Genomic DNA, 56,170 nt, shown 5'->3' with positions numbered 1-56,170 from the left:
ATCGCAGTCGGGGGCGTCCTCCAGATCGTGCAGGTGAAGATGGGAGATGTTGTGGAAGGCGCCCACCACCGGCGTGTCCGCGCCCAGGATGCGCTGGGCTTCCGCGGTCGCCGAGCCGTCGGGGGGAGGCGCATACCGCCGGGGGTTGTCCGGATCCAGAGGGACCACCACGTCGATGAGCAGCTTGCCCCGGAGGGTCTCCCGGAGGGATCGCAGGAGGTCCGCGTGCCCGGCGTAGGGGACGGCCACGACCACCACCTCGCCCCACGCGGCAGCCTCGGCGTTCGAGAGGCCGAGGAGCTCGGCATCGGGGACGTGGACGCGCAGGCGCTCGACCGCCTGACGCGCCCGCTCGGGATCCCGGGAGCCGATGGCCACCGGGAAGCCCGCGCGGGCCCAGCGGAGGGCCAGCCCCGAGCCCTCCTTGCCGGTCCCGCCCAGAACAGCGATGCGAGGACGGGGTTCCATCGGCGCTTCCTCCTTGAAGGCATGAATCCAGGGATCCATTTTACTCGGGGAAGAGTCCGTGGCCGGTCCCGGCTTTGAAGAAACAGGAGGACAGAAGCGATGGAAGGGGAAGGCTTTCCCTCGCGAAAACAGAGCCCTGTCTTCAGGGGTTCGAGACGGTGGATCCCTGCGGCGCCCGAAGCGGAGAGGCGCCCCGCTCGCCGATGCGGTCGCTCGCGAACCGGCTTCCGGGCTCCGGCGCGTGCGAGAGGCCTTCAGGCGGGGGGTGCGCCAGCGAGGAACTCCTCATACCGCGCCAGGGCCGACAGCATCCCGGGAAGCCGGTCCAGGTAACCCTGAGCGGCTGTCTCCGTTTCATCCATCCCCTCGACCCTCTGATGGTCCCGCGCCCGCCCGGCGACGGCGGAGGCCAGGTCCAGGATCGAACCGCTCACCGTCTCACCGGGGAGCTCCGGGGATTGAAATCCGGGCGGGAGTGCCTGCCTCATCTGCTCGCGGGTCTCCTCCAGCCAGTGGACTCGCTCCTCTGAAAGGGCTGGGAAACGCTCGGGGTCCTTCCGATGGGCGAGCAGGAGGCGCAGATCGGTTTGAAGGGTGAGGAGGATGGCCTGGACCCGAGCGCTATGGGCGCAGGCCCGGGCGAAGCCCAACCAGGCGTTCAGCTCAATCAGAGGATCCACGGAGGAGGTTGATCCGTCGGAAGGGGCTCCTATCGGGAGCTGGGAATTCAGATCCGAGGGGATTTCGTCCCACTGTTGCTCGGACATGATGAGGATGCTCCTTTCAGATAAGGGGGTCTCTTGTATCCTAACCCCAGGGATCATCTTGAACCATCAGGCTCTGGGAGTATATTAACACTCCTAACCCAAATGGACAAAAAGTGGGATGGAACGTTGATCCGCCCGTGGGAAGGATCGGGGAGAGCAGGAAGGGTTGCCCTTGAATGGAGGCGCAAGGAGGAGAAGCTTCCGCCCTGAACTTCCGTCTCCCCGATCCCGCAAGGTTGCGGCTGAAGCCGCCCCTACAGGAATGGATCTTTCGGCAGGAGGGGCTTCAGCCCCGAACGGGCGTCCCAGATGGCAACGGCAATCATCTCCGAAGGGGGATCTTTCGCCCGCGACCCCCGTCTTCTTCGATCCCGCAGGGTCGCGGCGGAAGCCGCTCCGACAAAGATGGGGTTTGGGGGGATTGAAATGGCTTCTCGGGATGGCGTCACGGCTCGGGCCGGAGGGCTGCCAGGTAAGCCTGCAGGGCGCTGAAGGCCGGGCGGGGGACCCCCCGGGTGTCCACGATGCTGTAGAGGACATTATCGTCCTTCTCCGGCCCGAACCCCTTGGGGGCGAAGTCCAGGTTCCACAGGATCGCCATCTCGATGAAGCCCCACTCCCGCATGCGCTCGTAAGCCTCCACGATCCAGCGGGCCTGCTCCTCCAGGGAATTGTCCAGGGCGAACTCGAAGCCCGGGGGGACAACTCCATATTCCTCCGCGGAGGCCCAGCCGAACTCCGTCACGCACAGCGGCTTTGCGCCGCCGATGATCTCCCGATACCCCCATAAAGTGGACTTGAAGCTCCAGCTGTGGTGGGGATTGTCGAAGGGCCCCCGGAAGCGGGCGGTGCGGGCCTCCGGCAGGGAAGGCGCTTCCTCCGCCCGGACGTCCGGCCCGATGTTGTAGCCGTTGTGATGAACTCCCACGCAGTCCGCGTAAGACAGGAAACCCGCGTCCACCATCCCCTTCAGGTAGCGGAAATCGTCGACCGCGTTGACCCCATCGTCGATCCCGGTGGGCGAGAGGGCCCCGCTGATCACCAGGATCCGGGGATCCTCCGCCTTGATCGCCGTGTAGGCGACCCGCAACAGCCGCACGTAGTCCTCCGGGCGCAGGCCCCGTGAGGTTTGCCACTCCCGACGCAGGTTCTGCTCGTTCCAGACCTCGATGGCGTGGATCCGACCTCGATGGCGCCGGATGAGCGTCTGAAGGAAACGGGCCAGGTCCTCCGGGCGGTCCGGCGGACCGTGGATGCCGCCCTCCTGTCGGCTCCACTCCGGAGCGGTCACCACGCTGAGGACCACCTTCAACCCGTCCCGCTCCGCCACGATGAGGAAGCCCTCCAGGATGCCCCAATCGTAACGCCCGGGCTCCGGCTCGTGCATCGACCAGAGGACCTGTTGCTTGACCCAGGGGAAACCCACCTGGCGGACCACACGCAGGGTGTCCCTTGGATCCCCTACGTAGCCGTGCACCTGCACGCCGATGCGGAGGGAGGAGCGCGCGGGCGGCGAAGGCGTGGCCGAACTCGGGCTTGTGGGAGAGGGGGAGGGAAACGAAAGAGAGGCCCTCTCTCCTCGAGGGGTGGAGGATTTCCAGAGGGCGAAGCCCAGGATGCTCATCTCCAGGGCCACCAGAAAGGCCGCCAGGCCGATGATCCTGCGACGGGTGGAAGCGCGCAAGGGTGTCTCGAACCTCCTCAGCCGGGATGGAATTCGTGAGCCCGGCCCAGGTCGAGCCGGGCTCACGCGATCCGAAGGATGCACATCCGCACCGGGGAGGCCTTCCCCATGAACAGCCCTACCGGCCCCCCATCACCTGATGGAGCGTCTCGCAGGCCGGGCAGGAGCCATCCGGCCGGATGATGGCGTAGCCGGCCATGGGATCCGCCCCGTAGTTCCTGAAGTCCACGTTCCAGATGATCATCAGGCGCACCTTGCCACTCTGGGCCGAGAGCTGCGCGGCGCGGGCCAGCCACTCCGCCTGCTGCTGAACCGTCACGTCCTTCGCCCAGGCGAAGGACGGGGCCACGGCCTCCAGCGGCGGATAGCCATCGTCGGAGAGGTAGCCCAGCTCGGTGAAGCACAGCTTGCGGGCGCCCCCGAAGGCGTTCCAGTAGGTGTTCACCATGCCCCAGAAGTAGCGGGTGTAGTAGTTGTCCCGCGGATCCCCGCTGGTCCAGTCCGGCGGGACGATCCCCTCGTTGTAGTGGATGCCGATGCAATCGGCGTAGCTCGCCGCGCCGGCCGCCGCCATCCCGGCCACGTAGCGATCGTCGTTCCAGACCCGATGGGAGCCGAAGGCTCCTTCCGCCCCGGTGGGAGCCGGCGCCCCGCTGATCACCAGGGTGCCAGGGTTGCGGCTCTTGATGGCGTTGTAAGCCCGCCGCAACATGTCCGTGTAGCTGACGGGATCGATGTGGCCGGTGGGCCACTCCCGATCGATGTTCTGCTCGTTCCACACCTCGATTCCGTCCGCCCCCAGGGCGGCAACTCCACCGAGGAACTGGGCGAAGGCGTCGAAGTAGCCGGGGTTGGGCGCGCCCATCTCCTGCGGATGGCCCACGATGCCCAGGAGGATCTTGAAGCCATAGGCATGGGCCTGCTGGATCAGCCCGGCGACGCTGGAGGGATCCTGGCCCGGGGACCAGCGGACCTGCCGCTTGACCCAGGTCATCCCGGCGTAGCGCATCAGATCCGGCCGGGCGAAGCTGTCCACGTGGCCGCCCAGCTCAAAGCCACCGCCGATGGGCCGCGGACGCGGGGTGGCCGTGGGGCGCGGTGTCGGGCTGGGACCCGGCGTCGGCGTCGGGCCGGGCGTCCGCGTGGGCCCGGGGATGCGCGTCGGCGTCGGGGAGGGCGTCGGGGTGGCGCGGGCAAGGACGCCCGTGGTCTCCCCCTGGGGTTGCTCCCCCATGTGGGTGCGCAGGAGCAGGGCGATGCGGAAAGGCCCCTCCGCCGACTCCGGCGCCGCCCACTGCGCCTGGCCATCGGCCAGGGGGCGCGGGATCTCCGTCACAATCCGACCATCCGGCCCGGTGATCCGCCACACCCACTCCAGGGTCGGCGGAGGCGGCACCTCCCCGCGCTGGCGGTAGGCCTGCATCGCCTCCACCGTCCCGGGCGCTGTCCCGCCCTCCAGCAGGCCCCGCAGCGTCAGCCCGCGCAGCCGATAAGTCCGGACCAGGGCCAGCTGGCGGTCCAGCAGGCCGATGGTGGGCATCCAGACGGTGTGCGGCTGGCCCTCCGGGTCCACATAGAGGTAGCGATAGACCCCGGCTTCGGCCAGGAACTCCAGATCCCGGGCGGTGGCCCCGGGCTCCAGGGTGAGGGTGATCCCCGGGGTGACGGTCAGCGGGCCGGTGTTCTCCAGATGGGCGAGATGGGCGAGGGCCTCCTCGAACGCCACGGATCGGGCCCCGGAAGGCCCCAGGTCGATCCCCCGGCTGGGCCCTACCAGCTGCAGCTGGTAGCGGTTCACCCGACCGATCAGCCAGCGCAGGCTCTGCTCCACCAGCCCGCCCGGAACGAACGCGTTGGGATCATCCGGGGCTTCCACGTAAAGGACGTCCGCCAGGCGGCCCAGCCGGTTCCAGTCGTAACCACCGGTGTGGAAGCGGCCGTTCTCCCCCGGCAGCGGGAGCGGAGCCATCACCGCGAGGATCTTCCCCTGTTCATGCAGGGCCCGTCGGAGATGGGCAAGGAAATCCAGGAACGCCGCTTGCTGGTCCGTGGTGAGCCCCCGGTAATCCACCAGGACGCCGTTGTAATTGCGGGACCGGACCACGCCGGCGATCTCTTGGGCATGGGCTTGATAGACCGCGGGGCTGGCGAGCAGGGCGGAGAGGGCCGCGGCGTTCGGCGCGCCGCCGGGAAGGTAGTTCCGGACCAGCAGCCAGGTGACGAAGCGCCCCTGGGGGTCCGGCGGTGGGAGGGCCTGGACATCTCCCATCAGCCGGCCGCCCAGCCCCAGGGTCATCCCCGCCACGCTCACCTCGCTCACCACCTCCAGCGCCCGGGGATCCGGGGAGACCCCGGGTTCCTGAACAGCGCCGAAGGCCGGCACCGGGACCTGAGCGGCGGTGACGATCACGTAGCGCGGCGGGCGGGGAGCCTCCCCGGTCAGAAGGCCGTGGGCCTCCTCCAGCTCGCCCCCGATCCAGAGCCACTCCTCTCCGGTCCAGCCCCATACGTCGGCCGTCGTCCAGGGCTCCACTCCCTCCGGGATGTAAACGGTCACCCGAAGGGGAAGCGGAGGCTCGCCGCAGAAACGCACCGCGTAATAGGGGCCTGTGGGTTTCAGCGTCGGAGGCAGACGGGTCAGGGCCTCCCGGAGCGCGCGATCCGGCTCCGCGAAAGGCTGGACGGCGGCCCGGAGGGTTTGCGAGGGATCGGCCGGGGCCATCCGGAAGGTTGGCAGCTGGAGGGGCTGAGCGGCGGTGGCTGTTTGGCAAGCCGCGCCGGCGGAGCGGGCCGCCAGGCCGACGCCGGCCAGGGCCAGCAGGGCCAGGCCGACCAGCCCGACGATCCATCCCCACAGGGGGACGCGCGTTCTGGGACGTGCGATCGCCATCGGAACGGACCTCCCTGAGATCGCCGGGACTCCCCGGCTTAAGATACTCCCATTATACCCGGGGCATGGGGCCCCTGCCGGGCCCCGGGCGGGGTGGATGGAGGGCTTCGCCTGGGCCTCGGCGGGACGCTGCTTCGGAAAGGGATTTCTCCCAATTATAATGGGAGGCGGCGAAACATCCGGACCGAAGGAGGCGGAGATGTCGGAGGCTCCAGTGCGTGAAGACGCGGGCCCGGTGGATCTGGTCATCATCGGCGCGGGGCCGACCGGTCTGTTCGGGGCTTTCTACGCCGGGCTTCGCGGCCTCAGCGTCAAGGTCATCGACGCCCTGCCCCAGCCCGGGGGCCAGCTGGCTGTGCTGTATCCCGAAAAATTCATCTATGATGTGCCGGGCCATCCCAAGATCCTGGCCAAGGATCTGGTGCGCTTGCTGGTGGAACAGGCTTCCATGTTCAACCCCATCTTCTGCCTGGGGGAGCGCGCCGTAGGGTTGCGGCGGGAGGACGCGCTCTGGGCTGTGGAGACCGATCGGGGGATCCATCGGGCCCGGACGGTGCTGATCGCCGCGGGCATCGGGGCCTTTCAGCCCAACCGGATCGGCAAGCCCGAGATCGACCAGTATGAGGGGCGGGGGCTGTATTACGTGGTGACCGAGCGCCGGCCCTTCCGCAACAAGCGGCTGCTGATCGTGGGAGGTGGCGACACGGCGGTGGACTGGGCCCTCAACCTCAAGGACTTCGCCGCCCACATCACCCTGATCCATCGCCGCGATCAGTTCCGTGCCCACCCGGGCAGCGTGGCCGAGCTCATGCGCTCCGGCGTGGAGGTCCGGCTCTTCCATGAGTTGAAAGCCCTCCATCCCGGGCCGGACGGCTGGATCCGGGAGGCGGTGATCTTCGATAACCGCACCGGGGAGGAGACGGTGATCCCGGTGGACGCGGTGATCATGAGCCTGGGGTTCAAGGCGGACCTGGGGCCGATCAAGAGCTGGGGGCTGGAGACGGTGGGGAACCGCTACATCAAGGTGAACGCCCGCATGGAGACCAACCTGCCCGGCGTCTACGCCGCGGGGGACATCACGGCGCCGGAGGGGGTGGAGCCGCTGAACCTCATCGTGATCGGCTTCGCCCAGGCGGCCACGGCGGTGAACTATGCGGCCACCTACATCAACCCGCAGGCCAAGGTGTTCCCCGGCCACTCCAGCGAGATGCGGCTCCGGTGAAGGATCTCCTCCGAAGGATGGGCGCGGGATGGTGAACTGGGGCGAGTGGGTGGAGCAGAAGATCCTGGAAGCCATGCGCCGGGGGGAGTTCGATCACCTCCCGGGCAAGGGGCGGCCGCTGCAGCTGGAGGAGAACCCCTACCTCGAACCGGGGCTCGCCATCGCCTATCATCTTCTCCGGCAGAACGATGCCCGGCCGGAGTGGATCGAGGCCGACCTGGCCATCCGGCGGGGGATCGAACAGGCCCGGCAGGATCTGCGGCGGACCCTCCAGTGGCGTCAGGAGGCCCTGCAGGCCCTGGCGGGGAAATCCGACCCGCGGAGCCGACGGGAGCGGGAGTGGATCGAGGCGGAGTGGGAACGGGCCCTGCGGGCCTTCGCCCGACGCATCGCCGAGCTCAACGAGCAAATCTTTCTTTACAACCTGAAGGTCCCTATCTACTGGCTCCAGCGGTTCAAGTTCGACCTGCAGGAGGAGCTGCGCGCCCTGGGCATCCCGGAGGAGGAGATCCAAGCCCTGGAGGGGCCATCCTCCTCGACGGAGCCCCCCGCCCGGTGATCCCTATGATAACCATTTCTTCCAGCGATTTTATGAGTTTTCTCAAACTTTTATGCCTCGAAAAGACACTTGGAGGTTCCACTTTGCGGATGGGATGGGAGAACGAGGGGATCCGGGGTGACCTTGACAGATCGCCCGGGGGCTTCTAAAATTGCAAACAAGCCGTCCTTTGCGGAAAGGAGGTGCCAGCGGCGGCGCGAGACCGCGAGGGATCCTCCTTATTTCCGGTCGGGCGGAGCCCGGTCGTTCCGGGTGTTTTCTGCCTGTAAAGTTTTCCCTTCTGCGAATCCTGCTAAAAGGAGGAGGCCATGAAGTTTTCCAGGATCCTGATGGCGCTGACGGTGTTCAGCCTGCTGCTCGCCGCCTGCGCTCCGGCGGCGACGCCCACCCCAACCCAGGCCCCTGCTGCTCCGGCGGCGAGCCCGACGCCCGCTGCTCCGGCGGCGACGTCGACGCCGGCGGTGAAGGGCACCATCAAGATCGCCACCCAGAGCCCGCTCTCGGGCGGCCAGGCGGCCCTGGGCGAGGGGATCAAGAACGGGGCCCAGCTGGCCATCGAGCAGCTCAAAGGCCCCATTGAGGCCCTGGGCTTCAAGGTGGAGCTGGTCCCCTTCGATGACCAGGCCAAGCCGGATGTGGGCGTGGCCAACGCCAAGCAGCTGGTCAACGATCCCGACATCCTGGCGGTGATCGGGCACCTCAACTCCGGCGTGGCCATCCCCTCCTCGGAGACCTACAAGGATTACGACCTGGTCATGGTCTCCCCAGCCAACACCAACCCCTGCATCACTGACCGCGGGTATCTGGTGGTGAACCGGGTCTGCGGCCGCGACGATGTGCAGGGGGCGGTGGGCGCGGAGTTCGCCTTCAACGAGCTCAAGGTCAAGACCGCCTTCGTGATCCACGACAAGACGACCTACGGCCAGGGCGTGGCCGAGTTCTTCAAGAAGCGCTTCGAGGAGCTCGGCGGCAAGGTCCTGGGCTTTGAGGGGACCGAGGAGAAGGCGAACTTCGATCCCCTGATCACCGCGATCCAGGCGGCCAACCCCGAGCTGATCTACTTCGGCGGCATCTACGATCAGGCGGGGGTCTTCTTCAAGCAGGCCCGGGAGAAGGGCGTGAAGGCGATCTTCCTGGGGCCGGACGGGATGGACTCCTCGGAGCTGGCCAAGATCGCCGGCGATGCGGTGGTGGGGATGTATTACACGAGCGTGGCCGCGCCGCCGACGGTCTACGAGGGGGCCAAGAAGTTCATCGAGGACTACAAGGCGAAGTTCGGCAAGGATCCCGAGCCCTTCTCGGCCCAGGCCTACGACGCCACGGCGATCGTGCTGAAGGCCATCGAGGCGGCCATCAAGGAAGCGGGCGGCCAGAAGCCGAGCCGCAAGGCAGTGGCGGAGAAGGTGCGGGCAACCAAGGACTTCCAGGGGATCACCGGCGTGATCACCTTCGATGAGCGGGGCGACCCGGTCAAGGCGAAATACTTCGTGATCAAGGTGGTCTCCGGCAAGCCGGAGGACTGGGGCAAGAACGAGCTGGTGAAGACCCTGGAGCTGGCGCCGCCGCCCTTCACGCCGGAGCTGAAGGCGAAGTGCGGGGTGAAGTAAAGTAAATAAAGCATGGCGCGGGTGGGGAGGCGAGAAGCCTCCCCACCCGGCCAGGGGGTTATGCGCGGCAAATCCTATGGTGGATTCGTGACGAATGCGCGGGAAGCTCTCGGAGTCCCTTCTGTATCAGGCCCTGGTAGTCCCGCTGATCCAGCTTTTCGTCTTTGTGGCGATCAGCCTTCTGGTGATCGGCTCGATCATCCTCCTCCTCGCCGTCCTCTTCAACCGCCCGGTGGCCGGGGGGATGACGCTTCTCCAGTTTGTCGTCCGCACGTTGCCCCAGGTGGCCATCGACGGCCTGGTCATCGGCTTCCTTTACGCGATGATCGCCCTGGGCTACACGATGGTCTACGGGGTGCTGCAGTTCATCAACTTCGCTCACAGCGAGATCTTCATGGTCGGGGCGTTCATCGGCGTGGAGCTCATGCTCGCCCTGGCCATCCCCTCCACGGCCCCCCTGATGCTGATCATGGCCGGGATCCTGCTGGCGGTGGCCGCCGGGATGGTCGGCAGCGGGCTGCTGGCGGTGGCCATCGAGCGGATCGCCTACCGGCCGTTGCGGGGGGCGCCCCGCCTGGTGCCCCTGATCTCCGCCATCGGGGTCTCGTTCTTCCTCCAGGACGCCGTCCGGGCCCTGGAGGGTCTCTTGAACAACGCTTTCTATCGAAATTATCCATCCTTCCCCGTCCTGAATCAGCAGATCCCCATCGCCGCCTTCACGGTGGCCGGCCAGCCGGTCCAGATGCAGATCCAGGCGAAGGTGGTCTTTATCATCATCGCTTCTTTATTGATGCTCACCGGTTTGAACTTCGTGGTGAACGCGACCCGGCTGGGCCGGGCGATCCGGGCGGTGGCCCAGGATCGGCCCACGGCGGCGCTGATGGGGGTGGACGTCGATCGGATCATCATGCTGACCTTCCTGATCGGTGGCGCCCTGGGCGGGGCCACCGGCGTGCTGTATGGGATCCGGGTGGGTCGCATCGATCCCTACGTGGGCTTCATCCCCGGGATCAAGGCTTTCACCGCGGCGGTCCTGGGCGGCATCGGCAACATCACCGGGGCCATGCTCGGCGGGATCGTCCTGGGGGTCCTGGAGGGCTTCGCAGGGGCCTATCTCTCTCAGTTTACCGGCGGGGCCTTCGGGGCGGAATATAAGGACATCTTCGCCTTCCTGATCCTGATCCTGATCCTGATGTTCCGCCCGACGGGCCTGCTCGGCGAGCAGGTGGGTCAGAAGGCGTAGTGAAGCATTCCTGAGGCGAAGAGGTGCGGGATGATCCGTGCCAAAGCCGTGGAGTGGATCGCCCAGATCCGAAACGGGCGTTCGATCTATCTCGTCGGAGTCCTGGGTTACATTGTCGCCGCCCTCCTGCTGATGAACTGGTTGAGCCAGCCGGGGCTGCGGGATGCGGTCTGGTTTCCTCTGGTCTCCGCCCTGGCCTTCGCCGCCTTCCTGGGCTCCTTGCTGGTGATTTATTACGCCCCGCTGTCCGGAGCGCTGAAGGCCCTCCTGGGTCTGGCCATCCTGCTGGTCCTCCTCCCCATCCTGGGGGTCCGGAACACGTTCCTGCTGGAGGTCGCCACCCAGGTGGGGATCTTCGCGGCGATGGCCCTGGGGCTGAACATCGTGGTGGGCTTCGCCGGGCTGCTGGACCTGGGGTATGTGGCCTTTTACGCCGTCGGCGCGTATCTGTGGGCCATCTTCGGCTCCCCGCAGGCCAACATCGCCTTCGGGACGAACCGCTTCCCCCTGGAGCCGGAATGGTTCTTCCCCTTCCTCTTCCTGGCGGTGGGGGTGGCGGCCCTTACCGGGATCCTCCTGGGGCTGCCGGTGCTGCGGCTGCGAGGGGACTACCTCGCCATCGTCACGCTCGCCTTCGGCGAGGTGATCCGCGTGATCGTGAACAACCTGGACAAGCCGATCAACCTGACCAACGGCCCGCAGGGGATCCGCCCCGTGCAGCGGCCGCCCCTGTTCTTCAAGCCGTGGTTGCACGCCCTGGGGATCCGCCTGGATGACCCCACCCTTTATGCGCTTTATTTCTACTTCCTGGTCCTGCTGGTGATCGGGTTTGCGATCTGGATGGCCCGGCGTCTGGAGAACTCCTGGGTGGGGCGGGCGTGGACGGCGATCCGGGAGGATGAGCTGGCCGCCCAGGCCATGGGGATCCCTCTCGTGCGGATGAAGCTGGCCGCCTTCGCCACGGGGGCTTCTTTCGCCGGCGCCATGGGGATGATCTTCGCCGCCAAGCAGTATTTCATCAACCCCGAGAGCTTCACGTTCATGGAATCCATCGGGGTGCTGGTGATGGTGATCGTGGGCGGCATGGGGAGCATCCCCGGCGCCATTGTGGGGGCCACGGTGGTGACCATCCTCAACCTCCAGATCCTGAAGGGCCTCTCGTTGATGCTGAACAAGCTGCGCCAGGCCGGGGTGGTGATCCCGCTGATCAACTTCCCCCTCAGCCAGTGGCCGACCCAGCTGGAGCCGGCCAAGTATGAGCGCCTGGTCTTCGGGATCCTGCTCATCCTGATGATGATCCTGCGCCCCCAGGGCTTGATCCCCGAACGGCGCCATCGACTGGAGCTGGCCGAAGCCATGGGGCGGGAGGAGGAGCTGGAGCGCCTGCCTGTGGAGGAGGAGCTCCCGCCGGTGGTGCCCGCGCCGGAGGTCAAGCCCGCACGGGATTGACCTCCGGCTCAACAGGGCCGGGAAGGGCGGTGTCGGAACGACTCACGGTGATGGAACGCGAGTTCCGGGAGGCATCCGGATGGCCTACCTGCTGGAATTGAAGAAAGTCACCAAGCGCTTCGGGGGACTGGTGGCCGTGAACCGGGTGGATTTCACTCTGGAGCCCGGCCGCATCGTCAGCATCATCGGGCCCAACGGGGCCGGGAAGACAACCCTCTTCAACCTCATCACCGGGATCTACAAGCCGGATGAAGGGGAGATCCTCTTCGAAGGCCGCTCCCTGGTGGGGCTCCGGCCGGACCAGATCACCGCAAGGGGCATCGCCCGGACCTTCCAGAACATCCGTCTCTTCGGCAACATGACGGTGATGGAGAACATCCTGGTCGGGATGCACACGCGTTTCCGGGCGAACCCTGTGGATATCCTCTTTCAGACGCCTCGCTTTCGGGAGGAAGAGCGGCAGTTGCGGGAGGAGGCGTTGCGGTTGATCCGGTTCGTCGGGCTTCGGGCCTCCCCGGATGAGCTGGCCAAGAACCTGCCGTATGGGGAGCAGCGCAAAGTGGAGCTGGCCCGAGCCCTGGCCGCCCGTCCCAAGCTGATCCTCCTGGATGAGCCGACGGCCGGGATGAACCCCCAGGAGACGGCGGAGACCACACGCCTGATCCGGCGCCTCCGGGATGAGCTGGGCATCACGGTCATCCTGATCGAGCACCAGATGCGGGTGGTGATGGGGATCTCCGAACGGGTGACCGTCCTGGACTACGGGGAGAAGATCGCCGAGGGAGCCCCGGAGGAGGTCCGCCGGAACCCGCGGGTGATCGAGGCCTACCTGGGGCGGGGTGTGGCGATGGGAGCGGTCGCCGGATGAAAGGGGAGGGCCTTCGGAGGAAAAACTCGGGGGGTTCGGGAGCGGAGCGATGGCCGTTCTGGAGCTGAGGGATGTCCATACCTATTATGGACACATCCATGCCCTCAAGGGCATTTCGTTTAAGGTGGAGCCGGGGGAGATCGTCACCCTGATCGGAGCCAACGGCGCCGGAAAAAGCACCACGCTGCGCACCATCTCCGGCCTGGTCCGGGCGCGTCACGGCCAGGTGTTCCTCAACGGGGAGGACATCACCCATCTACCTCCCCACGAGATCGTGGCCCGGGGCGTCGGCCACGTCCCCGAGGGGCGACGGATCTTCCCCCAGCTCACGGTGTGGGAGAACCTGGAGATGGGCGCCTACACCGTGAAGGACCGCCAGGAGATCGCCCGGCGGATGGAGTTCGTGTTCAGCATCTTCCCCCGTTTGAAGGAGCGGCTTTATCAAAAGGGGGGGACCCTCTCCGGGGGCGAGCAGCAGATGCTGGCCATCGCCCGGGCGCTGATGATGAGCCCACGCATCCTGCTCCTGGATGAGCCCTCTATGGGCCTGGCGCCGGTGCTGGTGGAGAGCATCTTCGAGGTCATCCGGCAGCTGAACCAGCAAGGCACGACGATCCTCCTGGTGGAGCAGAACGCCCACATGGCCCTGCAGGTGGCCCACCGCGGCTATGTGCTGGAGACCGGACGGATCGTCCTGGAGGGGACGGCCCGGGAGCTGGCGGAGAACCCGCAGGTCCAGGCCGCTTACCTGGGGATGCACTGAGGTCGGATCCTCGCCTCGGCTTCCGCGGCGGCCGCCCGGAAAGCCCAAATCTTAAGGAGGAGACCATGAGGCGCCTGCTGTGGGGAATCCTGATCGCTGCGTTGCTGGCGGTTGCGTGTCAGCCGGCCGCCACGCCGACCCCGGCCCCTGGGGCCGGAGCGCAATTGCCCAACCTGGGGGGGCGGGAGCTGAAGATCGCCAGCGACACCACCTACCCGCCTTTTGAGTTCGTCGACCCCAAGACCAACGAGGTCGTGGGCTTCGACGTCGATCTGGTCAACGAGATCTGCAAGCTGCTCAACTGCAAGCCGAAGATCATCTCCACCGCCTGGGAGGGGATCTTCGCCGGCCTGGAGCAGAAGCAGTTCGACCTGGCCGCCTCCGGCATCACCATCACCGAGGAGCGCAAGCAGAAGTTCGACTTCTCCGATTCCTACCTCCGTTACGGCCAGGTGGTGCTGGTCCGGGCCGATGAGGAGCGGATCAAGAGCAAGGACGACCTCAAGGACAAGATCGTGGGGGTCCAGATCGGGACCACCAACGAGGAGACGGCCAAGACGCTGGTGGCCGACGAGGCCAAGCAGCTCAAGCGCTACGACACCTTCGACCTGGCGGTGCGGGCGCTCCTGGCCAAGGATGTGGACGCGGTGGTGATCGACAGCCCGGCGGCCGATGGCTTCATGGCCCAGAACCCGGGCAAGCTGAAGATCGCCGGGGAGCCCTTCACCAGCGAGGACCTCGGGCTCTGCTTCCCCAAGGGCAGCGATCTGGTCGCTCCCTTCAACGCCGCCCTGAAGGTCCTGAAGGAGAACGGCACGCTGGACCGGCTGTATCAAAAGTGGTTCAAGGAATACAAGCCGGGCCAGTAGGATGATCCTCCAAGAAGATGGAAGCTTTCGTTCGGATGGGTCGCGGGAACTTCTCGCGGCCCATCCTTTTTCAGAGATCCGCAGTGCCCATCGAAGGCTCTCCATCGGTATCGCGCGGAATCGTTGCGAGATGGGTGGGGATGAACTCCGGCATCCCGGATGGTGGAAGGAGTGACGGCGATGGCGGTTTCCATCGAACGACAGGCTCCGCTTCCCTCCCCGCGGCCGCCGCGGCGATCCGGCCTGGACTGGCGGACGTGGCCCTGGTGGGCGGTGATGCTGGGGGCGTTCGGATTGTGGACCGGGGTGGCGATCCTGAACTCCCCGGATTATCAGGCGACGGTCCGCTTCCTGGTCCGGGGCATCCCGGTCACCCTTCAGCTGACGGTGATCGCCTATGCCATCGCCCTGATCCTCGGGCTGATCGCCGGCCTGGGCCGGGTCTCCCGGAACGTGGTGTTCTATAACCTGTCCACGCTCTACGTGGAGTTCATCCGCGGGGTTCCGCTCCTGGTGGTGCTGTTTTATGTGGCCTTCGTGGCCGCCCCGCCGATGGGAGACGCCCTGATCCAGGCCGGCCAGGCGTGGGGGCTGCCCCCGCTGGCCGAGCTCGGCCGCCTGATCCGCAGCGAGATGGGCCGGGCGGTGACCGGCCTGGCCATCGGCTACGGGGCCTACCTGGCGGAGGTGTATCGGGCGGGCATCGAGTCCATCCCCCGGGGCCAGATGGAGGCGGCCCGCAGCCTGGGGATGACCTACTGGCAGGCCATGCGCCTGGTCATCCTCCCCCAGGCGATCCGGAACGTGCTGCCTCCCCTGGGCAACGACTTCATCGCCATGCTGAAAGACACGGCCCTGGCCTCGGTGATCGCCGTGCCGGAGCTGATGTATGTGGGGCGCCAGCGGGCGGCGGGGACCTTCCGGTATTTCGAGGTATACAACACGGTGGCCCTGCTTTACCTGGCGATGACCCTGTTGCTCTCCCTGCTCGTTCGCCTCCTGGAGCGACGGACCGCGGTCCCTCGTTGATCCGGGAGCTCCTCGCCGTCTGATAGATGGAGGTTGTTTGTGAGCTTGTTTGGGAAAAACACGGCTTGTTACAATAACAGGGGTTGTCCGATTCGGCCTTGCGGTAAGGGTGATCCGGCCCCAGGCGCCGCCCCTGGGGTCGGTGGGTGTTGTGTGGTTTTCACTAAGTTGAGCGAGGGGAGATGGCGATGGTCAACTATTTGATCCGTCGTCTGTTCCAGATGGTGATCGTCATTCTCCTTTCATCGATGGCGATCTACGCGATCATGAACCTGGCCCCTGGAGGGCCGTTGAGCGGGATCAATCTGGGAGCGGATCGGAAAAGCCGTCTGAGCCCGGAGGAGATCCGAAGGATCGAGGAGTTCCTGGGATTACACCGACCGTTGCACTGGCGATATATCGTCTGGCTTCTGGGGGAGGACTGGCTGGATGACGTAGGGCTTTCTCATCTTCAGCGAACCAGCTGCCGGCAGATCCCGACGGAGTGCACCCGGGGGGTGATCCGCTTCGACTTTGGCGACTCCTGGCGGCTGGCCGCAGGGCAGAGGGTGATCGATCTGATCTGGTTCCGTCTCCCCAACACGCTCCTCCTGATGACCTCCGCGACGCTGCTCTCCCTTCTGGTGGCCATTCCCATCGGCATTTACTCAGCGGTGCGGCAATACTCCCTCCTGGATTATGTGGCGACGACCTTTGCCTTCTTCGGGACCGCGATGCCGGTGTTCTGGTTCGGGCTGATGATGATCTTCCTCTTCAGCGGCCCGCGCTCCCCCTGGTATCAGGTCCTGGGCCTGCCGTATCTCCCCACCGGGAACACCTTCAGCCTGCGTCCGCCTCCGCCGGGGAGTCTTCTCCACGTGCTGGGCGCGACCCCCGGTTCCCCCCTGGATCGGGCCGTGCACCTGATCCTGCCCACCCTGGTCCTGAGCCTCCTTTACATGGCCGGCTGGAGCCGCTACACCCGCTCCTCCATGCTGGAAGTGCTCCGTCAGGATTATGTGCGCACGGCTCGGGCGAAGGGGTTGATCGAGCGGGTGGTGATCATGAAGCACGCGTTGCGCAACGCCCTCATCCCCATTGTGACCATCCTGACTTTGGAGATCCCGGGCATTTTCAGCGGGGCGGTGATCACGGAGACGATATTCAACTATAAGGGCATGGGGCGGCTCTATTACGACGCCCTTCAGGCGGACGACTGGCCGGTGGTGATGGCGTTGCTCTTCATCACCTCGCTGCTGGTGGTGTTCGCCAACCTGTTGGCGGACATCCTGTATACGATCGTTGATCCGCGGATCCGGCTGGAGTGAGGGGGGACGGATGGCGACGGCAGAGCTGCGGGCGGAAGCCCTTCTGACGGTTCGGGAGGAAAGTTACCTCCAGATTGTGTGGCGTCGGTTCCGGCGTCACCGGGTCGCCCTTTTCGGAGCCGCGATCCTGATGGGTTTCATCCTCATCGCGGCGTTGGCGCCGTGGATCGCCCCTTACGATCCCTACGCCCAGAACCTGAACTTGAAGAACGCGGGGCCGTCCCCCGCCCACTGGCTGGGGACGGATGAGCTGGGCCGCGATGTCCTTTCCCGGCTGATGCACGCGGCCCGTATCTCCCTGACGGTGGCGTTCGTGGTCACGTTGATCAGCCAGACCACCGGCGCCCTCATCGGGGCGATCTCCGGGTATTTCGGGGGCTGGGTTGACAACCTCATCCAGCGGATCGTGGATTTCATGCTCACCCTTCCGCTGCTCCCGCTCCTGCTGACCATCTCCGCTCTCCTCAGCGACGTCACCATCCCGGGCCTGAGTCGGGAGTGGAGCAGCGTGGTGATCATCATCATCGTCCTCAGCGTCTTCGGCTGGATGAGGGCTGCGCGTCTGGTGCGAGGGGTGGTGCTCTCGTTGCGGGAGCAGATGTTCACGGAGGCCGCGCGCGCCCTCGGGATGTCGGACCTGCAAATCGTGGTGCGCCACATGATCCCCAACGCCATGGCCCCTATCATCGTCAGCGCCACCCTCAGCCTGGGCACCGTGATCATCCTGGAGGCTGCCCTGAGCTTCCTGGGCTTTGGGGTGCAGCCTCCGGTGCCCACCTGGGGCAACATGCTCAACAACGCCCAGGCGGATATGTGGACCCAGCCCTTCAAGGCCATCGTCCCCGGGTTCTGCATTTTCCTGACTTCGCTTTCGTTCAACTTCGTGGGGGATGGCCTGCGGGACGCCCTGGATCCGCGGCTGAAGCGTTAGGCCCGTCGGGGTTCATGGGAGGGCTACGTAAAGATCTTGCGGGGAGGAAGGCCGGATGTCTGCTCGCGATCTGTTGAGGGGAGGATATCCTCTGAAGGAGGAGATGGCTTTGGTTTCCCGTGACAGCCGCGAGGTGTTGCTCGAGGTTCGGGATCTGCGCACCTATTTCTTCACCGAAGAAGGCGTGGTGAAGGCGGTGGACGGGGTGAGCTTCCACGTGCGGCGGGGGGAGATCCTGGGCTTGGTCGGGGAATCCGGATGCGGGAAGAGCGTGACCTCCCTCTCGATCATGCGCCTGATCACCCCGCCCGGACGCATCCTGAGCGGGGAGGTGCTTTTCGACGGGGTCGACCTGTTGAAACTGCCCGAGTCGGAGATGGTCCGCCTGCGGGGCAGCCGGATCTCGATGATTTTCCAGCAGCCGGTGAGCTGCCTGAACCCGGTCTTTAAAATCGGTGACCAGATCGCGGAGGTTTTTCAGGTCCACGAGGGATTGAGCCGGGCGGAGGGTTGGCGTCGCGCCATCGAGCTCCTGCAGATGGTGGGCATCCCGGATCCGGAGCGACGCGCCCACTCCTATCCTCACGAGCTCTCGGGGGGCATGGCCCAGCGGGTGATGATCGCCATGGCCCTGGCCCTGGGCCCGGAGCTGCTGATCGCCGACGAGCCCACCACCGCTCTGGACGTGACCATCCAGGCCCAGATCCTGGATCTGATGCGGGAGCTCCAGCGCCGCATGCACACCGCCATCATCCTCATCACGCACGATATGGGCATTGTGGCGGAGATGTGCGATCGGGTCGCGGTGATGTATGCGGGCCAGATCATCGAGGAGGCCGATGTGCGCACCATCTTCTCTAACCCGCAGCATCCCTATACCCGGGGGCTCCTGGGATCCATCCCGGTGATGGGGGTGGTGAAACCCCGCCTGGACACAATCCCGGGGACAGTGCCCAACCTGATCGATCTCCCGCCGGGTTGCCGTTTCGCGCCCCGTTGCCGCGCCCGCGTGGAGAACCAGGCCCAGCTCGGGAACGTCTGCCTGGAGCAGATCCCCCCGCTCTTTCATACGGAGCCCGGACATCAGGTCCGTTGCTGGCTTTACGGATAGCGCACCCCGGCCGGCGCGTTCGAAAAGGATCTCTGGAACAGGGAGGATGACGGATGACCATCGTGCAAGCGCAGGCTCAGCCCCGCATGGAGGTCTCGGCGGATCAGGATCTGGTGGTGGTTCGGGATCTTAAGAAATATTTCCCGGTGCGTCGGGGATTGCTGCAGCGCGTGGTGGCCTGGGTGAAAGCCGTGGATGGGGTGAGCTTCAACATCCGCCGCGGCGAAACCCTGGGGCTGGTAGGGGAATCCGGCTGCGGGAAAACCACCGTCGGACGCACGATCCTCCGCCTGATCGAGCCCACGGCCGGGGAAGTCTATTTCGAGGGAAGGAACATCTTCGCCCTCACCAAATCCGAACTGAAAGCCCTGCGACGGGATATGCAGATCATCTTCCAGGACCCTTACTCCTCCCTGGATCCCCGTATGCCGGTGGGGGCGAGCATCGCCGAGGGGCTTGCCGTCCACGGGATCGGAACACCGAAAGAGCGCATGGAGATGGTGATCGATCTCCTCCGCAAGGTGGGCCTGGAGGATTACCACGCCCGCCGCTATCCTCACGAGTTCTCAGGAGGCCAGCGCCAGCGCATCGTCATCGCCCGGGCCCTGGCCCTGCGCCCCAAGTTCATCGTCTGCGATGAGCCGATCTCCGCCCTGGACGTCTCCATCCAGGCCCAGATCATTAATCTCCTGAAAGAGCTTCAGGAGGAGTTCCATCTCACCTATCTGTTCATCGCCCACAACCTGAGCGTCATTGAGCACGTCAGCGATCGCGTCGCAGTGATGTATCTGGGGAAGATCGTGGAGCTGACTTCCCGGGAGGAGCTGTATCGTAATCCGCTCCATCCTTACACGCAGGCTTTGCTCTCCGCTGTTCCCATCCCGGATCCCACCCTCAAGCGGGAGCGTATCCTGCTGAAGGGAGATGTCCCCAGCCCGCTCAACCCGCCCGCCGGATGCCGCTTCCATCCCCGTTGCCCGGTCGCGATGGCGCACTGCGCCCGGGAGGAGCCGCCCTTTATCAACGTAGGAACGCCGCAGCAGGAGCACTGGGTGGCGTGCTGGCGGGTGATGTAAGCCTGGCCGTTGCTCTCAAGGGCGAGGCGATGGGATCCGGAACTCCAGCACCACGGTCCCCTCCGGGTCCTCCAGAACGCCCCGTTCGCCGGGCTGCCACACCGCCCCGTCGCGTCCCCAGTAAAGATCCGTGGCCGTGTTCTCCCCGGCGCGGGTGTGCACCGCCACCCGGCTGCCGGCCCATAGGGTGAGGGCCGGGAAGACGAAGAGGTTCCCATCCGCATCCCGCAGCCGCCAGCCGGCCAGGCTGAGGGTCGCCCCCTCGTTCACCAGCACGAGGGTCTCCTGCTCCACATCCCCGACCCCGCGGATCTCCAGAACCCGCAGGCGGATCCCATCAGCGGCCGGCGCTGGGGATGGCAGCGGGCTCGGAGAAGGGATGGGGGGCGGCACCGCCGGGAGCTCCCCCGGGATCCGCAACACCTGCCCCGGATAAATGACCGCCTCCGGGCTCAGGCCGTTGGCCCGCAGCAGGCTCTCCAGGGACACCCCATAGCGCGCCGCGATCCCGATCAGGGTATCCCCAGGCTGGACGGTATACATCAGCGGGGGGCGGGGCGTCGCGGTGGGGATCGGGGTGGCCGTGGGGAGAGGGGTGGGCAGGGGCGGCAGCGGCCAGATCCGCTCGATCCCCCACAGGGCCAGGATCCCCACCCCGCAGGCCGCTATGAGGTTCCAGACCATCCATCGGAGCCATGACCCGGAACGGCGTGAAAGCCCCCGTCCCATGGTGCTCATCCCGGGCGTTCTCCATCGTGATCCGGAGGATCATCCAGGATTCCCATTTTATATCGCCTTTGGAGATCGCATAGATGGATCGGCGAGCCTTCGATATAATTCGAGGTAGAGGATCGTGCGGGCAGGAGGAGCGGACGCATCGATGCGGAGCATGTTGCAAGCCCTGCGGGAGGGCCTGGCGCGAACCCGCCAGGCTGCCTTCGGACGGATCGCGCAACTGTTGGGGGCAACCGAGATCACGCCGGCGCTCTGGGAGGAGCTGGAGGCCGCCCTCATCCAGGCCGATGTGGGCGTGCGGGTTGCTCAAGAGCTCCTGGATCGCCTGCGAGAACGGGTCCGCCGGGAGGGGGTCACCCGGGCGGAGGACCTGCGGGCGATGTTGAAAGCGGAGCTGCGCGCCCTGCTCAAAGATCCCCCACCGTTGAACCTGGGGCGGGATCCCCTGGAGGTGGTGCTGGTGGTCGGAGTGAACGGTTCGGGGAAGACCACCACCGTGGCGAAGCTGGCCCACCGCTTCCGGCAGCAGGGCCGACGGGTGCTGTTGGCGGCGGCGGACACTTTCCGGGCCGCGGCGGGGGAACAGCTGGAGATCTGGGCGGAACGGGCCGGCGTGCCCTGCATCGGGGGGCAGCCCGGCGCCGATCCCGGCGCGGTGCTCTTCGACGCCCTGCAGGCCGCCCGCGCCCGGGGTTACGACCTGGTCCTGGCCGACACCGCCGGCCGACTGCACACCAAATACAACCTGATGCAGGAGCTCCAGAAGGTCCGCCGGGTCGCCGCGAAAGCGGTCCCGGGCGCGCCCCACGAGGTCTGGCTGGTGCTGGATGCCACCACCGGGCAGAACGCCCTCCCGCAGGCCCGGGAGTTCCATCAAGCCGTGGGCGTCACCGGTCTGATCCTCACCAAGCTGGACGGCACAGCGAAGGGGGGCGCGGTCTTCGCCATCGCCCGAGAGCTGGGCCTGCCGGTGCGGTTTGTGGGGGTGGGAGAGGGGCTGGAGGATCTGCTGCCCTTCGATGCGGGCGCCTTTGTAGAGGAGCTGTTCGAGGATGCGACGGGGTCGCCTGCCTGAAATCGAGATCCCGGCACCCTCCCGGGATGCCATGATCCGGGCGGTGGACATCCCGGAGGTGATCGGGGCGTATTTGGTTGGCTCCTGGGCCGCCGGCCGGGCGGATGCCCTGAGCGATGTGGACATCGCCGTGTGGGTGGATCCGGATGTGCCCCCCGCGCGGTTCCCGGAGCTCCTGGATCGTCTCCAGGCCCGGTTGGAGGAGGCCCTTCCGGGCCATGAGATCGACCTGATCCTGCTGAACACGCTGCCTCCGGCCCGTCAGTTCGCGGTTCTAAAGGAGCGGGAGCTCCTGTTCTGCCGGGACCCCGGCCGCTGCGCGGATTGGGAAGCCCGGGCGATGCGGGCCTATCTGGACGAGGGCCCCTTTCGGGAGCTCCTGAACCGGACCTCCCTGAAGCGCTGGAAGGGGGAAAGCTCAGTGATCGATCGAGATTTATTGATGGATCGCATGACCCGGCTGGAGGAGTTCCTCGCATTGCTGGAGCCGCTGGCCGCCCTGGACCGCTCGGACTTCTGCGGGGATCCGTATCGCTACGGCAGCGCGGAGCGCTTCCTCCAGCTGGCCATTGAAGCGGCGCTGGACATCGGGCATCACCTCATCGCCCACATGGGATTGGGGCGTCCTCAGAGCTACGCGGAGGTCTTTCGGATTCTGGGACGGGCGGGGATCCTGCCGGAGGCGCTGGCGGAAGCCATGGCGCAGATGGCCCGGTGGCGAAACCGGCTGGTCCACCTGTATTGGGATATCGATCACGCCCAGGTTCACGCCATGCTCCCGCAGGCGATCCGGGATCTGAAGGCGTTCATGCAGGTCACCGCGCGCTTGATCGAGGGGACGTCCGCCCCATGAACCTGCCCGAAAGCAGGGGAAGGCCGCCCTTGCCAGGCGGCCGGTGGAGATCCATAGAGAGATCCATAGAAAGGGAGGGAGATGATGTCGACGGATCTGCGAGAGCGATTGGAAGCGTTGACGCTGACGCTGGAAGATCTCCTGGACCGTCTTTGACATCCCGGAGAAGCAGGCGGAGATCCAGCGTTTGGAGGAGGAGGCCGCCCGGCCGGATTTTTGGGAACAGCCGGCCCAGGCGCAGGAGGTGCTGAAGCGGTTAGGCCGCCTGAAGGAGGAGGTCCGCAACTGGCTCCATCTACGCCAACGGGCTCAGGAGGCCCGGGAGCTGCTGGAGCTGGCGGAGGGCGAGGGCGATGAGGCGCTGATGGCCGAGCTGGCCCGCGAGATCGAAGCCCTGGAGGAGACGGTGCGCCACCGCCAGTTCGAGGTCTGGATGTCCGGCCCCTATGACCGCCACGACGCCATCCTGGCCATCCACGCGGGGGCCGGCGGCACCGACGCCCAGGACTGGGCGGAGATGCTGTTGCGCATGTATCTGCGCTGGGCGGAGCGCCGGGGCTGGGAGGCCGAGTTGCTGGACAAGGTGGACGGCGAGGAGGCGGGGATCAAGAGCGCCACGGTGCTGGTGAAAGGCCCCTACGCCTACGGCTACCTGAAGGCGGAGAAAGGGGTGCACCGCCTGGTGCGCATCTCCCCCTTCGACGCCGCCCGCCGCCGCCACACGTCCTTCGCCCTGGTCGAGGTCTGGCCGGACATCGGGGAGAGCCCGGAGATCGTCATCCGGCCGGAGGACATCATCATCGAGACCTTCCGGGCCTCCACGGCGGGCGGCCAACATATGCAGAAGAACGAGACGGCCGTCCGCATCCGGCACATCCCGACGGGGATCGTGGTCTCCTGCCAGAACGAGCGCAGCCAGACCCAGAACAAAGAGACCGCCCTCAAGATCCTGAAGGCCCGGCTGGCGGAGCTGGAGGAGCAGAAGCGCCGGGCGGAGATCGCCGCCCTCAAGGGCGAACACGTCAGCGCCGAGTGGGGCAACCAGATCCGCTCCTATGTGCTGCATCCTTATCAGCTGGTCAAGGACCATCGCACCGACTACGAGACCAGCCAGGTGGAGCGGGTCCTGGACGGGGAGCTGGACGATTTCATTGAGGCCTATCTGCGCCAGGCTGTCGCGGCTCCCCGCTCGTGATGGGGGAAGCGGCCTGCCAGGCCGGGGATCCGGAGGGGGACGATGGGGAAGCGGAAAACGAGGAATCCCACCGGGGAGTGGCTCTCTCTGAAGGAGGCGGCGGCGATGCTGGGGGTGCACCCGGCCACGCTGCGGGCGTGGGCGGATGCCGGGCGCATCCCCTCCCAGCGGACCGCCGGGGGGCACCGGCGGTTCGCCCGCAAGGATCTGGAAGCCTGGCTGCAGGCCCACGGCGCGGAGCCCGGGGTGCGCATGCTGATCACTTACACCCTGGGCCAGCTCCGTCTGGAGCTCGCCCGGGGAGTCGGCCCTCAGGCCCCCTGGTTCGAACGGATGCGCGGCCCCATCGCTCAGGAGTTCCAGGCCACGTGCTATCAGCTCCTGGAGGAGCTCCAGGCTTACATCCGGGATCACGACCCGCATCGCCCCCGCCGGATCGGGCAGCGTTACGCCGAGCAGGCGCACGCGGCCGGGCTGGGGCTGGAAGACCTGTTGCGGGCGTTCCTCCACTTCGGCGGCTACCTCCTGGAGAGCGTGTTCCGGATGGTGGAGCTGGGCGGGGCGCCGGAGCGCTGGCGCGAGGTTTATCGGGACATCCTCGCTTTTTACAACGAAACGTTGCTGGCGATGGTGGGGGGATATCTGGAGCGCGCGCCATGGGATCAGGCCGTCGTCCGTCCGGCAACCGGCTGAGCGGCCTCCTGATCGGGGCTGGGCTGCTCCTCGGGGCCGCCGGGCTCGCGACGGCCTGGCCCACCCCCCGGGATCCTGAACCCCTTCCACTTCCACCCCGGGGGCCTTCCGCGGCCCCACCGGCCCGCCCATCTCCGGAGCCGAGGGGGGTGCAGGAGGCCAGGGCGATGCGCCCGGAGCCTGCGCCGACCCGCTCGCCGTCCTCCGGGGCGGTGGCGGATCCCCCCATCCGCCTGATCATCCCGGACATCGGGCTGGAGGCCCCGGTGGTCCCGGCGCGCCTGACCACGATGACGGAGGGGAGCCAGGTCTTCATCACCTGGGAGCCTCCCCACGGGTTCGCCGCCGGCTGGCTCCCCACCTCGGCGGCGCCCGGCCAGGGGGGCAACGTGGTCCTGATCGGCCACCACAACATCGAGGGGAAGGTCTTCCGCGCCCTCCATCGCCTGCGCCCGGGTCAGCGGATCCGGGTGGAGACCTCCCGGCAGGCCTACGCGTATCAGGTGGAGGGGATCCACATCCTGCCGGAGAAAGGCCAGCCTCCGGAGGTGCGGCAGCGGAATCTGGGGTGGATCCTGCCCACCCCGGAGGAGCGCCTCACCCTGGTCACATGCTGGCCGCCGGAGAACAACACCCATCGCCTGATCGTGGTGGCCCGCCCGGCCCCGTGAGGGCGCCCGGCGTGGCGCGCGCGAGCGCTCATGCGAACTTTCCGAACTGGAGGTCGGGATGTCGATCCTGGATTGGACGCCGTTGCGGCGGATCCGGCGCAACCATGCGCTGGAGCACGCCACGATCCATCTGCTCAGCCAGCGGTTCCCCGGCCTGCCCATGGCCGGTCGCTCCACCCCTTTCGGGTTCTACGTTTACGGGAACGTGCCGATGGAGGCGGTGATCGCTGCGGCCCGTGAGGCCCTGGAGCGATTGCGTCGAGGCGAGCATCACTGGGCGATCCATCCGGGTTGCGGGACCAACTACGTGGCCTCCGGCACCTCCGCCGGCCTGGCGGCCTTTCTCACCCTGGGCCTGGTGCCCCATCGCCGGCGCCGCGACGTTCTCCCCCTGGTCATCTTCGCCACGGTGCTCACGCTGATCGCCGTGCAACCCCTGGGCCCATGGCTGCAGGCCCACGTCACCACCCGGGCTGACCCGGGGGATCTGGAGATCGTGGGGGTGCGGGCCCTCCCCGGCGGCTTCGTCCGGGTCCACTTCGTGGAGACCCGGGGCGGATGAGCGTCCGGAGCCCGAGCCGTAACCAAGGAACTACACGAATCATTCGCGGAACACCGCAAAGACGTCCCGATGATCCTCCTCTTCCACGGTGAGAACGAGCTGGAGATCGAGGAGGCCCTGCGGGAGCTTCGCGGGGAGGTGGGGGATGCGGCCGCCCAGTCCATGAACGTGATCGTCCTGGACGGCCGGCGGATCTCCCCGGCGGAGCTGCAGGCGGCATGCGCGGCGATGCCCTTCCTGGCCTCGCGGCGCCTGGTCGTCGTGGAGGGATGGTTCGCCCGGGAGCGCCGGCGGGCCCAGGAGGACGAGGCCTTCCGACAGGCCCTCGCCGCCGTCCCGCCCACCACCCTCCTGGTCCTGATCGAACGGAGGACCCTACCGGAGGATCATCCGCTGTTGCGCTGGATGGCGACGCATCCGGATCAGGCGGAGGTCCGGCATTTCCCCCTGCCGCCTCCCCGGGCCCTCCCGGAGTGGGTGATGGAGCGGGCCCGGCGATACGGCGGGACCTTCACCCCGCAGGCGGCCTCCGCCCTGGCCGCCCTGGTCACGGATCTCCGCCTGCTGGATCAGGAGATCCGCAAGCTCTCCGCATGGGCTGCCGGCCGCCCCGTCACCCCTCAGGATGTGGAGCGGCTGGTCCCCTATGCGGCGCCGATCAGCCTCTTCGAGCTCACGGAGGCCTTAGGACGGCGGGATGTGCGCCGGGCCCTGGCCGCCCTCCACCGGCTCCTGGAGGAGGGAGAGCACCCCCTCGGGCTGTTCGGCATGATCGTCCGCCAGTTCCGTCTGATGCTCCTGATGAAGGAACAGCTGGAACGGGGCCTCTCCCCCGCGGAGGCCGGAAACCTGCTGGGCCTTCATCCGTATGCGGCGCGCAAGATCGCGGAGTCCGCGGTCGCCTTCTCGATCCCCCAGCTGGAAACCTTCTACCGGAGCCTGGCGGAGCTGGACCTGGCCATCAAAACCGGCCAGGTCCCGGATGTGGTGGCGCTGGAGACGTTCATCGTCTCGGTGGGCCGACGGGAAGCCGTATGAAGGCGTGGATCGTCCTCAAGCCCCACGCGGAGCGCAAGCTCCGCAATTTCTACCCCTGGGCCTTCCACGATGACATCGCCCGCGTTCACGGGGACCCGGAGCCGGGGGCCGTCGTGGAGGTTCGGGACGCCACGGGGACGCTGGTGGGGAGGGCGTTCTACAACCCCGCGGCCCATATCCCCCTTCGGATGCTCACCCGGGGGGACGAGCCTGTGGATTCGGAGTGGCTCCGGAGGCGCCTGGCGGAGGCCGCCGACCGGCGAAGGAGCATCCGGGACACGAACGCCGTCCGCCTGGTCCACGGGGAGGCGGATGGGCTCCCCGGGCTGATCGTCGATCGCTACGGCGACGTCCTGGTGGTGCAGATCCGGAACCTGGGGATGGAGCGCTGGCGGGAGATGCTGGTGGACGCGTTGCGCGAACGGTTCGCGCCCCGGGGGATCTATGAGCGCAGCGATGTGGAGGCCCGGGAGGACGAGGGGCTGGAGCCGCGGGCTGGCCTGTTGTGGGGGGAGATCCCGGATCCGCTGGAGGTGGAGGAGGACGGGCTGGTCTTCGAAACCAGCGCGATCCGCGGGCAGAAGACCGGGTTCTATCTGGATCAGCGGGAGAACCGCCGACGGCTGCGAGGGATGGTGCGGCCGGGGGATCGGGTGCTGGACGTTTACGGCTACATCGGGACCTTTGCCATCCACGCGGCCGCCGCGGGGGCGACGGCGATGGTCATCGACAAGGACCCATGGGCGCTGCAGCAGGCGGAGCGCAACGCGGCCCGCAACGGCCTGGCCTCCCGGATCACCGTCCGCCTGGGGGATGCCCTGGAGATGATGGAGGCGTTGCTCGCGGAGGGAAGGCGGTTCACCCACGTGGTCCTGGATCCGCCCGCGATGGTGAAGCGGCGGACGGAATGGGAGCGGGGGGTGCGCCGACGGTTCGTGGAGATGGCCGCGCTCGCCCTGCGCCTGCTGGAGGAGGGCGGGGTGCTGTTCTTCTCCTCGTGCGCCTATCCGGTCCGCCTGGAGGATCTGATCGAGGCCGTCCGCCTGGCGGCGGCCGACGTGGGCTGCCGCCTGGTCGTCCGGGATGTCACCTATCAGCCGCCGGATCACCCATGGATCCTGCAGATCCCGGAGACCCTTTACTTGAAGACGCTGATCGTGGAGAAGCAAAGGTGAGGCGGCTCCGGGTCCGGCGCACCCTGCGAGGCCGGAGGATCCGGTTTATCATTCAAAGGAGACCGTTCCCGGGATGGTGAGCGACGAGTCCATGAAAGACGAGATGTTGGAGCGCCGGAGGGCGGCGGCCTGGGAGGCGGCCCGGGCGTGCGCGGAGTTGTTGCGCCGCCGCTTCGGGGCACGATGGGTCTTCATCTTCGGCTCCCTGGCCGGCCAGAGTCCCTGGCACGCGCGCTCAGACATCGATATCGCCGTGGAAGGGCTGGCGCCGGAGCGCTACTTCGACGCCCTGCGGGAGTGTGAGGCGCTCCTTCCGGAGGGCATGGAGCTGGATCTGATCCCTCTGGAGAGCGCCCCTCCCACCCTGCGCGCCCGCATCCTGGGGGAGGAGGAGATGCCCATCGAGCCGACGGAAGCCCTGCGTCGGGAGATCGACCTGGAGCTCGCCCGGCTGGAGCGGCTGATGAGCCGCTGGCCCGGCGAGCCCGACGAGTTCGCCCTGCGCAGCCTGGGGAGCATCCTGCACGATTTCTACACCGGCGTCGAACGGATCTTCGAGCGGATCGCGGTGCGGATCGATGGGGACCTCCCTGCCGACCCTCATGGGCACACCGATTGGCTGTGGCGGATGATGAGCCCGTGGGGGGAATCCCGACCCGCCGTGATCGATCCCGCCCTGGGATCCCGCCTCTCGGATTACCTTCGTTTCCGGCATCTGTTCCGTCATACCGATGGATTCGAGCTGGAGTGGGAGCGCTGTCGGCCGCTGGCGGAGCGGATGCCGGAGACGTTTCGGGAGCTTCGAACCCAGCTGATGGCTTTCCTCGATTCCCTCACCGGGCGCTGGGAGCCATGAACGCGGAGACGCCCTCCCCTGCCTTGCGGATGCTGGGGCCCGCCCTGATGCTGGCCGGGACGATGCTCCCCTGGGGGGCAGGCCCTGCGGCCCGGGGGCTGGACGGATGGGGGGTGCTGGTCCTGATGGTCAGCGTGCCCGCCCTGTGGCTGCCCTGGGCCATCCGGGGATCGCCCCGGGCCCGGCCGATCCTGGGAGCCCTGGCCTTCCTCGCCGCCGTGGGCGCCCTGGGGGCCTGGCTGAGCGCCTGGCAGACGGCCGCCGCCTCGGCGGCGGATCCCGCCCGGGAGATCGGGAAGGGGCCGCTGTTCACCCTGGTGGGAGCGGTTCTCACGGGGGCCGCCCTCCCGGACGCCTGGAAGCCCTGGCAGCGCGCCCTGGCCACCGCCGGTGGAGTCGGGCTGGCGATGGCCCTGGCCTTCGGGCTCCCCGCGGTGCGGTTCGGGGGGCGGGGGCTTGCAGCTGCCGGGGGAGGTCCATCGCCGGCCCTTCGAACCCCATGGGTGGTGATTGAGATCCTGCGTCCCACCCCTTCGTCGGAGACCCCCTCGATCCCACCCGGGACGCCTGAGAGTGAGCCGCAGCGATCCCCGACACCCGCCCCGCCCTCCCGAAGCGGACCCCCGACGGAGGGGCTTGGGGAGGCCTCCCAGCCGCCTGCCCCTCCGACCGAGGAGCCGCCGCCTCCGTCGGCGCCCACGTCCACGCCCATGCTCTCCCCTCCGCCCACGCCCCCGCTTTCCCCCCTCTTCCCATAGAGGTGGATCTTCAGATAAGCAGCCTCTAAAATCAAAGGCGGAGGGGGGAGGAGGTCGTCCGTCCGGGGCAGGGAATCCCATTGCGATGGAGGATTCGGAATGGATGGGTTTGCGCAGGAGGTTGCCCGCCGGCTGGTGGAGAACATCGAGCGGGTGATTTTCGGGAAGCGGGAGGCGGTGGAGCTGGCGGTGATCGGGCTCCTGGCCCAGGGCCATCTGCTCATCGAGGATGTGCCCGGCGTGGGCAAGACCATGCTGGCCAAGGCCATGGCCCGCTCCATCGGGGGAACCTTCCGGCGGATCCAGTTCACGCCGGACATGCTGCCCAGCGATATCACCGGCGTCTCGATCTTCAACCCCGGCACCCGCACGTTCGAGTTCCGCCCCGGGCCGATCATGGCGAACATCGTCCTGGCGGATGAGATCAACCGGGCCACGCCGAAGACCCAGGCGGCCTTGCTGGAGGCGATGGAGGAGCGGCAGGTGAGCGTGGACGGCGTCACCTATCCTCTCCCTCAGCCGTTCCTGGTGCTGGCGACCCAGAACCCCATCGAGTATGAGGGCACCTTCCCGCTGCCCGAGGCGGAGCTGGACCGGTTTATGCTGCGCATCCGTCTGGGTTATCCGGCCCGCAAGGACGAGCTGGCGATCCTGGAGGCCCAGCAGTTCCGCCATCCCATTGAGACCCTCGACCAGGTGGTGCGACTGGAGGAGCTGCGCCGCGCGCAGGAGGAGATCCGGGCCGTCCACGTCTCCGCGGAGATCCGAGGCTATCTCCTGGAGATCGTGGAGCGCACCCGGGAGCATCCGGACGTCTATCTGGGGGCCAGCCCGCGAGGGACGCTGGCGCTGTTCCGCACCGCGCAAGCCCGGGCCGTCCTGCGGGGGCGGGATTACGTGATCCCCGACGACATCAAGGCCCTGGTCCAGCCCTGCCTGGCCCATCGCCTGATCCTTCATCCCACCGCCCGCATGCGGGAGGTTACCCCGGAGCAGGTTCTGGAGGAGATCATGAACCGGGTTCCGGTGCCCGGCGCCGCCCTGGCGTAGCCGCCCGGCCCGAGGAGGTAGGACAACTGCGAGCAGTTGTCCTACAAGTGGGATACACCCGGAGGATGCCTTCTGTTTTGAAAGCGGCGGAAATCGGGTATACTCGAGCCGATCGCTGGATCTGCGGGTTTCACCCGAAGGCTCCAGGAGCGAGGTGGCGGATGGGCAGGCTGGAAGATCCCCAGCGCGTGGGCAGAGTTCCGTTTGCGGATCTCGAATGGATCCTGGAGGCCTTCGCGCCCCTGCGGTTCCCTCTGGCCCAGGGCCTCTGGCTCCTGCGCCCGTGGATCGGCGCGGAGCCTCTCGCCCGCTGGATCGCCGTCCTCGAATCCGCACCCCGAAGGCCAGGCCGGGAGGATCCCCGATGACCATGGGCGTCCTGTTGCTGATCGCTGCGGCGCTGACGCTGGCGGCTGTCTACGGCGGGCGGCGGATCCGCCTCTCCCCCCGTGCCCTCGAATCCTTCCGGCAGATCCCCTTCCAGGTCGGGCGCTCGCTGGAGACCGGCCAGCCCCTCCAGTTCGCGCTGGGATCCGGCGGGCTGCTCGGCGGCGAGGCCGCGTTCACCCTGAGCGCGGCCCGGTCCCTGGAGCGGGCGCTGGGGGATGTGCGAACAGGGGAGGTCCCTCCCTGGGTGGCCGTGGCCGATCCCGTGGCGCTGCTGTATGCGCGGCATCTCTTCCAGGAGGCCGCCCGGCTGCCGGCGATGTCCTCTCCTCCCCTGGATCGCATCGAATGGGCTGGCGCCAGCCCGATGGCCTACATCGCCGGCCTGACCCTCTCCCTGGGCCTCCGACCGGTCGCCGCCAACATCCTGGGCGGGTCCTTTCGGGAGGAGGCGATCCTCGCCGGCGAGGCGGGCCAGCGGGAGGGGGCGGTCTCTCTCTTCGCCATGCCGGATCCTTCCGGCGCGGCGGCCATGTGGCCTCTGGACCCGTCCCTCGCGGTGGGGGAGGAGGCCCTCACCGCAGCGCCCCGTGAGGATGCCCCGGGGCGCTGGCTGGCTCACGATCTGCTTCGCTGGTTGCTGATCGCGCTCCTCATCGCCGCCGCGCTGGGGGCGATGGGACGTGGGTGAAGGAGGGAAGGGATGATCCGGCGGGTGGTGTTCACCGGGGTTCTGAGCCTGGCGATCCTTCTCGCCCTGGTGCCGTATCTGTGGCCCCAGCCGGCGCTCCGCCAGGCCCTGACCGAGCTGGGTTCCACGCTCCTGGCGTATGCCACGCTGGTGGCCTTCCTGGCCTTCCTGGACGCCCACCTCCGTCGGATCCGCCTCCAGGGGGAGGGATGGCCGTATAGCCTGGTCATCGTCCTGAGCGCCCTCGCCGTCCTGATCCTCGCCGCAGGCGAAGGATGGATCCGGGGCAGCGGGCTCGCCGGCCCCTGGATGATGTGGATCTATCAATATGGGGTGCTGCCCCTCGAGGCCTCGCTGGGCGCGCTGCTTCCCTTCTTTATGATCCTTGCCCTCTGGCGCCGGCTGCGCGCTCGACCCTCCGTCGAAGCCCTGCTGTTCACCGCCGGCGTCCTGAGCGTCCTGATCCTCCGCTCCGGCGGCACCTCCCTCCCTCTGCTTTGGGGTCCCCTGTCCCACGCGGTGGTGGAGCCCCTGATCACCGGGGGGGTTCGGGGGATCCTGCTGGGCGTGGCGTTAGGGGTGGTGGTCATGATGCTGCGGATCGCGCTGGGGCTGGATCGGCCTATGGGCCGTTGATCCGGGAGGAAGCCGATGCGACGCTGTCCGGTTTGTGGGGCGCTTTACCCGGAGGAGGCGCAAATCTGCACCCGTTGTGGGGCAGATCTGGTGGATGGCCCCGGGGAGATCGAGGGAACCCTCTGCGCCGTCTGCGGATACCGGAACCCGCCCGAGGCCGTGTTCTGTGAGCAGTGCGGTGTCCGGCTGAAGGAAGCGGAGGAGGAAGGGGAGGTAAGGCGGGAGGAGGCAGCCGGAGCGCCCCCGGAGCCCGGGATGCCGGAATGGCTGCTTGCGGTGGAGGATCTGTTCCCGGAAGCGCCTCCCGCTTTCCCGGAAACCGTCGAGGAGGAACGCCCGCCGTTCGGGGCGCCGCCGGTGGAAGAAGCGCAGGGTCCGGGGGAGGCTCCCCCTTCGGGCCCTGAGGCTCCGATTCTTCCCTTCTCGGAAGAAATGGAGCCGGAGGCCATGCCCCCGGAGGAGGGCGCTCCTCCCGGCCCGCCGGAGGCGGAGACCGGGATGGCCGTTCCGCCGTGGATGCCTCCGGAGACCGAGGCATCCCCGTTCCCGGAGCTCCCTCCGCTCTTCGAGGTTCCAGAGCTCGGGGAAACCCCTCCGGTCAGCGAGGCGGGCTTCTCCGGTGAGGAGGCTTCCCCGCCGGAGACGGCTCCGTTCACCTTCTTCCCGCTGGAGGAAGAGGCGGAGCGTCCTCCCGCGATCGAGGCCCCTTCTCCGGGCGGCGAGGAAGTGGAGGCCCTTCCTCCTCCATGGCCGGAGGGGGAGGAGCTGCCGGAATGGTGGAAGGAGCTGGGGCTGACGGAGGCGCCTCCGCCCGGTTCATCGGAGGAGGTCCCTGCCCAGGCCCCTCCTCTTCGGGCCGAGGGGCTCCCGGAGGAGGTCATGACGGCGCCGCCGGCGACAGCGCCCTTCCAGCTGGAGGAAGCGCCTCCACCCCCGCCTCCGGAGGAAGTCCCGCCCTTCACAGACCTGGAGGCGGTGCTGGCGGAGATGCCGGAGTGGTTGCAGACCCTCCGGCCGGTCGCCGAGGAGGGCGGAGAGGCGCCGGTGGAGACGCTCCTGCCTCTGGAGCCGGTGGTGGTGGAGGAACAGGGTCCGCTGGCCGGGCTGGTGGATGTGCTCCCACGACATCCCCAGCTGGTGGAGGTCCAGGGCCCTCCCGCCCGTCTTCGGGCCGAGCCGATCCCGGAGCTCCGGACGCGGGCGGAGGCCTGGGGGAGTCTGCTCGCCCAGGGCCTGACCTTCCTGATCGGCGAGCGGGTGGCGGAGCCGACCCCGGCCGGTCTGGCCCAGGCGGTGGAGCGCGGGTTGTTGTTCGCCCTGATTCTCGTGGCGTTGATCCTTGGCCTTTACTGGCCGCTGCCCTTCTTCCGGCCCGCCTTTCTGACGCCGCCGACGGCCTTCGTCGCCGCGCTGGATGAGGCCCCATCCGGAGGGCTGGCGCTGGTGGCGGTGGAGTATGGGCCGGACCGCGCGGCCGAGCTGGACGGCTTCCTGAGGGGGGTGCTGCAGCGGCTGTCGGACCGTGGGGTGCGGGCGCTGACGGTGAGCCTCAGCCCCTGGGGAGCGGCCCAGGCCGCCTCCGTGGTCCTGGCGCGGTCGGACTATGGGGAGCGTGTGATGCATCTGGGGTATGTGCCCGGGCATGAGGTGGCGATCGCCCGCCTGTTGAGCCAGCCGCTCCGCCGGTTCCCCGTTGATTACACCGGACGGCCGGTGCAGGATCTGCCCATCGCCCGGGATTTCGGGGAGGAGCCGCTGGCGGCCCGGGTGAGCCTGGTGGTGCTGATCACCGGTTCCCCGGAGGCCCTGCGAGGCTGGCTGCAGCAGGCCCGGGGGATCCTCCCCCCGGAAGTGCCGGTGATCGCGGCGGTGAGCGCCGGCATCGCGCCCTATGCGGCCCCGTATCAGGAGAGCGGCCAGCTCCGGGCGGTGGCCACCGGCTTGCGGGACGCGCTGCTGCTGGCGGGCGAGGTGGCCGAGGGCAGCCCGGCCTTTTTTGATCTACAGGCGCAGGCGTTGCTTCAAATGCTCGTTGTCGCCCTGATCGGCGTCGGGTTGGGGATCAGCCTGTTCGCCGCGCGCCGGAGGGAGGGATGAACCCGATGGAGGCCATGGGGACCGCTCTGGCCGTCTTTCTCACTCTGATGATCCTGAGCTATTTGATCGAGGACACGGCGGTCTATCGGCTGGCCGCCAGCCTGCTGGTGGGACTGAGCATCGGGTATTTCACGGCCGTGATGCTGTGGAACGTCCTGATCCCGCAGTGGCGGGCGCTTCCCGTGGCGGTGGATCCGGCCCGACGGGCTTTTCTTCTCCTGCAGCTCGGGTTGGGGCTTCTGGTCCTGGCGAAAGGCGTGCCGCGGCTGGGGATCCTGGGGGATCTGGGTCTCGCCATCGCCCTGGGCGTGGGCCTGGGGATCGCAGGGGCGGGGGCGCTGTTCGGGACCATCGGGCCTCAGGTGGCCGCGGGGGCGGGCCAGGGGTTCACCCTGGGGCTGGCGGCGACGTTGCTCGCGCTGCTGGCCGCCCAGTTCTACCGCCCGCCGGCGCGGTCCCCTGCCCTGAGCGCCGCATGGGGGGTTCTGCAGGGGTTGGGACGGGCGGTGTGGGCCTTCACCCTGGGCGCGCTGTTCGGCAGCGCCCTCATCACCGGGATCTCCCTCCTGATCGGCCGGGCCGAGTTCCTGATCCAGGCCCTCAGCCGGTGGGGACCCTGAGATCCCTGTTCCGATACGCACCGGCGGGAGCAGGGCATGACCCTGAAGAGCCTGGTGACCATCGATGTGGGGAGTGTGCAGACCCGGGCGATGCTGTTCGCCCGGGTGGAGGATCGCTTCCGCTTCGTGGCGGCGGCCAGCGCCCCCACTTCCCTGCGCGGCCCGGATCCGGATGTCCTCCTCGGCGCGATCCGCGCCCTGGAGCATCTGAGCGCGATCTCCGGGCGCCCCCTGCTGGATCCCCAGGGGATCCTGATCGCCCCCGAGCTCTCCACAGGAGCGGGGGTGGACGTCTGCTTGATCACCCTCAGCGCCGCCCCTCCGTTGCGAGTGGTGTTGGGGGGCATCGCCCCTGAGTGGAGCCTCGCCAGCCTCCATCGCGCGGCGGCGGGAAGCTACACGCGGGTCCTTGAGACGCTCTCGGTGATCTCGCCCGATGGATCCCCGCGGACCGAAGAGGAATGGCTGTATGCCCTGGTCGCGGCGGAGCCCCATGTGGTAGTGATCGCCGGCGGCGTCGATGGCGGGGGCACCCGGCCGGTGGAGGCCCTGCTGGAGGCGGCCGTCCTGGCGGCCCAGCTGCGCCCGGAGGAGGAGCGCCCCCTGCTTCTCTTCGCCGGGAACGCGTTGTTGCGCGAGGAGGCGGTGGCCATGGCCGGGCGGCAGATCCCGCTGCGGGTGCTGGAGAACGTCCGCCCGCGCCCGGGGGTGGAGCGCATTGGCCCGGTGGTGGAGGAGCTGGATCGACGCTACGCGGAGCAGGCGGCCATGCGCCTGCCGGGCCTGTCGGCGTTGCAGGGATGGGCCCGTGGCGAGATCCTCCCGACCGCCCGAGCCCTCAGCCATGTGGCCCGCTATCTCAGCCTGGAGACCCCGGAGCGCGGGGCCCTGGTGGTCGATGTGGGGGGGCGCCACGTGGTGCTCGCAGCCGCCTATGGCGGCATGCTGGCTCAGGTCGTGCAGCCGGACAGCGGGATCGGCCCGGGGATCCTGTCGCTGTATCAGCGACGGGGTTACGAACGCATTGCCCGGTGGTTGCCCCAGGAGATCCCTCCGGAAGCCCTGGAGACGCTGGTGTGGACGAAGGCCCTGCACCCGCTCTCGGTCCCTCAAACCCCGGAGGAGATGTGGATCGAGCTGGCCTTCGTTCGGGAGGCCCTATCGGAGGCGTGGGAACGCCTCCACGTCCTCTGGCCCGAGCTCGGGCGGACCGTCCGTTTCTTCGAACCGATCCTGCTCAGCGGCGGCGCCTTCGCCGCCCATACCCGACCCGGGGCCCTGGCGCTGGCCGCTCTCGACGCCCTCCAACCCATCGGCCTCACCACCCTGCTCTGGGATCCGGTCGGCCTGCTCCCCGGCCTGGGGGCCCTGGCGGCCCTGGACCCCGGATCCGCGGTGGAGGCCATCACCGGCCGGCCCTGGATCCTCCTGGCCACGGTCCTGGCCCCTGCTCTGGAAAGCCCGGTGGCCCCGGATGAGCTGCTCTTCACCTTCGAGGTCCACCATCGAGGGCCGGACGGCTCGGAATCGGTGTATGAGATCGAGGCCCGGGGCGGACGCCTGGAGGTGGTGCCCATCCCCGAGGCCGGCGAGACCGAGTTGCGACGCTTCCGGATGCGACGCCCGGTGGATCTGGGATGGGGACCCCGGCGGGCGCCCCGGCGGATCCGGATCCCGGGAGGGATGCTGGGCCTGATCGTCGACGGGCGGGGGCGGCCGCTCCGGCTGGCCGAGGATCCGGAAACCCGTCGGGAGCAGAACCAGCGCTGGCTCTGGGACGTCGGCGCGCTGGGAGGTGCCCTGTGATCTCGATGGAATCGCCTCGCTTCTATCCCGGGTCCGTGACGTTTATGGCCCTGGCGACCATTCGCCGGGAGCGCCGCCTGCCCCTCCCGGGGAAGGTGCGGGTGCGTCGGGGAGAGACGGTGGAGGCCACGACCGTCCTCGCCACCGCCGAGCAGCCGATGGGCGTGGTGATCGTGGATCTCGCCCGTCCCCTGCGGGTCCCCCCGGAGCGGGCCCTCGCGTATCTGCGGCGCAAGCCCGGCACGTCGGTGCGCGCTCAGGAGGTGCTGGCCGCCCGACGGACCCTCCTGGGGCTGCGCACTCTGCGGGTGCGTTCGCCGGTGGACGGGGAGGTGGTGGCGGCCGGCGGGGGCCGGGTGATGATCCGGACAGGGACGCGCACGCTGGAGGTGCGAGCCGGGTTCCCCGGCGTGGTCGTGGAGGTGATCCCTTCATATGGGGCGATCCTCGAAGCCACGGGCGCCCTGATCCAGGCCTTCTGGTCCAGCGGCTCAGATTTCAGCGGGGTTCTCCGGGTGGTCACCAGCGGGGCGGAGCCGTTGCGGGCGCGCGTCCTGGATCCCATGGTCCAGGGCACCATCGTGGTGGGGGGCGGGTGGATCGAGCCGAGCGCCCTCGAGCAGGCGGAGCGGCTTCAGGTGCGGGGGATGATCGCCGGGAGCATGGAGGCCTCTCTGTTGCCCCGACTGCGGGAGCTCTCCTTCCCGGTGATCCTGACGGAAGGGTTCGGCCGCCTCCCGATGCATCCGGGGATCTTCCGGATCTTCTCCCTCTATCAGGGCCGCGAGGCCTTCATCCTGCACCCTCCCGCGGATCCGGATGGAACGCCGGGCCGCCCGGAGATCGTGATCCCGGTCCCGACGGAGAATCCCCCGCCGCCGGAGCCGACGGGGGAGGTCGTCCTCCAGCCCGGCTTGCATGTCCGTCTGTTGCGGGAGCCGCATCGGGGACGCACGGGGACCGTCCTTCGCGTCCTCCCGGACCCGCAGGTTCTGGAGAGCGGCCTGCGGGTGTGGTGCGCGGAGATCCGGCTGGACGGGGAAGAGCGTCCCGTCCGGGTCCCGGTTTATAATGTGGAAGTTCTACGTTCATAGCTGAGCTCTTCCGCAGAACCTTCTGAGAACTTTTCTGGAGACTTCTGCTCGGAACCACCACGGGCTCAGGAGGCGTCTTCGATGGCCGATGTGGATCTGGAGGGGCTGCCCCCGGAGGAGGGGCAGAACAGAACGTTCATCCTGGCTCTGCTGGTCCTGGGGGGGCTGTTCGTCGTCCTGCTTTTCGCCATCGGGCTGTATCTGGCCCTGAGCGGCCCGGCTCGGGGTCGGCCGGCGGCTCCAGCGGGGGCGCCCACTTTCACACCGATCCCTTCGCCCAGCCCGTTGCCGCCGACCTACACCCCGACCCCCAGCCCGACCCGGCCGACGACTCCCACCCCGGCGCCCATGCCGACCGTGGAGCTCGCCGGGCAGCCTACGGCTACCCCTGTTCCGGAGCCGACGGCAACCCCGGCCCGCCCCACACCCACCCCGCGGCCGGCCGGGCTGCCTCAGACCGGCGGAGGAAGCGGCCTGGCCTGGGGGCTGGGGGCGGTGGGCGTGCTCTTGCTGGCCTTCCTGGCCCGGCGCCTGCGGATGCGCCCCGGCGCTTCCTGAACCGGAGCCGTTCTCACCGCCGGCGGTTGAGCTCGAACAGGAACCGGAGGCCGTGCAGGGTGAGGTGGGGATCGACCACCTGGATGGCGCGGACCTCGTGGGCGATGGTGTCCGCCAGGCCGCCGGTGGCGATCACCCGGGCGGGCTCCTCCAGCTCGGCCTGGATGCGCTGGATCATCCCCTCGACCATGCTGGCGAAGCCCAGGATCAGGCCGGATTGCATCGCCTGGATGGTGTTCCGGCCGATGGCCCGGGGCGGCCGGGTCAGCTCCACCTGATACAGCTGGGCCGCGGCGGTGACCAGGGCCTCCGCCGCCACCAGGATCCCCGGGGCGATGGCGCCGCCCAGGTATTCCCCGTCGCGGGAGATCACATCGAACACCGTCGCGGTCCCGAAGGCGATGGCGATGGCCGGCCCGCCATACAGCCGGTAGGTGGCCACCGCGTTCGCCACGCGATCCGCCCCCACCTCCCGCGGGTTCTCCACCGCCAGCCGGATCCCCGTGCGGATCCCGGGGCCGACCATCAGGGGCTCGAGGCCCAGGTAATGTCGGACCATCTCCTCGAACACCGCGCGCAGGGGCGGGACCACGCAGGCGATGGCGCAGCCCCGGATCTCCCGGGGGCGGATTTGATGAAGATCGAAGAGCTGCATGAAGAGGGCGGCGTATTCATCCGCCAGGCGATGCCGCTGGGTGGAGAACCGCCAGTGGGCGATCAGGGATTCCCCCTCGAACACCCCGGCCTTGATGTTGGTGTTGCCGATATCCAGGCAGAGCAACATCGCGGCGCTCCTTCCCTACGGACCGGAAGGCCTGCGGACAGGATCTCGGCGTGGTCCGCGCATCGGTCTTCCCGCAGGAGGGGCTTTCGCCCCGAACCTCCGTTTTCGATCCCGCAAGGGGTGACGGCGGAAGCCGTCCCTTCAATTCCGGCTCCCCGTCTTCTTGATCCCATTGGGTCGCGGCTGAAGCCGCTCCTACCAAAATACATCGTCCTGGTAGGAGGGGCTTTCGCCCCGAACCTCCGTTTTCGATCCCGCAGGGGGTGGCGGTGGAAGCCGTCCCTTCAATTCCGGCTCCCCGTCTTCTTGATCCCGCCGGGTCGCGGCTAAAGCCTCCTACCAACAATACATCGATCCTCCTGGTAGGAGGGGCTTCAGCCCCGAACCTCCCTTTTCGATCCCACAAGGGGTGGCGGTGGAAGCCGTCCCTCCAATTCCGGCTCCCCGTCTTCTTGATCCCATTGGGTCGCGGCTAAAGCCGCTCCTACCAAAAATACATTGTCCTGGTAAGAGGGGCTTTCGCCCCGAACCTCCGTTTTCGATCCCGCAGGGGGTGGCGGTGGAAGCTCCCGCCGGCATGGGTCGGTGGGATCCCGGCTATGGGAGCATGAGGTTGTCGATCAGCCGGGTGGTCCCGATGTAGACCGCCAGGGAGAGCAGGGCGGGGCCTTCCACCCGCTCCAGCTCCTGCAGGGTCTCCGGATGCGCCACGCTGACGTAATCGATGCGGGCGAGGGGCTCCGCCCGGATCACCTCCCGCATGGCCTCCCGCAGGCGTTCGGCGTCCCGTTCCCCGGCCTCATAACGGACTTTCGCGGCCTGCAGCGCCCGGAACAGCACCGTGGCCGCCCGCCGCTCCTCCGGGTTCAGATAGGTGTTGCGGCTGCTCATGGCCAGCCCGTCCGGCTCCCGCACCGTCGGGCAGATCACGATCTCCACCGGGATGTTCAGGTCCTGCACCATGCGCCGGATCACCACTGTCTGCTGGGCGTCCTTCTGGCCGAAGTAAGCCCGGTCCGGCTGGAGGATGTTGAACAGCTTGGCCACCACCGTGGCCACGCCCCGGAAGTGCCCCGGCCGCGAGGCGCCCTCCAGGGGGCGGCTCACCTCCTCCACGATCACCCAGGTCTGGAAGCCCGGCGGATACATCTCCTCCACGGAGGGGACGAACACCAGGTCCACCCCCAGGGGCTCCAGGAGCCGGAGGTCCCGCTCCAGATCACGGGGGTAACGGGCGTAGTCCTCGTGGGGCCCGAACTGGGTCGGGTTGACGAAAATGCTCACTGCGACGCGGTCGTTCTCCGCGCGGGCGCGCCGGACGAGGGAGAGATGTCCCTCGTGGAGATAGCCCATCGTGGGCACGAAGCCCCACGTGCCGGGGAGCGCCCGGCGGACGGCGCGGGCTTCCGCAATGGTATGAACCACGCGCATGCGCATCACCTCCCCAGGCGATCTGCGCGTAACAGGTTCCGCTCTTCATCCCGGGACGATCTCCCCCGCCCGGACCTTCGGGGGCGGGGAGACCGGAGCGCGAACGCGTTTCCGCTCCAGGGCCTTGACGGCCCGCCAGAGGGCCTCATTGAGGGGGACGGGGATCCCCCGTTCCCGTCCGATGGCCGCCACTGCCCCGTTCAGGGCGTCGATCTCCGTCGGGCGGCCCCGCTGCACGTCCTGTCGCATCGACGAGGAGTTCGCCGCGGTCCGCCGGCAGACCTCGGCCACGAAGGCGACGGGGTCCTCGAAGGGCAGCCGGATCCCCTGGGCGCGGGCCACCGCGGCCGTCTCCCGAGCCGTCCCCCGGGCCAGGGCCCACAGCGCCGGCCGCTCCAGCAGGGCCCCGTTCGGGACGTCGAAGAGGGCGGTCACCGGGTTGATAGCGGTGTTGGCCACCAGCTTCCCCCAGATCACCCCGCGCAGGTCCTCCCGGATCTCCACGGCGAACCCGGCTTGCCGCAGGCGCGCGAGGAGGGGCTCCAGGGGCGCCCGGGACGATGAGGGGGCGCCGAGCCAGATGGGGCCCTCGCCGCCCAGCCGGGCGCGGCCCGGGGCCTCCAGCGTGGCCCCCATCATCGTCACCCCCTGCCACGCCCGCTCCGGCCCGAGGACCGTCCGGAGCGTCTCATAGGGGCCCAGGCCGTTCTGGAGGGTCAGGGCGATCCCGGCGGGCTTCAGGACCTGCCGGGCCCACCGCGCGGCCCGCTCCGTCTGGTAGGCCTTGACCAGGATCAGGGCGGCGTCGCACGGAGGGACCTCCGCCGGATCCTCGGCGGCCGCGACGAAGGCGGTTTCTTCCCCCTGGGGGGTGATCAGGCGCAGGCCGTAGCGGCGCGCGGCCTCCAGGGCCTCCCGCCACGTCCCCAGCATCCAGACCTCCGCCACCCCCGCCAGACGGACTCCGAAGAGGGTCCCCAGGGCGCCGGTGCCCAGCAACGCGATCCGCATCATCGGGCCTCCCGCACGGGCGCAGGGGCGGGGAGCCCTTCCAGCATGGCCTGGAAGGCGGCCAGCTCCTCGGGGTCCATGGAGAACGTGTGCTCCGGGCCCGGGAACCGCCGGCTCCGCACGTCCTCGCAGTAGGCCTGGACGGCCCGCACGATCTCCTGGTGCAGGTCCGCGTATTTCCTGGCGAAGCGGGGGGTGAAGCGGTCGAAGAGCCCGATGAGGTCGTGCAGGACCAGCACCTGGCCGTCGCATGCCGCTCCGGCCCCGATGCCGATGGTGGGGATGCGCAGGCGTTCGGTGATGGCGGCGGCCACCGGCTCGGGGACCATCTCCAAGACGATGGCGAAGCATCCGGCGGCCTCCAGGGCCAGGGCGTCCTCCAGCAGGCGTCGGGCGTCGGCGGCCGTGCGGCCCTGGACGCGGTAGCCGCCCAGCCGGTGGAGGGACTGGGGGGTGAAGCCGATGTGACCCATCACCGGGATCCCGGCGCGGACGATGGCCTCCACCGTGGGGGCCATCTCCCGCCCGCCTTCCAGCTTCACGGCGTCCATCCCCGCTTCTTTGAGGAAGCGCCCGGCGTTGCGGACGGCCTCGGCGATGTCGGCCTGGTAGGCCATGAAGGGGAGGTCGCCCACGAGCAGGGCGGAGGGGTTGGCGCGGGCGACCGCTTTGGCGTGGTGGAGCATCTCCTCCATCGTGACGGGGAGCGTGTTGGGGTAGCCCAGGACCACCATGCCCAGGGAGTCGCCGACGAGGATGACATCGACGCCCGCGCGGTCCACCGCCAGGGCGGTGGGGTAGTCGTAGGCGGTGATCATGGTGATCGGCTGGCGGGCGGCTTTGCAGGCCTGCAACGTGTGGATGGTGACCTTTTTGCGATCCATGGTCCCCTCCCGGAGATGCGCGTGAGGAAACAGGGGGCGACCGGCCCGAAGCCGCGGAGGGATACCGGGGTCATGGGAGGCGGGATCTTCCGTTCCCGGCCGTCCCGGTTGCCCGTCGGCAATCCAGGCGGTCGCAGGCGATCCATCCGGGGTTCCGCTCCTTTCGGCTCACCGCCCATGCGGGTCGGTGGCGCTTTCAGTATAGCACGGATTCCGGGTAGTGGCGACCCGACGGGTCGCCCCTACATTCATAATCCATGATCCGGATGATCCCATGCGCGGGGTTGGGCATCGCGACGAATTCGTCAGGGTGCAACCCCCCATAGGGGCGCGCGATGGCGGTTTGGAGCCACTCCGCGCGCGCGATCTCGCCGCTTTGTAGGACAACTGCGAGCAGTTGTCCTACGATTTTGGGACACACCCGCGGCATCCGGTTGTGGGGGACGATGGGGATGAAAGAAGCGCCGGGTTGGGGGTCATCGTATCCCGGCAGGCGGATGGACCGCCGGTGATGGCGTTGCGGGTCGCAAGGCATCGGGAACCTCCGCCGTCCTGGAGATGCGCCCGCGCGCAGGACGGAGAATCCCCCGGCGCCCCTTCCTCGCTTGCGTTGAGGACCCGGCGCTTTCCGCTCCGCCATGGCGAGGGCGCCGCGCCGCTAACCCCCTTGCCCTATGTTGCGCCCGATGAGGAGGGGTGGCGCGGCCGGTTTTCCCAGGCCCTACGTCTTTTTCCGCAAGGCCTCCCTGATCCAGTCCAGCAGCGCGACCGCCGCGCCCAGAATGATGATCAGCAACGCCGCCGCCCAGAGGGGCTGCTCCTGAATGAAGGCGCGGACGGCCTCCGACAGCGGTTCGCCGATCCCGGAGAGCACCGCCATTGCCAGCGCCACCAGGCCGGCGATGAGCAGGGCCAGCGCGCCCCCGCCGGCCCGCCGGGCCCAGGCCCGCCAGGCCGGGACGGGGGGCGGCTGCAGCGGGTCCTGCCAGGGCGAAAGGGCCGCCTCCCATGCCGCCTGCCGCTCCAGGACGGCGGCAAGCAGCTCGTATTCTTTCGCCCGCCGCGCCGCTCGCCGGATGGAAGTTAGGCGCTTTTGCCAGGCGCGGCGTTCTTGCTCGTTCTGAGGCGGCGAGACGGGTGGGAGTTTCAACAGCGCCCACGCCGCCGCCTGGCGCACTCCCCAATCCTCATCCTGGAGGGCCTGGATGAGGGCGGGGGTGGCCTGGGGGTCGCCGATCTTCTCCAGCGCCTTCGCCGCCGCCTCGCGCACCCCCACATCCTGATCCCGAAGCGCCTGGATGAGGGCGGGGACGGCGGGTGGGCCGATCTTCTCCAGCGCCTTCGCCGCCGCCTCGCGCACCCCCACATCCTGATCCCGAAGCGCCTGGATGAGGGCGGGGACGGCGGGTGGGCCGATCTTCTCCAGCGCCTTCGCCGCCGCCTGGCGCACATCGCGATCCTCATCCCGAAGCGCCTGGATGAGGGCGGGGGTGGCCTGGGGGTCGCCGATCTGTCCCAGCGCCTCCGCTGCTGCCAGGCGCACCCACCACATCTCATTCCGAAGCGCCTGGATGAGGGCGGGGATGGCCTGGGGGTCGCCGATCTGCCCCAGCGCCTCCGCCGCCGCCTGGCGCACATCGCGATCCTCATCCCGAAGCGCCTGGATGAGGGCGGGGGTGGCCTGGGGGTCGCCGATCTGCCCCAGCGCCCCCGCCGCCGCCTGGCGCACCACCCCCTCCTCATCCTGGAGCGCCTGGATGAGGGCGGGGGTGGCCTGGGGGTCGCCGATCTGCCCCAGCGCCCCCGCCGCCGCCTGGCGCACCACCCCCTCCTCATCCTGGAGGGCCTGGATGAGGGCGGGGGTGGCCTGGGGGTCGCCGATCTGCCCCAGCGCCCCCGCCGCCGCCTGGCGCATCTCCCACTTCTCATCCCGAAGCGCCTGGATGAGGGCGGGAACGGCGGGTGGGCCGATCTTCTCCAGCGCCTCCGCCGCCGCCTCGCGCACTCGCCAATCCTCATCCTGGAGGGCCTGGATGAGGGCGGGGGTGGCCTGGGGGTCGCCGATCTGCCCCAGCGCCCTCGCCGCCGCCTCGCGCACCACCCACTCCTCATCCCGAAGCGCCTGGATGAGGGCGGGGATGGCCTGGGGGTCGCCGATCTGCCCCAGCGCCCTCGCCGCCGCCTCGCGCACCCACCACTCCTCATCCTGGAGCGCCTGGATGAGGGCGGGGATGGCCTGGGGGTCGCCGATCTGCCCCAGCGCCCTCGCCGCCGCCTCGCGCACCCACCACTCCTCATCCTGGAGCGCCTGGATGAGGGCGGGGATGGCCTGGGGGTCGCCGATCTGCCCCAGCGCCTCCGCCGCCGCCTCGCGCACCTCCCACGTCTCACCCTGAAGCGCCCGGCGCAGCTCGGGCCATAGGCGTCCCCACATCGCCTTCGCGTGGCCGCTCTCCCCGGCCAGTTCGGCGGCCAGGAACAGGTCCCGGCGCAGGAAGCCTTCTTCCGGCGAGCGGGCATGCAAGATCCACTTCAGCAGGCGCAGGGCCTCGGGCTCGGGCAGCGACCCGACCAGCAGGGCGAGGGGCTCGCGCCAGTCGGGCAGGTGCAGGCGGGCCCGCAGGAAGCGCCACGCGCGCCGGGCGTCCCGCTCCCAGGCCTCCTTCAGGCGCAGGGCGACGAAATACTCCCGCAGGGTCTGGTGGCTGAAGACGTAGCGATGACGCGCTTTTCCATCTTCCGCCTCCGACAGGCGGGCGAGGAGGCCGGTCTGCTCCCGCAGGCGGCCCAGCAAGCCTTCGGCCTCCGCTCCATCTTGCGCCGGCCCGAACCTTTGCAGCGCCTGCAGCAGGTCGGCTTCTTCGTTCCCCCCGCCGGTGTGCAGGTGCCAGGCCAGGGCCTGGAGGGCCTCCAGAAAACGCGGCTTTTCCTCCTCCTTCGCGCCGCGCCGCCGGGCGCGTTCCCAGGCCTCCTCCACCCACAGGCGGTAGAGGTCGGCGCGGCTGCGGGCGATCTCGCCGGCCTGGGCGTAGTGCTGGGCGCTCAGGCGCAGCAAGAGGGGGTTGTCCAGCAGGCGGCGCAGGGCCGGGTGGGCCCGCATCCTCTCTAACAGCTCCCGGGCCCGCGCCCCGGCCTCCTCGGCCGTCCACTCGGGCTTCAGGGCGGCCAGCCAGCCGCGCAGGTAGGGCAGGGCTTCGGCTTCGGGGTCCTCGAACGGCTTGAGGAGGTATTCGCGCAGCCCCGGCAGGGGCTGGAACCCGGCCGGGCGGGAGGTCAGGATCACCCATCCGGCCCCGCTCTGAGCGAAGCGCTGGATGCGCTCCCGCACGGCCTCCCGCAGCCGCACAGCCTCCCGCAGCGCCTCCGGCACCTCGTCCAGCCCGTCCAGCAGGACGAGCAGGCCGGGCGCCTGCCTCCACGCGTGCAGCAGCGCCTCCGCCTCGTCCTCGGGGCATTGCAGCCGCTCGCGCACCTCGGCGCGCAGGGCATCCCACAGGGTCTTCTGCCCGGCGATGGCATAAGCCCGGGCCTGCAGGTTCAGCAGGATCGGGATGTAGGGGCGCGGGATCCCCAGCCGCTCCCTGTGCCAGTTTTCGTCGGCGCGGGCGAAGCACAGCCCGATGAACTGCAGGGCGGTGGATTTCCCCGCCCCCGGCTCGCCCAGCAGGGCCATGTGCTCCCCCTTCGCCAGCGCCGCCTCCAGGGGGACCGGCGGGGGAGGCGGCTGGGGAGGCGGGGGCGCGCCGGCGTCCTGAAGGCGCGCCCCCGCCGGGTCCAGGTCGGGGCGTGGCGGCTCCGTCGGCTTCGGTTCGGGCCGCTCCCGCGCCTGGAGCATGAAGAAGACGCGCTCCAGCGGCAGGCGGCGTTCTTCGCCGTGGACGGTGACCGTCAGGTATCGCCATTCCTCGGCGACGGCGCGCCGGTAACGCGCCGTCAGGTCGTCAAGGGACTGCGGCATCATCTCCGCTCACCCCTCTTTCCACCCGATGGCCGCCGCCTGAGAGGCTCCCCCCTTATGTTCGCATCCCCACGGATGGCGGTCAAAGAGATCCTCGACCGGCATTACGCTTCGATGGGCTCCGGCTTGAGGATGGCCAGGACGGGGTGGAGCTCCGGGCGGCCGGGCTCGATGGCGATCTCCTCGAAAGCCGGGTTCTCCGGCGAGAGCAACCATTTCCCGTTGCGATAGTTCAGCCGCTTGATCAGGAAGGCCCGGTGCGCCTGGCTGTGGTAATCCTCCACCAGGACGGCCAGCACCAGCCTCCCCAGGAGCGCGCGCCACTCGTTCGGATCCCGCGCCGCCGGCCCTGAGAGCCGCCGCGCCAGGATCAGGTCCCCGGGCTCGATGCCCGCCCCCCGCATGCTCTCCCCCTCCACCCGAAGCACGATCAGCTCCTCCCGACGCGCCACCACCACCCGATCCATGTCCGCCTCCACATACACCCGATACACCTGCTCCCCCACGCGGAGTCGCTCGATCTGAACCTCCGCCGAATCCGAAAGGCGCTCCGCGGTCTGGGGGTCCAGGAACTGAAGGTCCCCCGCTTGAGGGTGGGTGTCCGGGAGCAGGACGAGGGAGAGCAGGGCCAGGCGGGCGGGCCGGAGCGGGCCTTCCGGCGTCGGGATGGGCTCGGCCGGCGTCCTTTCCGGAGCCTCCTCCCGCGGAGGCTCCGCGGCAGCGAGGTGTCGGTCGCGGAGGATCTCCCCGATGATCTCCTGCGCCCAACGGAGCCATTCCGCCAGCTCCGGCGATGTCACGCCCTGAAGCGCGGCCGCCCGCTGCCGGTCCTGCAGCAGCTGCTCCGCCCGCCGCGCCATCTCCAGGGCCCATGCCGGATCCTCTCCGCGCAGCCAGAAGGCCCCCAGCAGCGCCGCGAGCGCCTCCGCCAGGGCCGGGCCGTGAAACCGAAGGGCGCGAAGGATCTCCGTCAGGGGCTGCCGCAGGGCGCCCGGGGGCAGATAACCCGCCCATCGGTCCAGGGCCATCCCGACCAGTTGGGCCCCGATCCGACCGGGCATGGCCTCCCCCGGCCCGGCCAGGGGATCCGCCGGCAGGAGCATCAGGAGATGGCCGAGGGTGCGCAGCCGCTCCGGATCCGGCGGATCCTGATCCAGCAGCGCCCGGAGCGCTTGCAGGGCCGGATGCCGGCCTTCATCCAGGGTCCGAATCAGATGGGAAAGAAGGCGACGCTCCCGCTCCACCGGACGCGCCTCCTGTGTCGCCCTGGGGGCTTTGCAGGATCCGCCGCAGGTGATGGAACAGCTCCAGCAGCTCCTTCGGGGTCAGCAGGGCCGCCTCCGGCTGGGCCCAGTGCTGCACCAGCTCCACCAGCCGCAGGAGCAGGCGGTGGAGCCCCCGCTGGGGGTCCGCCGCGGACCACTCCTCCCGGACCACCGCGGTGATGGCCTCGAGCAGCTCCCGCTGGCCCATGGCCCGGGCCAGCTCCCGCTGGCGCAGCTGCTCCCGCACGGCCCGGGATTGCATATGCACCACCCATCCCCGCCAGGGCACCTGCCAGTGCTCCAGCCACGCCTGCCGGATCAACGGCTCCACCTCCGGCCGGGGCATGGGCGGGGTGAAGGCGAAGTGCAGGATCTGCGCGTTCCACTGCGCCGCCTGCTCCTCCAGCTCGGCGCGAATTGCCGCTCGGATCTGCTCCCAGCGCACGGGGGTCGGCGCGTCCTCCGGGGGGCGCTCCGGGATCCCCCTGGTGTGGGGCGGCTCGGCCGGCTCCCCGGCGAAGCGGGGCGGCTGGGCCCGGGCCTCCTCCAGGCTGGTGTAAGGGGACCACATCTCATCGAACCACAGGGCTCCCAGCCGGCGGGCCAGGCGGTTCCGGGCCTCATCGGCCAGCTCGCCGGCCCAGTCCACGCCATAGCCCCGGTCCCGGGAGCCGGTGTCCAGGGCGTAGGCCATGCGGATCAACCGGGCCTCCCCGGTCGCGTCCCCGGGCTCCCAGCGCAGCTGCGCGCCGAGCTCCAGCCGCGCCTGCACCGGCAGCCCATCCTGGGTCCATGCGTTCACCTGCCGGCGGCGAATCTGAGGACGAAGATCCAGGACCAGGGCCGGGCGTTCGAAGGGCCTCAGGCGATGCTCCCCCGGCCCGATCAGCCGGACGAAGGCGCCGCCTCGCTCCAGCAGGACCAGACAGCTCTCGTGCACGACCAGGGTGCCCGGGCCGCCGATCCGGACCAGGGGGGACGTGCGGGTCGTCGCGGTGAGATCTCCGTCCCGCGCGTGGCCCACCGGGGTTCGCGCATGGGGGAAGAACAGGGCCCGCAGGAGGAAGCCGACGGCCTGGCCCCAGCGGACCCGATACATCCGCGCGACGAAGGTGGAGGCCTGAACCAGCATGAAGGCGGCGATCGCTCCTTCCATCAGAAAGCCCAGTCCGCAGCCGAGCCTCAAGATCTCCCCGATCCGCTCCCCCCACCATGCGCCGATCAGGAGAGGGACCAGCACCAGGCCGGGCAGGCCGGCGGCGAAGGGGATGGCCACCCGAAGGAGGAACTCCATCCGCGCTCTCACGGGCTCCCTCCTTGCAGATATGTGCGGAGGCGGTTCAGTTCCTCCGGCAGCAGCAACCCGCTCTTGCGGACCGCCGCGTCCAGCGTCTCCAGGAAGTGCAGGAGGATGAGATCGGGGGAGAGGGCGTCGCGGCCGCTCAGCACCTCCCGGAGGGCCTGGAGGGTCTCCATCTGGGCGGCATGACGGGCGCGGGCGTATTCCAGCAGCAGCTCGGATTCCGCCAGGCCGATCCAGCGGGCCAGCCGGGCGGCCCACTGGCTGCGCCAGACCTCCACCCGCTGGCGTCGGGCTTCCTCAGGCACCTCTGCCAGGGCGAGATGCAGCCGGTCCGGCCGGATCCCGGCCCGGCTCAGCTCCGGGGCCAGCGCCCCCTGGATCTCCTGCGCCAGCCGGACGAGGGGTGGACCCGGCCGCTCCTCCCCTTCCCGAGCCAGCCCGAACAGCTCGTCGAAGAGGCGGTTGCCGATCCGGAGGGCGAGCTCCTCCCGGGCCCGGTGGTAGGCCAGCTCGAACCAGTGGAGCGTCCGATCCTCATCGACGCGAGCGGCCCGGAGGGCCTGGGCGATGGACCGGGCGACGCGCGGGGCCGGGTAGAAATACGGGGACAATCCCCGCTCGACGGGAGGGAGACGCTGGGCGGCGAAGGAGGCGACGGTGCGGATCTGGAATCCGAGGGAGAGCCCATCCTGGGTGCGGACCGTCACCGGCTCCGGTTCGCTCCGCGGGTAGCGCTGAGGGCGGAGATCCACGAAGGCGGTGATCTGCTCCTCCTTTTGCACCCACGTCAGCCCGGGGCCGGCGATGCGGAGGAACCCGGCTTCTCCCTCCACGGCCAGGGCGCTCCGGGCGTCCATCAGCCAGAGCCCGGGCCCCTGCAGGGGCTCCGTAGAAGCGCGCGGCTGGCCCGCGTCCACCACCCCCAGGCTGCGCAGCCGGCCGAAGATCCACGCGGCGAACGCCCGTCGCACAAGGCCGGCCTCGTGCGGCGCAGTGGGAGCTAAGGCAGGGAGGAGGAAGAAGAAAAGGAAGACCCCATAGAGGATCATCGCGAGGAGCCAGAGGGCGAACAGGAGCCCGGGGATCTTCGCCCAGCGGAGCCATCCGATCCCGCTCAGAAGCCCGACGAGGAGCAGCCCCAGCCATGCCCCGATTCTGCCTCTCCGCAGCATGCTTGCCTCCCCTGGAGGGACCCCCGTAGCGCGCCGCGATTTCCCGGGCCTCCTGATCCCCGACCCGAATCCCCATCCGGGGGCCCGGTGGAAGGGCATGGTTTCATCCCCGTATATCCCGGAAAGGCCAGGGGAACGCCGCGAAATCGCCTGCAGATTTCAACCTTACGTGTATTGTATTACCGCTGCAGGGTTGCTGCGAGCCATCACCCGTTCGTCCGATGGCCGGAAGAGAGCGCCCGTTCCAGGGGGTGACCTCACGCGCCGAGCCCCCCTTTTTGACGGGGCGGCGCTCCTGTGCTACGATGGAGCGCCCTGGAGGTTCACCATGGGAGAGCGACGGCAACGACGGATCGGGGAGCTGTTGCGGGAGGAGTTGAGCGCCTTGATCGGGGAGCTGAAGGATCCCCGGGTGGCCGGGGTGACGGTCACCGCGGTGGAGCCGGCGCCGGATCTGACCATCGCCAAGGTCTACGTGACGACCTGGCCGGCGGATCCCGCCCGACGGGAGGAGGTGCTGGCCGGCCTGGAGCACGCGAAGGGCTACCTGAAGCATGAGCTGGCCGGCCGCGTCATCCTGCGCCGCATCCCCGATTTGGTGTTCAAATGGGACGACACGTTCGATCGCGCGGATCGCATCGAGCGCCTGATCTCCCGGCTCCATGGTGGGAAGGAGCAGCCCTCGGATGAGTCGTGAGCAGGCCCGACAGGCCCTGGAGCAGGCGCGCCGCGTGGCGGTGGCCACGCACATCACCCCGGATGCGGACGCCATCAGCAGCCTCATCGGGCTGACGCAGATCCTCCGCCGTCTGGGGAAGGAGGCGGAGCCGTTCTGCGACGATGAGCTGCCCCCGCGCCTGCGGGCGATCCCGCACGCCGAGGAGATCTCCCGCGCCGCCCGGGGCTCCTTCGATCTCCTGGTCAGCCTGGACGCCAGCGACCCCGCCCGCCTGGGCCGGGCCTTCGCGGAGGTCCGGGAGGCTCCCCTGCTGAACATCGATCACCACATCACCAACACCGGCTTCGGAACGGTGAACTGGGTGGATCCCTCCGCCGTGGCCACGGCGGAGATGGTGTTGTGGCTGGCGGACGACCTGGGGGTGTCGCTGGATCGGGAGCTGGCTTCGATCCTGCTGGCCGGGATCGTGGGGGACACCATGGGGCTGCGCACGCCCAACGTCACCCCCCAGGTCCTGCGGGAGGTCACCCGCCTGGTGGAAGCGGGGGCCTCCCTGCCGGCTCTGGTGGATGTCCTCTTCAACCGGCGCTCCTTCGCGGCCATCCGCCTCTTCGGCCAGGCCCTCGCCGGGGTCCGGCTGGAGGACGGCGTGATCTGGACGGTGGTCACGCGGGAGATGCGACAGACCCTGGGGCTGGGCCAGGCCAACGACCTCAGCCTCTCCAGCTTCCTGATCAGCGCCGAGGAGGCGCGGATCGCCGCGGTCTTCACCGAGCGGGACGATGGCAAAGTGGAGGTGAGCATGCGGGCCCGACCCGGTTACGATGTGGCCCGCGTCGCCCTCGCCTTCGGCGGCGGCGGTCATCCCCCGGCCGCCGGCTGCTTGGTCCCCGGCCCTCTGGAGGAAGTCATCCCTCCGATCCTGTCCGCCCTGAAGGCCGCCGCGCGGGACGGCCGCACGGATCCTTCCGGATGAAGGAGGCCCCGTGGCTTCCACAGGACAACCGGTGCGGGTGGGCATCCTGACCATCAGCGATCGCGCGGCCCAGGGGATCTATGCGGATGAGAGCGGGGCCCTCCTGCGGCAGCAGGTCGCCGAGCGGCTGGGCTGGACCGTGGCGCGCTATCGCGTGGTCCCCGATGAGGTCGAGGCGATCCAGCAAACCCTGCGGGCCTGGTGCGATGAGGAGGGGCTGGATCTGATCCTCACCACCGGGGGGACGGGGCTGGGCCCCCGGGATCTCACCCCGGAGGCGACGCGGCCCCTGCTGGAGCGGGAGGCGCCGGGGATCGCCGAGGCGCTGCGGTTCTACGGGCTACAGCGCACGCCTTTCGCCATGCTCTCCCGGGGCGTGGCCGGCATCCGCGGGCGGACCCTGATCATCAACCTGCCGGGGAGCCCCCGGGCGGTGCAGGAGGCGATGGAGGTCCTGGCCCCTGTGCTCCCCCATGCGCTGGCCATGGCGCGGGGGGAAAGCGGCCCTGCGGCCGCCCACACCCTGCGGGCGTGAAACGGCTCAGCGGGCCAGCATCAGCACCATATCGTAGTAGGCCAGGTTAGCCTCCCGTCGGCGCTGGACCACCTCCTCCAGAGGAATCGTGACGATATCCCGACCCTGCAGGGCGGTCATCACCCCGCGCTCGCCTCCCAGCAGCGCCTCCACGGCCTTCACCCCCATGCGGGTGGCCAGCAGGCGATCGAAGGCCGTGGGGCTCCCGCCCCGCTGGATATGACCCAGGATCGTGATCCGCACATCGAAGCCGATGGGATGGCTCTCCAGGAACTTGGCGACCTCCGTGGTGCGGTAAGGGGCGCCCTCCGCGATGACGATCAGGGCATGGGTTTTGCCCCGCTCGTAAGCGTCCATCACCGCCCGGGCCACCTCCTCCAGACGGGTCTCCCGCTCCGGGATCAGCACCATCTCCGCCCCGCCGATCACCCCTGCGATCAGCGCCAGATACCCGCAATCCCGTCCCATGGTCTCCACCAGGAACGCCCGCCCGATGGAGGAGGCGGTGTCCCGCAGCCGGTCGATGGCGTCGATGATGGTGTTCAGGGCCGTATCCACCCCGATGCTCATGTTCGTGCCCCAGATGTCGTTGTCGATGCTGGCGGGGACGCCGACCACGGGGAAGCCGCGCTGGTGGAGGGCCAGGGCGCCGCGCATGGAGCCGTCGCCGCCGATCACCACCAGGCCTTCGATCCCATGCTGGTTCAGGCGGCGCAGAGCCTTGCGCTGCCCCTCCTCCGTCATAAACTCCTTCGAGCGGGCGGTCTGGAGAATGGTCCCGCCGCGCTGGATGATGCCGCCCACGTCCCGGGGGCGGAGCTCCACGATCTCCCCCTCGATCAGGCCCTGGAACCCCCGTCGGATCCCCAGGACCCGCACGCCGTGATAGGCGGCGGTGCGCACCACCGCCCGGATGCAGGCGTTCATGCCCGGCGCATCCCCTCCGCTGGTCATCACCCCAATGCACCGCATCCCGCATCACCTCCGTGGCGGCTTTCAAGCGGGTCGCTTCCGAAATCGGACATTTTACTCATTTTAGCGCTCCCCCCGTATATCCGGACAAAGATCCGCCCTCACAGCGGGCGCGATCGCCGGCAGCCGCCGTCGGCCGCGCAGGGGCCCTTCTTGTAGGACAACTGCTCGCAGTTGTCCTACGATTTTGGGACACACCCGAGCCCCGCTCAGGAGGACGCGCTCCCCCGAATTGTGCTACAATGTAAAGAAATCAGAGAGGATCCGGACAGGCTGGACTTTGCTGAGCAGGGGGAAGATCCCATGGCGAGCGTGGCCTTTGAGCATGTCACCAAGCAGTTCGGGAACGTGGTCGCGGTGAAGGACCTGACCCTTCACATCCCGGACGGCGAGTTCCTGGTGCTGGTCGGCCCCTCCGGTTGCGGCAAGACGACCACCCTGCGGCTGCTGGCCGGGTTGGAGGAGGTCACCCAGGGGCGGATTTACATCGGGGATCGGGACGTGACGGAGGTTCCCCCCAAAGATCGCAACATCGCCATGGTCTTTCAGTCCTACGCCCTCTACCCCCACATGAACGTCTACGACAACATCGCCTTCGGCCTGCGCATGCGCAAGGTCCCCAAGGCGGAGATCGAGCGCCGGGTGCGGGAGGCGGCCCGCATGCTGGAGATCGAACACCTGCTGGACCGCAAGCCGCGGCAGCTCTCCGGTGGGCAGCGCCAGCGGGTGGCCGTGGCCCGGGCCATCGTCCGCGACCCGGCGGTTTTCCTCTTCGACGAGCCCCTCTCCAACCTGGACGCCAAGCTCCGGGTCCAGACGCGGGCGGAGCTGATCAAGCTGCACCAGCGGCTGGGGACCACCTTTGTGTATGTGACCCACGATCAGGTCGAGGCCATGACCATGGGCACCCGCATCGCGGTCATGAAGGACGGGGTGCTCCAGCAGGTCGACACGCCCCAGAACCTTTACGAGCGGCCCGACAACCTGTTCGTGGCCGGGTTCATCGGCTCGCCGCCTATGAACTTCTTCGAGGCCCGCCTGGTGCCGGAAGGAGAAGGCCTGTGGGTGGACACGGGGGCTTTCCGCGTCCCGGTCCCGCCGGATCGGGTGCCCGTCTATCGGCCCTATGTGGGCCGGCGGGTGATCTTCGGGCTGCGGCCGGAGCACATCTACGACCCCGAGTTCGCGCCGCCCCTCAACCATCCGGCGGAGGTGCAGGCTCGGGTGGACGTGCGGGAGCTGATGGGCAGCGAGGTCCATCTGCACCTGGTGGCCGACCGCCAGATCTTCGTCGCCCGTGTCGATCCGCGAACCCGCGCCCTGGTCGGGAACACCATCCGCGTCCTCTTCGATATGGACCGCATGCACCTCTTCGACGCGGAGACCGAGCGGGCGATCCGATGAGCCCACCCCGGGGGCGGGGAGCGCACCGGCATCCCCGCCCCCTCTACCGATCCCGGACGGCCAGGAAGCGATCGAAACCCACCCGCGCCGCTCCCGCCGCCATGGTTCCCACGCTCACCCCCACGCGCCCGCCCGCCTCCCGGGGATCCCGCGGGATCCGGGCCGCTTCGACCCCGTTGATCCAGAAGACCATCTCGCCGCGTTCGCATCGGACCCGCAGGTGGTTGGTGGTTCGTCCGGTTCGGATGGCCTCATGGGCGGTCCAGTCGACCTGCGTTCGCCATGTCCCCTGCTCGTAGAGGAAGATCCCATAGTAGCCGTCGGCGCTGACGGCGAACCGGTAAAGGCGCCCCGGCCCGGCCTCCAGGACCAGGCCGTAATCCGCGGAGGAGGGGCCTTCGAGCAAGGCCGCTTCCACCTCCACCTGGCCCTCCCGGAACGTGAACGGGGAGAAGGCCCAGGCGACGGTCCGCGCCGGTTGCAGCGTGAGGATCAGGCGTCCGTCCTCCACCCGGGCCTGGAAGCGCGGATCCCGAGGGAGAAGCCACCCCGGCGCGCCCTCGCGGAAGTCCGCGGCGTAACGCGCCGGAGCGGGCGCGCGGCAGCCGGCGAGCAGCATGATGCCGATCATCCCGCCGAGAAGGACCCCGCCTCTCATCCCATCCCTCCGCGCAGGGAGCCGAAGGCCCCCGGGCTTTCGTCTCTACTATAATTCCACCCGTGAACGGTTTACTTTCTCCGGATCTCCGGCCGGTGTCCACGCCGATGGGCGATGGGGATCGGATCCCGCCGCCGCGGTTTCAGCTGGGGGACCCGCGGTGGCTGCTGGAGCTGCGATACCTGCCGTGGCCGGTGGCGTGGGCGGTCTGTTTCGGCCGCCCGGGGCCGCTCCATGTGGAGCTGGGCTTCGGCGATGGGGCCTTCCTGGCCGCCCTGGCCCGCCGGATGCCGGCCGCCAACCTGGTCGGGGTGGAGCGGGCCCTGGAGCCGACCCGCTGGGCCCTCCGGCGCATGCGCCGGGAGGGAGTGGAGAACGTCCGGCTGGTGCTGGGGGACGCCTTCGCCGCCCTGGCCTTCCTGTTCGAGCCGGAGTCCATCGAAGGGCTTTATGTCAACTTCCCGGATCCCTGGCCGAAGGCCCGTCATCATCATCGACGGCTGCTGACGCCGGGCTTCCTTCATCTGGCCGCCCACCGCCTCCGGCCCGGCGGCCTCCTGACGATCGCCACCGATGATCCCGATTACGCCCTCTGGATCGCGGAGGCGCTTCGGGGCACCCCCGGTCTGGCGAGCGTCTTCGAGACGCCATGGGTGCACGCCCTGCCGGGGCGGGAGCCCACGCGATATGAACGCAAGGCCCTGGCGGCCGGACGGACGTGCTTTTACTTCGTCTGGCGGCGCTC

The 56,170-nt window shown here is 68.8% G+C and carries 52 protein-coding genes (2 of these 52 cut by a window edge); 37 read left to right on the top strand and 15 right to left on the bottom strand.

The features are described from left to right. The 4 genes from npdG to KNN16_RS08780 form a co-directional block, all read right to left on the bottom strand. A protein-coding gene (gene npdG, locus KNN16_RS08795; RefSeq protein WP_303896436.1) for an NADPH-dependent F420 reductase crosses the window boundary here: on the bottom strand, positions 1-468 show its 5' portion. Its footprint begins 219 nt before the window's first position; only the first 468 of its 687 coding nucleotides appear in the window; it begins with the start codon at positions 466-468; the stop codon falls past the left edge of the window. 254 nt (positions 469-722) lie between these two features. Continuing rightward, positions 723-1,148 (bottom strand): hypothetical protein, encoded by a 426-nt coding sequence (locus KNN16_RS08790; protein WP_303896435.1) that lies wholly within the window; start codon positions 1,146-1,148, stop codon positions 723-725. A gap of 532 nt (positions 1,149-1,680) precedes the next feature. Further along, positions 1,681-2,919: a beta-galactosidase gene (locus KNN16_RS08785; RefSeq protein WP_303896434.1), complete on the bottom strand. Its 1,239-nt coding sequence runs from the start codon at positions 2,917-2,919 to the stop codon at positions 1,681-1,683. A 118-nt stretch (positions 2,920-3,037) separates the two neighbouring features. After that, the gene (locus KNN16_RS08780; RefSeq protein ID WP_303896433.1) at positions 3,038-5,809 is read right to left on the bottom strand and encodes a hypothetical protein; all 2,772 of its coding nucleotides are present in this window, start codon (positions 5,807-5,809) and stop codon (positions 3,038-3,040) included. A gap of 199 nt (positions 5,810-6,008) precedes the next feature. On the opposite strand from KNN16_RS08780, the gene KNN16_RS08775 reads away from it, so the two are divergent. The 13 genes from KNN16_RS08775 (at position 6,009) to KNN16_RS08715 (ending at position 19,843) form a co-directional block, all read left to right on the top strand. After that, positions 6,009-7,031, top strand: a complete 1,023-nt coding sequence (locus KNN16_RS08775) for an NAD(P)/FAD-dependent oxidoreductase (protein ID WP_303896432.1) — start codon at positions 6,009-6,011, stop codon at positions 7,029-7,031. Between the two features lie 28 nt (positions 7,032-7,059). Further along, positions 7,060-7,590, top strand: a complete 531-nt coding sequence (locus tag KNN16_RS08770; protein WP_303896431.1) for a DnaJ family domain-containing protein — start codon at positions 7,060-7,062, stop codon at positions 7,588-7,590. A gap of 308 nt (positions 7,591-7,898) precedes the next feature. After that, the gene (locus tag KNN16_RS08765; RefSeq protein WP_303896430.1) at positions 7,899-9,197 is read left to right on the top strand and encodes a branched-chain amino acid ABC transporter substrate-binding protein; all 1,299 of its coding nucleotides are present in this window, start codon (positions 7,899-7,901) and stop codon (positions 9,195-9,197) included. Positions 9,198-9,291: 94 nt separating this feature from the next. Further along, positions 9,292-10,440 (top strand): branched-chain amino acid ABC transporter permease, encoded by a 1,149-nt coding sequence (locus KNN16_RS08760; RefSeq protein ID WP_303896429.1) that lies wholly within the window; start codon positions 9,292-9,294, stop codon positions 10,438-10,440. A gap of 30 nt (positions 10,441-10,470) precedes the next feature. Continuing rightward, positions 10,471-11,889, top strand: a complete 1,419-nt coding sequence (locus KNN16_RS08755) for a branched-chain amino acid ABC transporter permease (protein ID WP_303896428.1) — start codon at positions 10,471-10,473, stop codon at positions 11,887-11,889. Positions 11,890-11,968: 79 nt separating this feature from the next. Continuing rightward, positions 11,969-12,757: an ABC transporter ATP-binding protein gene (locus KNN16_RS08750; protein WP_088572276.1), complete on the top strand. Its 789-nt coding sequence runs from the start codon at positions 11,969-11,971 to the stop codon at positions 12,755-12,757. 49 nt (positions 12,758-12,806) lie between these two features. Further along, complete coding sequence (locus KNN16_RS08745) at positions 12,807-13,520, top strand: ABC transporter ATP-binding protein (RefSeq protein ID WP_303896427.1); 714 nt, start codon at positions 12,807-12,809, stop codon at positions 13,518-13,520. Between the two features lie 65 nt (positions 13,521-13,585). Continuing rightward, positions 13,586-14,389: a basic amino acid ABC transporter substrate-binding protein gene (locus KNN16_RS08740; protein WP_299285491.1), complete on the top strand. Its 804-nt coding sequence runs from the start codon at positions 13,586-13,588 to the stop codon at positions 14,387-14,389. Between the two features lie 180 nt (positions 14,390-14,569). Beyond that, positions 14,570-15,418, top strand: a complete 849-nt coding sequence (locus tag KNN16_RS08735) for an amino acid ABC transporter permease (protein ID WP_303896425.1) — start codon at positions 14,570-14,572, stop codon at positions 15,416-15,418. A 188-nt stretch (positions 15,419-15,606) separates the two neighbouring features. Further along, positions 15,607-16,725 carry an ABC transporter permease gene (locus KNN16_RS08730; RefSeq protein WP_303896423.1) on the top strand — a complete coding sequence of 373 codons (1,119 nt, stop codon included), beginning with the start codon at positions 15,607-15,609 and terminating at the stop codon, positions 16,723-16,725. A 10-nt stretch (positions 16,726-16,735) separates the two neighbouring features. Further along, positions 16,736-17,656, top strand: a complete 921-nt coding sequence (locus KNN16_RS08725; RefSeq protein WP_303896421.1) for an ABC transporter permease — start codon at positions 16,736-16,738, stop codon at positions 17,654-17,656. Positions 17,657-17,759: 103 nt separating this feature from the next. Continuing rightward, positions 17,760-18,767, top strand: a complete 1,008-nt coding sequence (locus tag KNN16_RS08720; protein ID WP_303896419.1) for an ABC transporter ATP-binding protein — start codon at positions 17,760-17,762, stop codon at positions 18,765-18,767. 53 nt (positions 18,768-18,820) lie between these two features. Continuing rightward, positions 18,821-19,843 (top strand): ABC transporter ATP-binding protein, encoded by a 1,023-nt coding sequence (locus KNN16_RS08715; RefSeq protein ID WP_299285473.1) that lies wholly within the window; start codon positions 18,821-18,823, stop codon positions 19,841-19,843. 15 nt (positions 19,844-19,858) lie between these two features. Here KNN16_RS08715 and KNN16_RS08710 read toward each other — a convergent pair whose 3' ends face one another. After that, positions 19,859-20,581, bottom strand: coding sequence for a LysM peptidoglycan-binding domain-containing protein (locus KNN16_RS08710; protein ID WP_303896418.1), 723 nt, complete (start codon positions 20,579-20,581; stop codon positions 19,859-19,861). A gap of 142 nt (positions 20,582-20,723) precedes the next feature. Here KNN16_RS08710 and ftsY point away from each other — a divergent pair, with 142 nt between their 5' ends. The 19 genes from ftsY (at position 20,724) to KNN16_RS08615 (ending at position 38,393) form a co-directional block, all read left to right on the top strand. After that, positions 20,724-21,653: a signal recognition particle-docking protein FtsY gene (gene ftsY / locus KNN16_RS08705; protein ID WP_303896417.1), complete on the top strand. Its 930-nt coding sequence runs from the start codon at positions 20,724-20,726 to the stop codon at positions 21,651-21,653. Continuing rightward, on the top strand, positions 21,631-22,506 hold the full coding sequence (locus tag KNN16_RS08700; RefSeq protein WP_303896416.1) for a HepT-like ribonuclease domain-containing protein: 876 nt from the start codon (positions 21,631-21,633) through the stop codon (positions 22,504-22,506). Before ftsY ends, KNN16_RS08700 begins: the two co-directional genes overlap by 23 nt. An 84-nt stretch (positions 22,507-22,590) precedes the next feature. After that, positions 22,591-23,701, top strand: a protein-coding gene (gene prfB, locus KNN16_RS08695; RefSeq protein WP_303896414.1) for a peptide chain release factor 2 whose coding sequence is annotated in 2 segments (ribosomal slippage) — positions 22,591-22,659 and positions 22,661-23,701 — 1,110 coding nt in all. Because the reading frame shifts where the segments join, the coding sequence is not laid out codon by codon here. Between the two features lie 42 nt (positions 23,702-23,743). Then, positions 23,744-24,394 carry a helix-turn-helix domain-containing protein gene (locus tag KNN16_RS08690; RefSeq protein WP_303896413.1) on the top strand — a complete coding sequence of 217 codons (651 nt, stop codon included), beginning with the start codon at positions 23,744-23,746 and terminating at the stop codon, positions 24,392-24,394. Between the two features lie 167 nt (positions 24,395-24,561). After that, on the top strand, positions 24,562-25,065 hold the full coding sequence (locus tag KNN16_RS08685) for a sortase (protein ID WP_303896411.1): 504 nt from the start codon (positions 24,562-24,564) through the stop codon (positions 25,063-25,065). A 58-nt stretch (positions 25,066-25,123) separates the two neighbouring features. Further along, entirely contained in the window at positions 25,124-25,627 is a 504-nt protein-coding gene (locus KNN16_RS08680; protein ID WP_088572264.1) for a DUF6391 domain-containing protein, read from the top strand. A 69-nt stretch (positions 25,628-25,696) separates the two neighbouring features. After that, entirely contained in the window at positions 25,697-26,665 is a 969-nt protein-coding gene (holA, locus tag KNN16_RS08675; protein ID WP_299288953.1) for a DNA polymerase III subunit delta, read from the top strand. Continuing rightward, complete coding sequence (locus KNN16_RS08670; RefSeq protein WP_299288950.1) at positions 26,662-27,840, top strand: class I SAM-dependent rRNA methyltransferase; 1,179 nt, start codon at positions 26,662-26,664, stop codon at positions 27,838-27,840. The genes holA and KNN16_RS08670 overlap by 4 nt, the downstream gene beginning before the upstream one ends. Before the next feature lie 73 nt (positions 27,841-27,913). Further along, on the top strand, positions 27,914-28,696 hold the full coding sequence (locus KNN16_RS08665; protein WP_303896409.1) for a nucleotidyltransferase family protein: 783 nt from the start codon (positions 27,914-27,916) through the stop codon (positions 28,694-28,696). After that, positions 28,693-29,454 (top strand): hypothetical protein, encoded by a 762-nt coding sequence (locus KNN16_RS08660; protein ID WP_303896408.1) that lies wholly within the window; start codon positions 28,693-28,695, stop codon positions 29,452-29,454. Before KNN16_RS08665 ends, KNN16_RS08660 begins: the two co-directional genes overlap by 4 nt. 99 nt (positions 29,455-29,553) lie before the next feature. Then, positions 29,554-30,504: a MoxR family ATPase gene (locus tag KNN16_RS08655; RefSeq protein WP_303896406.1), complete on the top strand. Its 951-nt coding sequence runs from the start codon at positions 29,554-29,556 to the stop codon at positions 30,502-30,504. 161 nt (positions 30,505-30,665) lie between these two features. Beyond that, positions 30,666-30,872, top strand: coding sequence for a hypothetical protein (locus KNN16_RS08650; protein ID WP_303896405.1), 207 nt, complete (start codon positions 30,666-30,668; stop codon positions 30,870-30,872). Next, positions 30,869-31,582 (top strand): hypothetical protein, encoded by a 714-nt coding sequence (locus tag KNN16_RS08645; RefSeq protein WP_303896404.1) that lies wholly within the window; start codon positions 30,869-30,871, stop codon positions 31,580-31,582. The genes KNN16_RS08650 and KNN16_RS08645 overlap by 4 nt, the downstream gene beginning before the upstream one ends. Positions 31,583-31,594: 12 nt before the next feature. After that, positions 31,595-32,218: a hypothetical protein gene (locus KNN16_RS08640; protein WP_299286994.1), complete on the top strand. Its 624-nt coding sequence runs from the start codon at positions 31,595-31,597 to the stop codon at positions 32,216-32,218. Between the two features lie 15 nt (positions 32,219-32,233). After that, positions 32,234-34,315: a zinc ribbon domain-containing protein gene (locus KNN16_RS08635; protein WP_303896402.1), complete on the top strand. Its 2,082-nt coding sequence runs from the start codon at positions 32,234-32,236 to the stop codon at positions 34,313-34,315. Next, positions 34,312-34,935 carry a hypothetical protein gene (locus tag KNN16_RS08630; RefSeq protein WP_303896401.1) on the top strand — a complete coding sequence of 208 codons (624 nt, stop codon included), beginning with the start codon at positions 34,312-34,314 and terminating at the stop codon, positions 34,933-34,935. Before KNN16_RS08635 ends, KNN16_RS08630 begins: the two co-directional genes overlap by 4 nt. A gap of 36 nt (positions 34,936-34,971) precedes the next feature. Further along, on the top strand, positions 34,972-36,741 hold the full coding sequence (locus KNN16_RS08625) for a glutamate mutase L (protein ID WP_303896400.1): 1,770 nt from the start codon (positions 34,972-34,974) through the stop codon (positions 36,739-36,741). After that, on the top strand, positions 36,738-37,835 hold the full coding sequence (locus tag KNN16_RS08620) for a hypothetical protein (protein WP_303896398.1): 1,098 nt from the start codon (positions 36,738-36,740) through the stop codon (positions 37,833-37,835). Before KNN16_RS08625 ends, KNN16_RS08620 begins: the two co-directional genes overlap by 4 nt. An 81-nt stretch (positions 37,836-37,916) precedes the next feature. Beyond that, complete coding sequence (locus KNN16_RS08615) at positions 37,917-38,393, top strand: hypothetical protein (protein WP_303896397.1); 477 nt, start codon at positions 37,917-37,919, stop codon at positions 38,391-38,393. A 13-nt stretch (positions 38,394-38,406) separates the two neighbouring features. On the opposite strand, the gene KNN16_RS08610 is transcribed toward KNN16_RS08615, so the two are convergent. From KNN16_RS08610 to KNN16_RS08575, 8 genes are all read right to left on the bottom strand, one after another. After that, positions 38,407-39,177, bottom strand: a complete 771-nt coding sequence (locus tag KNN16_RS08610; protein ID WP_303896396.1) for a type III pantothenate kinase — start codon at positions 39,175-39,177, stop codon at positions 38,407-38,409. 597 nt (positions 39,178-39,774) lie between these two features. Then, positions 39,775-40,608 (bottom strand): pantoate--beta-alanine ligase, encoded by an 834-nt coding sequence (panC, locus tag KNN16_RS08605; protein ID WP_303896395.1) that lies wholly within the window; start codon positions 40,606-40,608, stop codon positions 39,775-39,777. A 45-nt stretch (positions 40,609-40,653) separates the two neighbouring features. Next, a complete protein-coding gene (locus KNN16_RS08600; RefSeq protein ID WP_303896393.1) occupies positions 40,654-41,622 on the bottom strand; it encodes a ketopantoate reductase family protein in 969 nt (322 codons plus the stop codon). Next, positions 41,619-42,503 carry a 3-methyl-2-oxobutanoate hydroxymethyltransferase gene (gene panB, locus KNN16_RS08595; RefSeq protein ID WP_303896392.1) on the bottom strand — a complete coding sequence of 295 codons (885 nt, stop codon included), beginning with the start codon at positions 42,501-42,503 and terminating at the stop codon, positions 41,619-41,621. The genes KNN16_RS08600 and panB overlap by 4 nt, the downstream gene beginning before the upstream one ends. Before the next feature lie 721 nt (positions 42,504-43,224). Next, positions 43,225-46,464, bottom strand: a complete 3,240-nt coding sequence (locus KNN16_RS08590; protein ID WP_303896391.1) for a HEAT repeat domain-containing protein — start codon at positions 46,462-46,464, stop codon at positions 43,225-43,227. Positions 46,465-46,565: 101 nt separating this feature from the next. Next, a complete protein-coding gene (locus KNN16_RS08585; protein ID WP_303896390.1) occupies positions 46,566-47,705 on the bottom strand; it encodes a LexA family transcriptional regulator in 1,140 nt (379 codons plus the stop codon). Beyond that, positions 47,656-49,032, bottom strand: coding sequence for a hypothetical protein (locus tag KNN16_RS08580; protein ID WP_303896389.1), 1,377 nt, complete (start codon positions 49,030-49,032; stop codon positions 47,656-47,658). Before KNN16_RS08580 ends, KNN16_RS08585 begins: the two co-directional genes overlap by 50 nt. Then, entirely contained in the window at positions 49,029-50,201 is a 1,173-nt protein-coding gene (locus KNN16_RS08575; RefSeq protein ID WP_303896388.1) for a hypothetical protein, read from the bottom strand. The genes KNN16_RS08580 and KNN16_RS08575 overlap by 4 nt, the downstream gene beginning before the upstream one ends. Before the next feature lie 328 nt (positions 50,202-50,529). Here KNN16_RS08575 and rbfA point away from each other — a divergent pair, with 328 nt between their 5' ends. From rbfA to KNN16_RS08560, 3 genes are read left to right on the top strand one after another with little or no spacing between them, the layout of a single operon-like run. Then, on the top strand, positions 50,530-50,898 hold the full coding sequence (gene rbfA, locus KNN16_RS08570) for a 30S ribosome-binding factor RbfA (RefSeq protein ID WP_299288260.1): 369 nt from the start codon (positions 50,530-50,532) through the stop codon (positions 50,896-50,898). After that, entirely contained in the window at positions 50,888-51,856 is a 969-nt protein-coding gene (locus KNN16_RS08565) for a bifunctional oligoribonuclease/PAP phosphatase NrnA (protein ID WP_299288257.1), read from the top strand. Before rbfA ends, KNN16_RS08565 begins: the two co-directional genes overlap by 11 nt. Positions 51,857-51,866: 10 nt before the next feature. Then, entirely contained in the window at positions 51,867-52,391 is a 525-nt protein-coding gene (locus tag KNN16_RS08560; RefSeq protein ID WP_299288254.1) for a molybdenum cofactor biosynthesis protein B, read from the top strand. A gap of 6 nt (positions 52,392-52,397) precedes the next feature. On the opposite strand, the gene pfkA is transcribed toward KNN16_RS08560, so the two are convergent. Next, positions 52,398-53,363, bottom strand: coding sequence for a 6-phosphofructokinase (pfkA, locus tag KNN16_RS08555; protein ID WP_299288251.1), 966 nt, complete (start codon positions 53,361-53,363; stop codon positions 52,398-52,400). A 303-nt stretch (positions 53,364-53,666) separates the two neighbouring features. Between pfkA and KNN16_RS08550 the strand changes: the two genes are divergently transcribed. Continuing rightward, complete coding sequence (locus tag KNN16_RS08550; protein ID WP_303896386.1) at positions 53,667-54,767, top strand: ABC transporter ATP-binding protein; 1,101 nt, start codon at positions 53,667-53,669, stop codon at positions 54,765-54,767. A 43-nt stretch (positions 54,768-54,810) separates the two neighbouring features. Here the strand turns inward: KNN16_RS08550 and KNN16_RS08545 are convergent, their stop codons facing one another. After that, positions 54,811-55,425 carry a hypothetical protein gene (locus tag KNN16_RS08545; RefSeq protein ID WP_303896384.1) on the bottom strand — a complete coding sequence of 205 codons (615 nt, stop codon included), beginning with the start codon at positions 55,423-55,425 and terminating at the stop codon, positions 54,811-54,813. Positions 55,426-55,520: 95 nt separating this feature from the next. Here KNN16_RS08545 and trmB point away from each other — a divergent pair, with 95 nt between their 5' ends. Continuing rightward, positions 55,521-56,170, top strand: the 5' portion of a protein-coding gene (gene trmB / locus KNN16_RS08540; protein WP_303896383.1) for a tRNA (guanosine(46)-N7)-methyltransferase TrmB. It continues 394 nt past the right edge of the window; only the first 650 of its 1,044 coding nucleotides appear in the window; its start codon is at positions 55,521-55,523; its stop codon lies off the right edge, out of view.

This window comes from Thermoflexus hugenholtzii, from assembly GCF_018771565.1.
In the GTDB taxonomy this organism is placed as follows: Bacteria; Chloroflexota; Anaerolineae; order Thermoflexales; family Thermoflexaceae; genus Thermoflexus; species Thermoflexus hugenholtzii_A.
Note: the sequence above shows the minus strand (reverse complement) of the source record. Positions and strands in the feature narration are given on the sequence as shown.

Bases quoted from the DNA above. Each gene is read 5' to 3' on its own strand.
- KNN16_RS08780 (WP_303896433.1), bottom strand. From the start codon at position 5,809: ATGGCGATCGCACGTCCCAGAACGCGCGTCCCCCTGTGGGGATGGATC.
- KNN16_RS08775 (WP_303896432.1), top strand. From the start codon at position 6,009: ATGTCGGAGGCTCCAGTGCGTGAAGACGCGGGCCCGGTGGATCTGGTC.
- KNN16_RS08770 (WP_303896431.1), top strand. From the start codon at position 7,060: ATGGTGAACTGGGGCGAGTGGGTGGAGCAGAAGATCCTGGAAGCCATG.
- KNN16_RS08765 (WP_303896430.1), top strand. From the start codon at position 7,899: ATGAAGTTTTCCAGGATCCTGATGGCGCTGACGGTGTTCAGCCTGCTG.
- KNN16_RS08760 (WP_303896429.1), top strand. From the start codon at position 9,292: ATGCGCGGGAAGCTCTCGGAGTCCCTTCTGTATCAGGCCCTGGTAGTC.
- KNN16_RS08755 (WP_303896428.1), top strand. From the start codon at position 10,471: ATGATCCGTGCCAAAGCCGTGGAGTGGATCGCCCAGATCCGAAACGGG.
- KNN16_RS08750 (WP_088572276.1), top strand. From the start codon at position 11,969: ATGGCCTACCTGCTGGAATTGAAGAAAGTCACCAAGCGCTTCGGGGGA.
- KNN16_RS08745 (WP_303896427.1), top strand. From the start codon at position 12,807: ATGGCCGTTCTGGAGCTGAGGGATGTCCATACCTATTATGGACACATC.
- KNN16_RS08740 (WP_299285491.1), top strand. From the start codon at position 13,586: ATGAGGCGCCTGCTGTGGGGAATCCTGATCGCTGCGTTGCTGGCGGTT.
- KNN16_RS08735 (WP_303896425.1), top strand. From the start codon at position 14,570: ATGGCGGTTTCCATCGAACGACAGGCTCCGCTTCCCTCCCCGCGGCCG.
- KNN16_RS08730 (WP_303896423.1), top strand. From the start codon at position 15,607: ATGGTCAACTATTTGATCCGTCGTCTGTTCCAGATGGTGATCGTCATT.
- KNN16_RS08725 (WP_303896421.1), top strand. From the start codon at position 16,736: ATGGCGACGGCAGAGCTGCGGGCGGAAGCCCTTCTGACGGTTCGGGAG.
- KNN16_RS08720 (WP_303896419.1), top strand. From the start codon at position 17,760: ATGGCTTTGGTTTCCCGTGACAGCCGCGAGGTGTTGCTCGAGGTTCGG.
- KNN16_RS08715 (WP_299285473.1), top strand. From the start codon at position 18,821: ATGACCATCGTGCAAGCGCAGGCTCAGCCCCGCATGGAGGTCTCGGCG.
- KNN16_RS08710 (WP_303896418.1), bottom strand. From the start codon at position 20,581: ATGAGCACCATGGGACGGGGGCTTTCACGCCGTTCCGGGTCATGGCTC.
- ftsY (WP_303896417.1), top strand. From the start codon at position 20,724: ATGCGGAGCATGTTGCAAGCCCTGCGGGAGGGCCTGGCGCGAACCCGC.
- KNN16_RS08700 (WP_303896416.1), top strand. From the start codon at position 21,631: ATGCGACGGGGTCGCCTGCCTGAAATCGAGATCCCGGCACCCTCCCGG.
- KNN16_RS08690 (WP_303896413.1), top strand. From the start codon at position 23,744: ATGGGGAAGCGGAAAACGAGGAATCCCACCGGGGAGTGGCTCTCTCTG.
- KNN16_RS08685 (WP_303896411.1), top strand. From the start codon at position 24,562: ATGCGCCCGGAGCCTGCGCCGACCCGCTCGCCGTCCTCCGGGGCGGTG.
- KNN16_RS08680 (WP_088572264.1), top strand. From the start codon at position 25,124: ATGTCGATCCTGGATTGGACGCCGTTGCGGCGGATCCGGCGCAACCAT.
- holA (WP_299288953.1), top strand. From the start codon at position 25,697: ATGATCCTCCTCTTCCACGGTGAGAACGAGCTGGAGATCGAGGAGGCC.
- KNN16_RS08670 (WP_299288950.1), top strand. From the start codon at position 26,662: ATGAAGGCGTGGATCGTCCTCAAGCCCCACGCGGAGCGCAAGCTCCGC.
- KNN16_RS08665 (WP_303896409.1), top strand. From the start codon at position 27,914: ATGGTGAGCGACGAGTCCATGAAAGACGAGATGTTGGAGCGCCGGAGG.
- KNN16_RS08660 (WP_303896408.1), top strand. From the start codon at position 28,693: ATGAACGCGGAGACGCCCTCCCCTGCCTTGCGGATGCTGGGGCCCGCC.
- KNN16_RS08655 (WP_303896406.1), top strand. From the start codon at position 29,554: ATGGATGGGTTTGCGCAGGAGGTTGCCCGCCGGCTGGTGGAGAACATC.
- KNN16_RS08650 (WP_303896405.1), top strand. From the start codon at position 30,666: ATGGGCAGGCTGGAAGATCCCCAGCGCGTGGGCAGAGTTCCGTTTGCG.
- KNN16_RS08645 (WP_303896404.1), top strand. From the start codon at position 30,869: ATGACCATGGGCGTCCTGTTGCTGATCGCTGCGGCGCTGACGCTGGCG.
- KNN16_RS08640 (WP_299286994.1), top strand. From the start codon at position 31,595: ATGATCCGGCGGGTGGTGTTCACCGGGGTTCTGAGCCTGGCGATCCTT.
- KNN16_RS08635 (WP_303896402.1), top strand. From the start codon at position 32,234: ATGCGACGCTGTCCGGTTTGTGGGGCGCTTTACCCGGAGGAGGCGCAA.
- KNN16_RS08630 (WP_303896401.1), top strand. From the start codon at position 34,312: ATGAACCCGATGGAGGCCATGGGGACCGCTCTGGCCGTCTTTCTCACT.
- KNN16_RS08625 (WP_303896400.1), top strand. From the start codon at position 34,972: ATGACCCTGAAGAGCCTGGTGACCATCGATGTGGGGAGTGTGCAGACC.
- KNN16_RS08615 (WP_303896397.1), top strand. From the start codon at position 37,917: ATGGCCGATGTGGATCTGGAGGGGCTGCCCCCGGAGGAGGGGCAGAAC.
- KNN16_RS08610 (WP_303896396.1), bottom strand. From the start codon at position 39,177: ATGTTGCTCTGCCTGGATATCGGCAACACCAACATCAAGGCCGGGGTG.
- panC (WP_303896395.1), bottom strand. From the start codon at position 40,608: ATGCGCGTGGTTCATACCATTGCGGAAGCCCGCGCCGTCCGCCGGGCG.
- KNN16_RS08600 (WP_303896393.1), bottom strand. From the start codon at position 41,622: ATGATGCGGATCGCGTTGCTGGGCACCGGCGCCCTGGGGACCCTCTTC.
- panB (WP_303896392.1), bottom strand. From the start codon at position 42,503: ATGGATCGCAAAAAGGTCACCATCCACACGTTGCAGGCCTGCAAAGCC.
- KNN16_RS08590 (WP_303896391.1), bottom strand. From the start codon at position 46,464: ATGATGCCGCAGTCCCTTGACGACCTGACGGCGCGTTACCGGCGCGCC.
- KNN16_RS08575 (WP_303896388.1), bottom strand. From the start codon at position 50,201: ATGCTGCGGAGAGGCAGAATCGGGGCATGGCTGGGGCTGCTCCTCGTC.
- rbfA (WP_299288260.1), top strand. From the start codon at position 50,530: ATGGGAGAGCGACGGCAACGACGGATCGGGGAGCTGTTGCGGGAGGAG.
- KNN16_RS08565 (WP_299288257.1), top strand. From the start codon at position 50,888: ATGAGTCGTGAGCAGGCCCGACAGGCCCTGGAGCAGGCGCGCCGCGTG.
- pfkA (WP_299288251.1), bottom strand. From the start codon at position 53,363: ATGCGGTGCATTGGGGTGATGACCAGCGGAGGGGATGCGCCGGGCATG.
- KNN16_RS08550 (WP_303896386.1), top strand. From the start codon at position 53,667: ATGGCGAGCGTGGCCTTTGAGCATGTCACCAAGCAGTTCGGGAACGTG.
- KNN16_RS08545 (WP_303896384.1), bottom strand. From the start codon at position 55,425: ATGAGAGGCGGGGTCCTTCTCGGCGGGATGATCGGCATCATGCTGCTC.